Annotated in this window: 48 protein-coding genes and 1 pseudogene (2 of these 49 running past the window's edge); 20 read left to right on the top strand and 29 right to left on the bottom strand. The window is 60.8% G+C overall.

Annotated features, from left to right (window positions below):
* Together P7F28_RS23560 and P7F28_RS23555 are read left to right on the top strand one after the other, a co-directional pair.
* On the top strand, positions 1-205 hold the 3' end of the coding sequence (locus P7F28_RS23560; RefSeq protein ID WP_277187171.1) for a hypothetical protein. 992 nt of this gene lie to the left of the window's left edge; the window shows 205 of its 1,197 coding nt (coding positions 993-1,197); its start codon lies off the left edge, out of view; its stop codon occupies positions 203-205.
* A gap of 40 nt (positions 206-245) precedes the next feature.
* The gene (locus P7F28_RS23555) at positions 246-1,253 is read left to right on the top strand and encodes an NAD-dependent epimerase/dehydratase family protein (RefSeq protein ID WP_277187170.1); all 1,008 of its coding nucleotides are present in this window, start codon (positions 246-248) and stop codon (positions 1,251-1,253) included.
* 66 nt (positions 1,254-1,319) lie between these two features.
* Here P7F28_RS23555 and P7F28_RS23550 read toward each other — a convergent pair whose 3' ends face one another.
* Positions 1,320-5,453, bottom strand: coding sequence for a rhamnan synthesis F family protein (locus tag P7F28_RS23550; protein WP_277187169.1), 4,134 nt, complete (start codon positions 5,451-5,453; stop codon positions 1,320-1,322).
* A 354-nt stretch (positions 5,454-5,807) separates the two neighbouring features.
* Between P7F28_RS23550 and P7F28_RS23545 the strand changes: the two genes are divergently transcribed.
* Entirely contained in the window at positions 5,808-7,130 is a 1,323-nt protein-coding gene (locus tag P7F28_RS23545) for a DUF563 domain-containing protein (protein WP_277187168.1), read from the top strand.
* Between the two features lie 47 nt (positions 7,131-7,177).
* On the opposite strand, the gene P7F28_RS23540 is transcribed toward P7F28_RS23545, so the two are convergent.
* The 11 genes and pseudogenes from P7F28_RS23540 to rfbB all read right to left on the bottom strand — a co-directional run bounded on the left by P7F28_RS23540 (position 7,178) and on the right by rfbB (position 20,351).
* Positions 7,178-9,085 carry a glycosyltransferase family 9 protein gene (locus tag P7F28_RS23540; RefSeq protein WP_277187167.1) on the bottom strand — a complete coding sequence of 636 codons (1,908 nt, stop codon included), beginning with the start codon at positions 9,083-9,085 and terminating at the stop codon, positions 7,178-7,180.
* 5 nt (positions 9,086-9,090) lie between these two features.
* A complete protein-coding gene (locus P7F28_RS23535; protein ID WP_277187166.1) occupies positions 9,091-11,364 on the bottom strand; it encodes a glycosyltransferase in 2,274 nt (757 codons plus the stop codon).
* Positions 11,365-11,392: 28 nt separating this feature from the next.
* Positions 11,393-13,291: a glycosyltransferase family 2 protein gene (locus P7F28_RS23530; protein WP_277187165.1), complete on the bottom strand. Its 1,899-nt coding sequence runs from the start codon at positions 13,289-13,291 to the stop codon at positions 11,393-11,395.
* The gene (locus P7F28_RS23525; protein ID WP_277187164.1) at positions 13,275-14,030 is read right to left on the bottom strand and encodes an ABC transporter ATP-binding protein; all 756 of its coding nucleotides are present in this window, start codon (positions 14,028-14,030) and stop codon (positions 13,275-13,277) included. Before P7F28_RS23525 ends, P7F28_RS23530 begins: the two co-directional genes overlap by 17 nt.
* 16 nt (positions 14,031-14,046) lie before the next feature.
* A complete protein-coding gene (locus P7F28_RS23520; RefSeq protein WP_277187163.1) occupies positions 14,047-14,829 on the bottom strand; it encodes an ABC transporter permease in 783 nt (260 codons plus the stop codon).
* A gap of 81 nt (positions 14,830-14,910) precedes the next feature.
* A complete protein-coding gene (locus P7F28_RS23515) occupies positions 14,911-15,819 on the bottom strand; it encodes a glycosyltransferase family 2 protein (protein ID WP_277187191.1) in 909 nt (302 codons plus the stop codon).
* Positions 15,817-16,723, bottom strand: a pseudogene (locus P7F28_RS23510) (NAD-dependent epimerase/dehydratase family protein); the annotation flags it as partial. The pseudogene P7F28_RS23510 and the gene P7F28_RS23515, both read right to left, overlap by 3 nt.
* Before the next feature lie 238 nt (positions 16,724-16,961).
* Positions 16,962-17,846 carry a dTDP-4-dehydrorhamnose reductase gene (gene rfbD, locus P7F28_RS23505; protein ID WP_277187162.1) on the bottom strand — a complete coding sequence of 295 codons (885 nt, stop codon included), beginning with the start codon at positions 17,844-17,846 and terminating at the stop codon, positions 16,962-16,964.
* Positions 17,843-18,394, bottom strand: a complete 552-nt coding sequence (rfbC, locus tag P7F28_RS23500) for a dTDP-4-dehydrorhamnose 3,5-epimerase (protein ID WP_277187161.1) — start codon at positions 18,392-18,394, stop codon at positions 17,843-17,845. The genes rfbD and rfbC overlap by 4 nt, the downstream gene beginning before the upstream one ends.
* Entirely contained in the window at positions 18,379-19,272 is an 894-nt protein-coding gene (gene rfbA, locus P7F28_RS23495; RefSeq protein ID WP_277187160.1) for a glucose-1-phosphate thymidylyltransferase RfbA, read from the bottom strand. Before rfbA ends, rfbC begins: the two co-directional genes overlap by 16 nt.
* A gap of 17 nt (positions 19,273-19,289) precedes the next feature.
* Positions 19,290-20,351, bottom strand: a complete 1,062-nt coding sequence (gene rfbB / locus P7F28_RS23490; RefSeq protein WP_277187159.1) for a dTDP-glucose 4,6-dehydratase — start codon at positions 20,349-20,351, stop codon at positions 19,290-19,292.
* 369 nt (positions 20,352-20,720) lie between these two features.
* On the opposite strand from rfbB, the gene P7F28_RS23485 reads away from it, so the two are divergent.
* Positions 20,721-21,581 (top strand): symmetrical bis(5'-nucleosyl)-tetraphosphatase, encoded by an 861-nt coding sequence (locus P7F28_RS23485; protein ID WP_277187158.1) that lies wholly within the window; start codon positions 20,721-20,723, stop codon positions 21,579-21,581.
* A gap of 278 nt (positions 21,582-21,859) precedes the next feature.
* Positions 21,860-23,194, top strand: a complete 1,335-nt coding sequence (iscB, locus tag P7F28_RS23480) for an RNA-guided endonuclease IscB (protein ID WP_277187157.1) — start codon at positions 21,860-21,862, stop codon at positions 23,192-23,194.
* A 42-nt stretch (positions 23,195-23,236) separates the two neighbouring features.
* Here iscB and P7F28_RS23475 read toward each other — a convergent pair whose 3' ends face one another.
* From P7F28_RS23475 to P7F28_RS23450, 6 genes are read right to left on the bottom strand one after another with little or no spacing between them, the layout of a single operon-like run.
* Positions 23,237-24,052, bottom strand: a complete 816-nt coding sequence (locus P7F28_RS23475) for a 1-acyl-sn-glycerol-3-phosphate acyltransferase (RefSeq protein WP_277187156.1) — start codon at positions 24,050-24,052, stop codon at positions 23,237-23,239.
* Between the two features lie 2 nt (positions 24,053-24,054).
* The gene (locus tag P7F28_RS23470) at positions 24,055-25,332 is read right to left on the bottom strand and encodes a dihydroorotase (protein WP_277187155.1); all 1,278 of its coding nucleotides are present in this window, start codon (positions 25,330-25,332) and stop codon (positions 24,055-24,057) included.
* Positions 25,333-25,346: 14 nt separating this feature from the next.
* Positions 25,347-26,357, bottom strand: coding sequence for an aspartate carbamoyltransferase catalytic subunit (locus P7F28_RS23465; protein WP_277187154.1), 1,011 nt, complete (start codon positions 26,355-26,357; stop codon positions 25,347-25,349).
* A gap of 34 nt (positions 26,358-26,391) precedes the next feature.
* Positions 26,392-26,904, bottom strand: coding sequence for a bifunctional pyr operon transcriptional regulator/uracil phosphoribosyltransferase PyrR (gene pyrR, locus P7F28_RS23460; RefSeq protein ID WP_277187153.1), 513 nt, complete (start codon positions 26,902-26,904; stop codon positions 26,392-26,394).
* Complete coding sequence (ruvX, locus tag P7F28_RS23455) at positions 26,891-27,337, bottom strand: Holliday junction resolvase RuvX (RefSeq protein WP_277187152.1); 447 nt, start codon at positions 27,335-27,337, stop codon at positions 26,891-26,893. The genes pyrR and ruvX overlap by 14 nt, the downstream gene beginning before the upstream one ends.
* Positions 27,334-27,912 (bottom strand): YqgE/AlgH family protein, encoded by a 579-nt coding sequence (locus tag P7F28_RS23450; RefSeq protein WP_277187151.1) that lies wholly within the window; start codon positions 27,910-27,912, stop codon positions 27,334-27,336. Before P7F28_RS23450 ends, ruvX begins: the two co-directional genes overlap by 4 nt.
* A 30-nt stretch (positions 27,913-27,942) precedes the next feature.
* Between P7F28_RS23450 and P7F28_RS23445 the strand changes: the two genes are divergently transcribed.
* Positions 27,943-29,439 carry a deoxyribodipyrimidine photo-lyase gene (locus P7F28_RS23445; protein WP_277187150.1) on the top strand — a complete coding sequence of 499 codons (1,497 nt, stop codon included), beginning with the start codon at positions 27,943-27,945 and terminating at the stop codon, positions 29,437-29,439.
* On the opposite strand, the gene P7F28_RS23440 is transcribed toward P7F28_RS23445, so the two are convergent.
* Positions 29,436-30,836 (bottom strand): hypothetical protein, encoded by a 1,401-nt coding sequence (locus P7F28_RS23440; protein WP_277187149.1) that lies wholly within the window; start codon positions 30,834-30,836, stop codon positions 29,436-29,438. The two genes, P7F28_RS23445 and P7F28_RS23440, sit on opposite strands and share 4 nt — an antisense overlap.
* A gap of 347 nt (positions 30,837-31,183) precedes the next feature.
* The gene (locus tag P7F28_RS23435; RefSeq protein WP_277187148.1) at positions 31,184-31,354 is read right to left on the bottom strand and encodes a rubredoxin; all 171 of its coding nucleotides are present in this window, start codon (positions 31,352-31,354) and stop codon (positions 31,184-31,186) included.
* Positions 31,355-31,666: 312 nt separating this feature from the next.
* Between P7F28_RS23435 and P7F28_RS23430 the strand changes: the two genes are divergently transcribed.
* The 3 genes from P7F28_RS23430 to P7F28_RS23420 are packed head-to-tail and all read left to right on the top strand — an operon-like array spanning position 31,667 to position 33,773.
* Positions 31,667-32,539 (top strand): hydroxymethylpyrimidine/phosphomethylpyrimidine kinase, encoded by an 873-nt coding sequence (locus P7F28_RS23430; RefSeq protein WP_277187147.1) that lies wholly within the window; start codon positions 31,667-31,669, stop codon positions 32,537-32,539.
* Between the two features lie 37 nt (positions 32,540-32,576).
* Entirely contained in the window at positions 32,577-33,356 is a 780-nt protein-coding gene (locus P7F28_RS23425; RefSeq protein WP_277187146.1) for a DUF72 domain-containing protein, read from the top strand.
* A gap of 18 nt (positions 33,357-33,374) precedes the next feature.
* Positions 33,375-33,773: a hypothetical protein gene (locus tag P7F28_RS23420; RefSeq protein ID WP_370467388.1), complete on the top strand. Its 399-nt coding sequence runs from the start codon at positions 33,375-33,377 to the stop codon at positions 33,771-33,773.
* 75 nt (positions 33,774-33,848) lie between these two features.
* Here P7F28_RS23420 and groL read toward each other — a convergent pair whose 3' ends face one another.
* On the bottom strand, positions 33,849-35,489 hold the full coding sequence (groL, locus tag P7F28_RS23415; RefSeq protein WP_277187145.1) for a chaperonin GroEL: 1,641 nt from the start codon (positions 35,487-35,489) through the stop codon (positions 33,849-33,851).
* A gap of 77 nt (positions 35,490-35,566) precedes the next feature.
* On the bottom strand, positions 35,567-35,857 hold the full coding sequence (locus P7F28_RS23410; RefSeq protein WP_006999126.1) for a co-chaperone GroES: 291 nt from the start codon (positions 35,855-35,857) through the stop codon (positions 35,567-35,569).
* A 458-nt stretch (positions 35,858-36,315) separates the two neighbouring features.
* Between P7F28_RS23410 and P7F28_RS23405 the strand changes: the two genes are divergently transcribed.
* The 3 genes from P7F28_RS23405 to P7F28_RS23395 all read left to right on the top strand — a co-directional run bounded on the left by P7F28_RS23405 (position 36,316) and on the right by P7F28_RS23395 (position 38,808).
* Positions 36,316-37,290 (top strand): ferritin-like domain-containing protein, encoded by a 975-nt coding sequence (locus P7F28_RS23405; RefSeq protein WP_277187144.1) that lies wholly within the window; start codon positions 36,316-36,318, stop codon positions 37,288-37,290.
* A 260-nt stretch (positions 37,291-37,550) separates the two neighbouring features.
* A complete protein-coding gene (locus tag P7F28_RS23400; protein WP_277187143.1) occupies positions 37,551-37,889 on the top strand; it encodes a DUF4148 domain-containing protein in 339 nt (112 codons plus the stop codon).
* A gap of 163 nt (positions 37,890-38,052) precedes the next feature.
* Complete coding sequence (locus P7F28_RS23395) at positions 38,053-38,808, top strand: DUF2242 domain-containing protein (RefSeq protein ID WP_277187142.1); 756 nt, start codon at positions 38,053-38,055, stop codon at positions 38,806-38,808.
* A 4-nt stretch (positions 38,809-38,812) separates the two neighbouring features.
* On the opposite strand, the gene P7F28_RS23390 is transcribed toward P7F28_RS23395, so the two are convergent.
* On the bottom strand, positions 38,813-40,900 hold the full coding sequence (locus P7F28_RS23390; protein ID WP_370467387.1) for a D-(-)-3-hydroxybutyrate oligomer hydrolase: 2,088 nt from the start codon (positions 40,898-40,900) through the stop codon (positions 38,813-38,815).
* Positions 40,901-41,180: 280 nt separating this feature from the next.
* On the bottom strand, positions 41,181-41,546 hold the full coding sequence (locus tag P7F28_RS23385) for a BON domain-containing protein (protein ID WP_277187141.1): 366 nt from the start codon (positions 41,544-41,546) through the stop codon (positions 41,181-41,183).
* Positions 41,547-42,164: 618 nt separating this feature from the next.
* On the opposite strand from P7F28_RS23385, the gene P7F28_RS23380 reads away from it, so the two are divergent.
* The 4 genes from P7F28_RS23380 to P7F28_RS23365 all read left to right on the top strand — a co-directional run bounded on the left by P7F28_RS23380 (position 42,165) and on the right by P7F28_RS23365 (position 46,513).
* Complete coding sequence (locus P7F28_RS23380) at positions 42,165-43,595, top strand: TAXI family TRAP transporter solute-binding subunit (RefSeq protein ID WP_277187140.1); 1,431 nt, start codon at positions 42,165-42,167, stop codon at positions 43,593-43,595.
* Between the two features lie 149 nt (positions 43,596-43,744).
* Positions 43,745-44,404 carry a 2-hydroxychromene-2-carboxylate isomerase gene (locus P7F28_RS23375; RefSeq protein WP_277187139.1) on the top strand — a complete coding sequence of 220 codons (660 nt, stop codon included), beginning with the start codon at positions 43,745-43,747 and terminating at the stop codon, positions 44,402-44,404.
* 167 nt (positions 44,405-44,571) lie between these two features.
* Complete coding sequence (locus P7F28_RS23370; RefSeq protein ID WP_277187138.1) at positions 44,572-45,549, top strand: LysR family transcriptional regulator; 978 nt, start codon at positions 44,572-44,574, stop codon at positions 45,547-45,549.
* A 46-nt stretch (positions 45,550-45,595) separates the two neighbouring features.
* Positions 45,596-46,513 carry an AraC family transcriptional regulator gene (locus tag P7F28_RS23365; protein ID WP_277187137.1) on the top strand — a complete coding sequence of 306 codons (918 nt, stop codon included), beginning with the start codon at positions 45,596-45,598 and terminating at the stop codon, positions 46,511-46,513.
* A 784-nt stretch (positions 46,514-47,297) separates the two neighbouring features.
* Here the strand turns inward: P7F28_RS23365 and xdhC are convergent.
* The 3 genes from xdhC to xdhA are packed head-to-tail and all read right to left on the bottom strand — an operon-like array spanning position 47,298 to position 51,704.
* Positions 47,298-47,804 (bottom strand): xanthine dehydrogenase accessory protein XdhC, encoded by a 507-nt coding sequence (xdhC, locus tag P7F28_RS23360; protein ID WP_277187136.1) that lies wholly within the window; start codon positions 47,802-47,804, stop codon positions 47,298-47,300.
* Positions 47,801-50,164 carry a xanthine dehydrogenase molybdopterin binding subunit gene (xdhB, locus tag P7F28_RS23355; RefSeq protein ID WP_277187135.1) on the bottom strand — a complete coding sequence of 788 codons (2,364 nt, stop codon included), beginning with the start codon at positions 50,162-50,164 and terminating at the stop codon, positions 47,801-47,803. The genes xdhC and xdhB overlap by 4 nt, the downstream gene beginning before the upstream one ends.
* Positions 50,165-50,180: 16 nt before the next feature.
* The gene (gene xdhA / locus P7F28_RS23350) at positions 50,181-51,704 is read right to left on the bottom strand and encodes a xanthine dehydrogenase small subunit (protein ID WP_277187134.1); all 1,524 of its coding nucleotides are present in this window, start codon (positions 51,702-51,704) and stop codon (positions 50,181-50,183) included.
* Between the two features lie 361 nt (positions 51,705-52,065).
* On the opposite strand from xdhA, the gene P7F28_RS23345 reads away from it, so the two are divergent.
* From P7F28_RS23345 to P7F28_RS23325, 4 genes are all read left to right on the top strand, one after another.
* Positions 52,066-53,466: an MFS transporter gene (locus P7F28_RS23345; RefSeq protein ID WP_370467386.1), complete on the top strand. Its 1,401-nt coding sequence runs from the start codon at positions 52,066-52,068 to the stop codon at positions 53,464-53,466.
* Positions 53,467-53,574: 108 nt separating this feature from the next.
* The gene (locus P7F28_RS23335) at positions 53,575-54,321 is read left to right on the top strand and encodes a GntR family transcriptional regulator (protein WP_277187133.1); all 747 of its coding nucleotides are present in this window, start codon (positions 53,575-53,577) and stop codon (positions 54,319-54,321) included.
* On the top strand, positions 54,318-55,751 hold the full coding sequence (gene mdtD, locus P7F28_RS23330; protein ID WP_277187132.1) for a multidrug transporter subunit MdtD: 1,434 nt from the start codon (positions 54,318-54,320) through the stop codon (positions 55,749-55,751). Before P7F28_RS23335 ends, mdtD begins: the two co-directional genes overlap by 4 nt.
* 208 nt (positions 55,752-55,959) lie before the next feature.
* Positions 55,960-57,234, top strand: coding sequence for an EAL domain-containing protein (locus P7F28_RS23325; protein ID WP_277187131.1), 1,275 nt, complete (start codon positions 55,960-55,962; stop codon positions 57,232-57,234).
* Between the two features lie 16 nt (positions 57,235-57,250).
* Here P7F28_RS23325 and P7F28_RS23320 read toward each other — a convergent pair whose 3' ends face one another.
* Together P7F28_RS23320 and P7F28_RS23315 are read right to left on the bottom strand one after the other, a co-directional pair.
* Complete coding sequence (locus P7F28_RS23320; RefSeq protein ID WP_277187130.1) at positions 57,251-57,403, bottom strand: hypothetical protein; 153 nt, start codon at positions 57,401-57,403, stop codon at positions 57,251-57,253.
* A gap of 68 nt (positions 57,404-57,471) precedes the next feature.
* On the bottom strand, positions 57,472-57,671 hold the 3' portion of the coding sequence (locus P7F28_RS23315; protein WP_277187129.1) for a MarR family transcriptional regulator. It continues 235 nt past the right edge of the window; only the last 200 of its 435 coding nucleotides appear in the window; the start codon falls outside the window, past its right edge; its stop codon occupies positions 57,472-57,474.

Genomic DNA, 57,671 nt, shown 5'->3' with positions numbered 1-57,671 from the left:
CGGAAAGGTGACGAAGACAGAAGGTGACCTGCGGGCGCTACAAGAGCAGTATGATCGGATAACTGCTCACGCACACACGCTCACCATGGCGCTTAGAGAGCTGGAAACGTCGAACTCATGGAAACTAACGCGTCCGCTGCGCGGATTGTCTATGTTTCTACGCAGTCTGTTTTGGCGGCTTTCGCCACGCCGACATCGGCATTAACGCTCTCAAGCCTTCGTGAGAGAACAATCGAATCAAGACAATGGTCCAGTCCAATCAGGAACAGAAACGCTTGAATGCGCTACAACCGGCGATATCCGGAAATCAGACGCAAAATACCTTTCTCGTCACCGGGAGCAGCGGCTTTCTCGGCCGTGCGCTCGTCGGGAGGCTGCTGTCTCGGGGACATGCGGTACGTACCGCACGCCCGCTCAAGGAAGCCCGGGATGCATCCTCCGGACCTTCTTCGATCCGCATGGACGCTTCCGTTCAGGAATGGCGTGAGGCGATGGAAGGTTGCTCCGGCGTCTTTCATTTAGCCTGGTCGACAGTCCCGAGTACGGCAAACATGGACCCCGTAGCAGACCTCGAAACCAATCTCGCTGGTACGGTTCGAATGCTCGAAGCACTCAGGAGCCGGCCTAGAGTGACAGTAGTATTCGTCTCGTCGGGCGGCACTGTCTACGGCACGGCGGACACGCTGCCGATTCTCGAGACGCATCCATTGCAGCCGCAAACGGCGTACGGGGCGTCGAAGGTATCGGTTGAACACTACATGATGCTATACCGTCGTACGTGGGGATTGGATACACGCATTGTGCGTCTTTCCAATCCGTTCGGTCCGGGTCAGAACATCAAGGGACAATTGGGCGCCGCATCGATCTTCGCCGCCCGTGCGCTCGCCGACGAGAAGATCGAAATCTGGGGTGACGGCAGCACTATCCGCGACTATGTGTATATTGACGACGCCATAAACGGCTTCCTCGCCGCGATGCTTACGCCGAATCAGCGCTTCGGCACGCTTGATCCGATCTTTAACGTCGGCTCCGGGCGCGGTATCTCGCTGCGCGAACTGATATCGGTGCTAAGGACGGTGCTGGAAAAACCCGTGGAAGTCGACTTCAAGCCGTCACGCGGATTTGACGTGCCCTCCAACGTGCTCGACATCTCGCGAGCCCGGACCTTGCTCGGTTGGACGCCTACGGTGACTTTCGAGGAAGGCCTGGCGCGCTATATCACTTATCTCAAGGAACACGCTCAGCCCGCCTGAATCACAGGCCTTCGTGACCGCAGTCAAGGCAGCACGTCGGAGCGCTGCACCTTTGCCGCAGCCGGTTTATCGCACAATGCCCGGCAGAAACGTCGATGCGAATCTAAATCCGGCCTGTACGGCGGATACCGGAACAAGCCGCTCGATCGCATGCAAGATCGTACCGTCGACCGGCAGCGGCTCCATCGGATATTCCGCCGCTTTCAGGCCGAGGGCACGCAGTCCTTTGAGCGCCGCGGGGCGCGCCCAGAACATCGTACCGACCGGGAAATCGAGCGTGCGCGGCACTGCGCCCTCGAAGGACATGCGCGCGGCGAGTTGCTCACCGATTTCGAAGTTCTCCTCCCACCCGATCAGATGCGGATCTTCCGGAAATACCAGCCCGAGCCGCGAATCGCCGGCAAATGCCTGAAGGATGAGGTCCATCGCAGGTACGTCATCGCCAATCAGGTGCTGCCACAAGAAGTTGCGCCAGCGGTCACCGAAGTCAGCGCCGACATCTTCCGTGGCAAGGCTGCGCTTTCCGTGAACGTGCCCGATCACGTCGCATTGGCCTGCTAACTCGTCGAGCAAATCGAGGAACGGACCGACATCACGCCCCCGGTTTTCAACTAGTCTGACCTGGGCCACGACACCGTTGCGCTGTACCTGCTTTTCGATCTCCGCGCGTTTTTCTTCGGTGTCCGTTGTCAGGATCAGTTTGCAGGCGTGCTGATTCGCCACTACCGCATTGAGCAGATCGCCCACGTGATCGATGTAATGGAAATGACCGTGAAGGATGACCGACAAGCCAGTGGATCGTACGCGGCCGGCTCCCAGCCGGATCACCTGATGCTCCCAAGGGCCCGCCGGCCTTCCCGCCCGCAGAAAGCTGGCAAAGGGCTCGCCCTGCCGGTCGTCGCGGAATTCAGCGTTTTCCAGCGCGAAGGTATAAGGGTTGAAGCCCGCAAGCGGCCGACGCGTGTAGGCGCCTGACTGCGGAATCTTCCGGTAGTCGATTTTCGACGCTTGCGCGACATAAATCTCGACCGCGCGTTCCCGCGACACGCCGCGCGAAAACGCACCAAAGAACATCTCGGGGTCAAAAGCATTCTCTGCAAGGATGATTTCGACATCGCGCCGCTCCTGCGCTATCGATGCCCCCGACGACCGCCCCAGGCGATCAAGCTCGGCCACGTACCGTTTCATGTCGAAGCGATCACGGGCAACCGCGCTCACCGCCTCTCCGAATTGACGGAGGCGCTCACGGTTCGCTGCGAGCCTGCCGATTTCGAGTGCTGCCGCGCTCGCGTCGAGGTGGGGCACGACGAGTTGTTTCGTACGGTCGTCCGAGGCCAGGATTTCTGCCATGCCGCTCGCCTCAGCGAAACAAACGACCGGGATGCCTCGCAACGCGGCGTCGATAGAGACGTTAGGCAGCGGGTCGAGACGCGAACTGAGAAACAGGACATCGGCTTCGTCATAGATTTCCTCGACGTTCGCCACGGCATCGACGAAGCGGAATCGGTCGCTGATGCCCGAGCGTTCGACCTGCTCCGCGAGATACGAGGCGATATCGAGCGTGTCCGTCACTTTGAAGCCGTGCCCAACCCAGACGAAGCGCACGTCGAGCTCGGGCTGATTGGTATGCAGCGCCGCAGCCGCGCACACGAACAGATCCACTCCTTTGCGCCAGTCGACGAAACCCATACCGACCACCAGCAGCGCATTCCTTGCATGCACGGGGCGCAGCTTGTCTCGCACCGACGCGGGCTGCGACGTGCTGACGACCGCACTTTTCGACTTAGTTGCGGCCGGAACCTGCGACGGCCCCTGCGGCAGGATGTGCGTTTCCCGCAGCCGCAGGAACGGATAGTCAGCTTCGGACGACCGACGCACGATGTCCGCCGGAAATACGACATGCGCCGCTCGTTCATACAAGTGCTGCAGACTTCCGACAGGCTTTGTATATCCGGAGAACTCGTGCACCAGCGCGACGACCGGTACGCCTTCCGACGCGAGACCGGGAACGAGCGATCGCGTCTCTACGCTGTTTGCGATCACATAAATCGGCCGGTAATGCTGCGCGAGCCTGCGCCCAAAACGCGAACCATCGGCCGGATTGAAGACGTCGTACTTGATCGGACCGACGACTTCATCGGAAACATCTCGAAAGGCCTCGACCATTCCGCCAACGCGAAGGATCACCGTCACGACGTTGACGCTTTCGCGCAGCGTCTTCGCGATATTCCAGCCGAGAATCGGCGCACCGGTGCGCGAGCCTTCGTGCAGGAGCATCAGCACCGTCGGCCGCGCGGGATCGAGATTCTGGTCGGGCAAATGTAGCGCGTCGGTGAACGGCGTTGCCATGCGGCCTTCTGCACGCCCGCGCTCGACGAAATGGCCGAGGCGGTTGCCGCCCCAGGCAACGATGTCGGGATAGCGGTCGCCGTAGTAGACGGGATCGAAGCCCGAAGATGGCGCATGACCTTGCGCTTCACCGTACAGGACGTAGTGCAGAGCCGGATCCATGCCGCTTGCAGCGGCAGCGCTCCGTTGCATATACGACGGGGCATCGAACAGATCGCTGTGACGAATCACCTCGGCCACACGCCGCGCCTCGGGATCAATGCTCGCACCCGGCGTGTGCATCATCGGCCCGTTGCCAACCGGCTGCACGGGCGCTGATGACACTTCGACCGGCACCTGCTGCCGTAACGATGCGCCTGCCTGCTGCCGTGCGAGATCCTCGGCAACTGCGCGGCGCTGCGGATTGCGCCACGGTGTCGCCACACGCCATGTGCTGCGCAGCGCTTCCTTCAAGGACCGGCGCAACTCAGGCGAAAGCGCCGTGCCGACTTTGCGCAGCGGCTGGCCCGCACGCCAAAGGGTTGACGCTCGCATTTCCGCAAGCGTCCGCTGCGTCGCGTTAAGCCGCTCATCGAGTCCATCACGTTCACGCTGCAGGGTATGTAACGCTTCGTGATGTTCGTGCATGATTTGCTGATGTTTTGCGGAATCCGTCGCGGTGATGCTGGCCAGCTGCTCGGTGAGGGATTGCACGGCGCGATTGCTTTCGTTGCGCTGCGAGTTCAGGAGCTCCGCGTCGCGCCTCAAAGTTTCAATGAGCGTCGAACGCTCTTCCAACTCTGCGTACTGGCTCGCGACCTGCCCCGTCAGCTCGCCGACGCGTTGTTCATATGCCGCAGCAGTTGTGCGTGTCTCGGCCCATTCGTCGTTCACACGGCTCAGTTCCTTCACCGTGCCGAACAGCTTGCCTTCGCGATCAGCAAGCTGTGCATCGTATGATGCGATAAGTGCATCAACGTCTGTACGCGACTTGGATTCGCGCTGCCACAGCTCCGCGAGCAAAGGTTCGACACCCTGTAGTGCGTCGTGCAAGGCGCTCGCGATGCGATCCATCTCGGCGCAAGCCGCGGCATCTGCGGGATCGCGCGATAAAGTGAGGGCCGCTTGCCATGCTCGCTCGGCCAGCCGTTCCAGCGGCTGATCGCGACTTCCCTCATGACTCTGCGGTGCATAGGCCTGTGAGTCGCGCAGCGCGGCATCGATCGCATATTCGACATGATCGAAGTCGACGGGCCATACGAGATCGAGTTGATGGGCGACATCCTGCATAACGCCGCGCCAATCAGCGTTCAAACGATCAAAATCGACAAACGCACGCTGGTGTCCGCGCGAAGCGGCTTCGGCTGAAAGGAGCGAACGGAGCCAGATCAGCAGTGCATGTGCTCGGCTCTTCGCGTGTCGATACCAGAGCGAAGGCAGCATGTCGGCCGGCCGCCTGATCGGGATCAGCGTCAGCGCGGAGTGTTCGCGCACTTCAGCGGCGCGATACCACGCCGGCAACAAACGCGGCATGGCGTCGTCGCACAATACTATCGTGGCGTGATCGCAAACCGCGTCGGCGAGCAGTGATGCCAGTCGCGCAACGGCCTGCGGTCCCATGGGACTGGCGAGCCAGTCGGCGTTCGTCGCGAGCGGATCATCCCATGCGGAACGCACGGACTCCAGCATATTGCGTTGCGTCTCGCTGACTATTTGATCGAATTCGGACTGCGAGGCATTTACGTCTTGCGCTCCCTGAGAAGCGACGCCCAGACCAAGCGACCTCAGTAAATTTCTGATCTCCGGACCACCGCTGTAAGGAGGGCCGGCCACCAAGAACAGTAGAGGCAGATGATGTTCGGAAAAACTCATGAGTCAGTGCGATGCCAAATTGATAAATCTGATTGATTGACGCTTGCGATCTGTGCAGCGTGGTCCATGCGGCCAGTCTCCTCGATACACCATTCGGATGTGCTCGGAAGAGGCATCAAACGCGGATGGCGCCCGCGACATGGCAGGGTCGGCCCTTTCAGGTTCCGAGAGGATACCGTATTTCGTTTGAAGCCTCGACCGTATGGGGGCGACTCATTGCACACATTGCACATCGAAAGGAACCTTCGGAGAACGCAGCGGGATACTCGACCCGTGTAACGAGCGAGTGTTATATTCTCGCCACGAGCGTGTGCCGCGTGTCGGGTACCTCGTCTGTTTATCAAGAGAACGTCTATGCTCCCGAACGCACCACGGTCGCGCTTCGGCGCTCTGGCGGCACAGCTTCGCTCAGCCGTCTGGCCACCCCGTTTATTCACCCCGCGCAAGATAGAACAATCCGCTATGAACGCTGGACCTTTCCGCTTCAAAGATCCGCTGTCCTTCCCGGTCATAACGGCGGCTGCCTTGCAGGAAAGAAGCGAAGGCGTGTGGGTCGGACCGCCCGCCGCGCCGGTTACGCGTTTGCGCGTGCCGCCTTCGTTTCATGATTACCCTGTCGGCGAAAGCATCTTTCCGCCGCTGCACACGCGCCCACCCGTCATCTATCCGCCTGCTTTTGCGCTGAAGCGCGAGAAAGCGGTGCTGACCGGTTACCGCACCTTGCTGGGCGCCGACGGCACGTTCTGCGGCGACGAGTCTTTCACCGAACCGGCTGCGCTGAAGAATGCGATTAACCGCCTTTCGTTGGCCGACGAATTCAATAACGAAGCGACGGGACTGGTCAAGACCGGCGGTGACGATGAAGCCACCGAATTCAGGTTCGAGCAGAACGGCCGCCCGGTCATCCGCGACGCCGAGCCCATCGTATTACTCTGCTCGACCGAACCTTCGAACTACGGCTCGTTCTTGTTTCGTGTGCTTCCCAAGTTGCGCACGCTGCAGAACGCGGGCTTGGGACAGTTTCGCATCATGGTCCCGCAGTACTATCAGTCGATGACCGACTACCTCTCGCTCAGTGGCTTCGGTGAAAAACGTCTGGTCCCGCATTACGCGAACGCGGTCTATCAACTCGACCAGTCCATCTTGGTGAGCCTGCGCAATAGCCAGGCTTATCTCGACGACGAAAGCCTGGCTTATTACAAGCATATGCGGGATACCTACGGCGTGCCGTCGCAAGGCCGGCGCCTGTACCTCACGCGCCGCACGCTTGGCAAGGCGTCGAACGCCGCTGCGACTCGCGTGATGCGGAACGAGGAAGAACTGATCACGGCACTGCAAGCACATGGCTTTGAGGTCGTGGAACCATCGCGTCTGACAGCGATCCAGCAGATCCGGCTGTTTTCGTCCGCTGACATCATTATCGGGCCGTCCGGTTCGGCGATGTTCAATGTGGTATTTTGTCATCCGGGCACCAAGCTCATCGACATCGAAACAGAGCCGCACTGGATTCATGCGCATATGTGCCTATTCGGGTCTCTGGGGCTCGATTACGGCATTTTTGAAGGACAGACAGAGGACCGCGATTTCAGTGTCGTGCACAAGCCCTTCTCAGTCGACATAGAAGCGCTGATGCGTCGTCTGCTCAACTTCGAAAAAGCGCCGCGCCCTCAGTTCTGAAACGATCAAGCGCTCTGCGGCGCGCCCATCGCGCCACAGGGCAGACTTCACTTTCGAAGCGTTCCGAGGAAGGTGTCGAACGTCGCATCGAGCGTGAAGCCCGCGCAATGGCTCGCACCTGGATATGCCAAGCACGTCAGCGAGTTACAGGGCGAGCAGTTGACGATCGGTCCTAGCGCAAGCGCCCGATTACCCTGATCAACAAAGTATTCCTTGGTCCGCACGTGATCGGGATGCGTCGCCCCGAACATCGTGACTTGCGGAATATCCAAGATGGATGCGAAATGTGCGGTCCACGAGTCCACACCGATCAACGCGTGACCGAGTTCGAGAATAGCCCGCCAGCGCGTGGGAAGGAAGTTCTCAAGGATGGCACCGTCGAAGGCATCGACGCGGAGGTCCGCCGCACCGCCCATCTGCACGAGCTTGAATCCGGCCGCGTGTGCGCGCCGTACGAGTTCCTGCATCAGCGTCGGGGGAATGCTCTTGAGTTCCCAGCCACCGAAAGGATGGACGAAAATTACCTCGGTACCAAATGGCGCAACGAGTTCGCGCGCGATTGCGCGGTCGTTGTCGTCCGGCATCGGCTTGATATTGATGAGGCGCGTATCGGGCGGCAAGCCCGCCTCGGCGATCACGTAATCAAGAAGGTTTTTTCCTGTTTCCGAAAGACTTCGAGCCGGGTGGCAGCGAGCCATATTAGGTGATGCATCTGCGCGCCGCGAGACGAAGGCGAAAGCATTGAGCAATTGCGGATAGGTATCCTGCGCAGCCGCCACCGGGACCGGAACGCTTTGCACATCAAGCAAAGGATCGAAGTCACGCGCCCATCTTTCCAGCCCCGCCGCAACGTGCAGACGAACCGCACGTCCGTGCTTGCGAATATGCGCGGCGACTTGCGTGGCCAGAACCACGTCGCCCCGGTGAAACGGACACACGATTTCGAGGCGCTCCGGCTTTCGTAAGGCCGCATGTTTTTCGCGCAGCCAGCGGGCATCATGCTCGTCTTCCCAAGGCGCCGCGCCGTCGAGATCATGTTGGCGCAGACAACGCGCGACGCTCGCCGGGCATGTCAGAAGTTCGATACCCCGCGCGCGCAAACGCATGCCGAGATCCGTCGCCGCGACGCCCGTGATGAAGCGCTGGTCGAACAACGTTCCGTCACGCGCCTGCATCACAAGCTGCTTCGCTCCACCAAAGATGCCGGTATGAAACGATGTGCAGGTTTCCAGTACGGGGCGCTCGCTCTCTGACATCGGCGCCGGACGCGGGGACAATTCGTGTGGGACGGCGTGTTGCCCGTTGGCTCGATCATCATTACCGTCAAAGTCGGAGCGGATGGCCGTCGGTTCAATGGGCACTGCCGTCCCGTCAGGCATCATGCTCCTGCTTTTGACGACGGATTTCGCGTCCGAACACACGCAGGCTTTCAACAGATATTCGAACCCATGGGCGAACGGAATGTAATCGCGTCCGGCGAACCAGAGATACGCACCTTGCGATGCCTGCGCGCCCAGTTCCATCGCACCGGCGAACTTCACATCCTGTCCGGAATACTTCACCACGTTCAGACGAGTGCGCGGCAAGCGCAGTCCCCAGTTGGCAAGCAATGGATGAATGGCCGCTCCGGGAAGCGTCTCGGCCGTCGCGTCGACAATCACGAGTTCACCGAGGACTATCCGTTCCCTTGCGAGAGCATGGACCAGCATGGAAACGTTGACGAAAGGCGCAACGCCAAGCACTACCATCGTCGACTCGCCAGCTATACGCTGAACGTGTTCTTGATTCGTTGCGTATTGCGCATCGAACGCACGTTGCAGTTCGCGCACGCTATTCGCGCAGCGCGACTCAGCCTTGCTGGCGCGGTGCAAGAGCACGATTGAACTTGCTCTGTGCACGCCACGGCGCAGGAATCGGATTGCCTTTCTAGCCATGAGTAAATCGCCCTGCATCATATTCCTTAAGATTCAAGCCAAGGCTTGCGAGCGCGTGGCGGAAATGCAAGACCGAAGTTTTCCGACGTGGTGGTCAGATTGGGACTGTAGAACGGGTCGTTGGCGATGACTTCCGGCCAGCGGGCGAGCATATACGCTCGCTCCTGGGCGTCGCGCTCGATCTGCGCAGCGGAAAGATTCTCGCCTCGCGACACCGACTCCAGGTGATACAACTCCGCATAGGGCGTGTAGATGATCGAATAACCCGCCGCGCGGATCTTAAGACAGAGATCGACGTCGTTATAGCCGACCGTGAGATGTTCTTCGTCGTAGCCGCCGACTTCGTCGAAAACGCCCTTGGACACCAACATGCATGCGGCAGTGACAGCCGATATGTTTTGCGTGAGCATCGGCCGTCCGAAGTAGCCCACGGTGCTGCGGGGAAAATGCCGGTGGCCATGAGCCGCGACGCCGTATAAGCCGAGCACCACACCCGCATGCTGGATTGTCTCGTTGGCGTAATACAGCTTCGCGCCGACCGCGCCGACACCCACGCGGCTGACTTGTGCGACCATCTCGCTCAGCCAGTCGGCATGAATCACCTTGATATCGTTGTTGACGAAACCGAGGATCGTGCCGATCGCGTGCTTTGCTGCCTCGTTATTCAACTTCGAGAAGTTGAACTCGCCTTCCACTCGGACGATTTTCACGCGCGTGTCGCCACGCATGGAGTCGAAATACGCCAGCGTCGCCGGTTCAACACTGTGGTTATCGACAATCAGAACTTCGAGATTGTCGTAGTCCGTCTCGTGTAACAATCCGTCGATCGCAACGCGCAGCACGTCGAGGCGGTCCCGTGTCGGCACGATCAGAGAAACTTTTGGCAGAACTGTGGGCAACGCGCGCCGAATCCGCCACCAGCCTGGAAAAGCGGCAACCGGTTCCACGCGCGCGGCGCGATCGACATCGGCGAAATATTCATCGAGCGCGCGCTGCGCCGTGATGACCGACTTATCTGGATTGTCGGTCGAGAAGCTCGCCACGCCCGGGAAGATGCGCCAGTGATACAGCACGTGAGGAATGTGGCGCACGCGCGATGGCTCGGTGAGCTTCAGGAAACGTAGCGCAAAGTCATAATCCTGACTGCCCTCGAAGCCGACGCGAAAACCCTCCGTCCGCCGCACGAGTGACGTGCGGTAGACGCCCATGTGGGCAATGACATTCTGCGCGTAAAACAACTCCGGGTTCCAGTCGGTCTTAAAATGTGCATCGTGACGGCGATCGTATTCGTCGATCTTGTCTTCATCGGTATAGATAAGATCGACGTCCGGGTGCCGTGCTATTTCGTCTGCAACCAAGTAAAGCGCGTGCACGGGCAACGCATCGTCATGATCCATCAGGGCGATGAATTCACCCTTCACGAGTTCGATCGCCGTGTTGCTCGCCGCCGATATATGTCCGTTCGTTTCGCGAAACGCCACTTGGATTCGTGGGTCGCACCGAGCATATTCCTTCAGTACGACGCGCACTTCAGGGTCCGTCGACGCATCGTCGGCAATGCAAAGCTGCCAGTTCGGGTACAACTGCCGCAGCACACTGTCGAGCGCCTTGCGCAGATACTTCGGACGGGGGTTATAGACCGGCATCACAATGGAAATCAACGGCTTCGTTTTGATGCGCGTGATCTTGTCTTGGATGGCGCTGCAATCCTCGGGCGTCAGCGTGTCGTATAGTTCCACCCACGCTTTGTACTCCGTTCCTGCGTCTTCGCTCAAGAGCTTGTTACGCACGTTCGCCTTCACCGCGCCGAGATTGCCGTGCAGCAGGTCCCTCAACAGCTTCTTGCGCTCATTGATATCGAGCAGGCGATAGACATGCAGAAGCAAACCAAGCCGGCCGACCTCGCGCACAGACGCTTTTCCCAAGGCGAATTCAACGCCCGCCGTCTCGGTCGGGTCCAATCGCAGACTAGAGACGCCGGGCGGCAAGGGCATCGCCTTTCGAATCATGCCGCGAGTGGTGACGGGCAGACGATACGACATGACTTTCTCGCCGCGATCGCCATGGAAGGCAAAGAGCACCGGACGCAAGGGCTGCAGCGCGTAACGAACATCGACGTTGACAACCGCCCATCCGCCGGAGAACGGACGCCACGAGCGACTCACCGCGAATTGCGGATCGCTCCCTGTACTGACATAGACGCCGTTGCCGCGGCGTTCGAGGTCATGGACTGGCGTCAGTACGGGACGGCTCGCCGCGCGCGCCATGCGTGCGAGCCTCTTGAAGGCGGTAAATTCCATAGAAGACTGGTAATCGAAATGTCGGCATTCAGTCGAATCTGCCGATGCGGGGTGGAAACGCGAGCGAAAAAGCAGCAGCTCCGGAAAGCGCGAGGTTCGGGTTGTAATAGGGATCTTGCTCGATGAGGCTTCCCCATCGCGCGCGCATGGTTTCGATATCGCGCCGAAAACGTTCGGCGTTCGGACCACTTAGGTCGCTGCTGCGAGTCGCGGATTCGTGATGGACAAGTTCGGCGTACGGAACATAAAAATTTTTCAGGCCCGCTGCGCGCAACTTCAGGCAGAAGTCGACGTCGTTGAAGGCTACGGAGAGATGATCCGCGTCCAACCCACCCACGCGTTCGTACGACTCTTTGCGTACCACAAGGCACGCCGCCGTGACCGCCGATACTTCCTGCGCGAGTATCGCACGGCCGAAATAGCCAGCGCCCCCCTTCGACAATAGATGATGAAAGTGCCCCGCGAGATCTCCGATTCCGAGCAGCACGCCACCGTGTTGCAAACGCATGTCCGGATACCAAAGAGCGGCTCCCACCGCGCCGGCGTCAGGCAGGCAGGCGTAACCGCACAAGAGGTCGAGCCAGTCGCCGGAGATGATCTCGGTATCGTTATTCAGAAGGCAGAGCAACTCGCCCTTTGCCACCCGGACCGCACGATTGTTGAGGTCAGAGAAGTTGAACGGCGCGTCGACCGTCAGCACGCTCATGCCTGCGGTACGCCGATAGCCATCCAGCAGTTCGAGCGCGTCCTTCTGCGCTGAACCGTTGTCGACCACGATGATCTCGTACTCGCGATAAAGTGTAAGCGCGCGCAGGCTTTCAATGCATCGCGAAAGCAGGTCGGCCCGGTCTCGCGTCGGCACGATGATCGAGACCAGCGGGCGGGGTTGCGGAATGTCGAAGCGCACACGCAGCATCGATGAGCTGGCAGACAGCGGTTCGACGGACGCTCCGAGTCCGCATCGCGCGAGGTGCTCCCGCACGGCTAGCAACGATGCATCGCGCACATAGGGCTTAGCGCCGATATCGCGTGCGGTGCTTTCCTCGCTCACGCGCCAATGATAGAGCACGTGACGGATGTGCACGATTTGAGTTGGCTCGACCCGTTCCGCACAGCGCAGCGCCAGGTCATGGTCTTGACTGCCTTCGAAGCCCGGACGAAATCCGCCCACTTCGCGCAGAAGGTCGGCTTCGAACACGCCTAAATGCGAGAACATATTCTGTCCCAGCATGAGCGCGGCATTCCAGTCGGATTTGAAGTACGGCTGCACTCGTTTGCCGGACGGCGTGAGCTTGTCTTCATCGCTGAAGAACATCTTCGCGTGCGGGTACTTCTGCGCGTAAAGCGCGACCATGTACAGTGCATGGTGTGGCAGCACATCATCGTGATCGAGCAGCGCGATGAACCGGCCCGTCGCGAGTTCGATGGCGCTGTTGCTAGCTGCACAGATGTGACCGTTTTCACTTCGCATCGCGAGCTTGATTCGCGAGTCCCGCATGGCATAGTCGCGCAGTAACGGCGCGATTTGGGGCGCGCTGGACGCATCGTCGGCAATGCAGAGCTCCCAGTAGGGATAAGCCTGCGCCAGAACCGATTCGATCATCTCACGCAGATAGTCGACCGGCGGGTTATACACCGGCACTACGATCGACACGAGAGGATGCTCCCGCAGCGCTTGCACACGCACAGCGAGGTCATCGAGCGCTTCATGGTCGTTGGTGTCGAAGCGGGCGATCCAGTCGCTATAGTCGTTCTCGTTCGCCGCGCGCGCAACGCGCGAGCGGAAGCTACGCAGTCCATCACGTCGGGCAGTCTCGCAGATGGCCCGCATTGCCGGTAACGTGCCGCCGCGCAATTCCGCAACCTGCCGAAAACCCTTGAACAGGCGCCAAGGCAAGTGCAGGACGGACTTAGCCTTCGCCGACATGGCTTTCGTAGGCGGAGACGACCTCCTCGACCGGACCGAAGGCCCGCACGCGGCCTCGCTCCATCCACAGCGCCTTGTTGCACACGCGGCGGATTTCCCGATTCGAATGCATTGCAAGGACAACGATCTGGGCGCGTTCATGCAGCGCTTCCAGTCGGCTTTCGGCCTTGTGCATGAACGAGGCATCGCCCACGCCCATCACTTCGTCGAGCAAAAGAATTTCTGCATCGACTGCGGTGGATACCGCGAAGGCGAGACGCACGCGCATACCACTCGAATAGGTGCGCAACGGCAGATCAAGATAATCGCCCAGTTCGCAGAAATCGACGATGCCCTGAGTCTTTTCCTTGATTTCCGCGTCCGTCATGCCAAGCAGCAAGCCACGCAGCCGGATGTTTTGCAGACCCGTGGAGTTGTCATCCATACCCAGGCTGATATCGAGCAGCGGCACGATCTTGCCTTCGGTCTGGACCACGCCCGAACTCGGGTAATAGATTCCCGCCATGGTCCGCAACAGTGTCGACTTGCCGGCTCCGTTGTGGCCGATGAGCCCGATCCGGTCGCTAGGGTTCAAACGCAGATCCACGTTGTCCAGCGCGCGCACCACTACCACGCCTTCGTTATTTTCCGCAATCGTATTGCGACGGCCAAGCCGGAGGACCTGCTTTTTGAGTGATCGGCCTTGCACGTCGTAGATAGGCAAATCGAGCGTCGCGCTCTTGAGTTCGATAAACGCCATACAATTTCCTTTCTTCTCAAACCCAGTACGGGATACGCTTGAGGAATCGCCCGGTCATACCGAGAGCTAAGATCCAGCCGACCACTGCCATGCCCACTGTGACCTCCCAAGTCAAAAGACTCGGCGGCACGCCGATTAGCGGCGAGCGCACCAGCTCGATCAGATGCGCCAGCGGATTCCACTCAACGATGAAGGAGAACCGCTTGAGGGCATCCGGCCGATAGATGATCGGCGTCACGTAAAACGCAACCTGGATCAGCGCAGCAATGATCTGCGGCAAATCGCGGAAACGCGCCGACAGAAGACTTGTTACCATTGCAATCCAGGTCGCATTCAGCATGAAGACGAAGAGCGCCGGGATGAAAATCGGCAGTGCCTCCCAGCTCTTCACGCCGAATCCAATCAGCAGCAACAGGATGATGATGAAGTTATGCGTGAGGATCACCAGATTGCGCCACACCACCTGAAGGATAAAGATCAACTTGGGCGTCGCGGCCTGCCGAATGTAAGTGGAACTGTTGATATAGGCGACGCTTCCTTCCTGAACCATTGATGCAAAGCTCTGCCACATGACGAGACTGACCGCAAGAAACGGCAGATAGTCGCTCATCTTCATGCCGAACAGCGTGCCGTAGACGATACCAATGGACGCGACCATCACGCCCATGCTGATGGTTAGCCAGAATGGTCCGACGCGTGAACGGGCGTAGCGTTGTCTAACTTCAAGCCAGCCGAGCAGTGTCCACAGACGCCACGAAGAGAGGCTCTGCTTCAAATCTTCTAGAGCTAATTCAAACATTGTGATGAGTACAAGTTTCTAGTAATTGAATCGATAGCGGAAACGCTTGGTTGGAGCACGCCCGACGCCTGCTGGCAGCGATCAGGTGGCCCGCCGCAGTCTGCCCATCTTGCCAGTCAATCCATGCCATATGCCGATCAACGACATGCGGATATGCGTGGCACGCGGATTCAGACACATTGCGTAAATTGCCAGACGAATCGGCATTGCCACCAGCTCGGTCCACTTCCAGGTCCACGGCATGTAGCCGCGCAGCATTAGGTTCGTGGCGTTGCGAAACAGATAGTAGTGTCGAAGCGGCCCGTGACTAGGATAGGCGCGGCCCAGAATCCGGATCGGTTCGTCGCCGAGCGAATGCACAAGTCTAAACTGCGGCGCGCCGAGCACGGCGTAGCCGGCACGCCTTGCACGCACGCACCATTCGAGATCAACGAAATCGATGAACAGCGCGTCTTCCATCGGACCGATGTCGGCCCATGCACGCGCATTGACGCACGAACCCGATGTGATAAGGAAATCGACGTCGATCAGCTCGCGTCCGGTCGGCGGCACGCGCTTCAGCGCGGGAAACCCGAAGCGCACGAACGGCGTGACGCCACCCAGACGTGGATCCTGATAAGCGGGGCCGATAACGGCGACGCGTCTGCCGTCAAGCACGAGTTCCCGCATGGCGAGCGGCAATCCCGCGAGTAGTTCCGGCGAGGGTTCGCTATCCTGATCGAACAGCAAGATGCTGTCACAGCCCGCATTGATTAGCCTTTCCACGCCTTGATTCAGAGCAGTTGCTATCCCGAGATTGGCGCCGTTGGGCACGTAGACAAGACTCTGCACGAGGCCTCGTTCCGACTTGTTGCACGTCGTCTCAGAGTTATCGACGACAACACACATTCCGAACGCAGCAAGCCGGTTCGCCCGTTCGATACACGCCTGATCGGGTCGATAGAAAACGATGACGATGCCAGTGCGCGGCTCAATCATTCCGATTGTCATCCACCGTACATAGTGGTCGACGCCCTCCTGAGCCGCCGGGAGAAGCGCTTCGTAACCGGCCGACCGCAGCTTCGTCCGGTCCACTTGCGCGGAACACTGATGCTTGCCGCACAGTGCCTCCAGGAACGGCACGGACTCGATCAAGCGACGCGGCACAAACTCCGACAGCGAGAGCGCGGCCTCGCCATTGAGCGCGCACAGCGAATCGACGACCGTCGAAGCGATGTCGTTGAACGGCTGCGCGTCCCGTGCCGATGTTGAAAATGCCCGACTTCTCCGAGTGACCGAGGAAGTTTAGATTCACCTTGAACACGTTTCCGACGGAGACGGAATCGCGCGTCTGCGCTCCTGTAGCACAATCGTTGTAATTGCCCAAGAGATTGGGCTTGCCTTCTGAACCTAGCTGATCGAAGTTATGGAACGCGACGGACACTATGCACCCATTGTGAGTTTCACGATGACCGTCAATGCCCGCCTTCGGCATCATCTGACCCAGGACCTGATCGCACAACAACTTCGAATGATCGTATACATTCAGCGGCAGATCAAATTCACACTCTTCCACAAAGCGAGTCGACCCACCACAAATCGCCGCCGCCGACGACGCATATAGGAGCTGCGCATCTCGTTCGAGACAAATATTCATCACGTCGCGGCTATTGCGGAAGTTGTTCTCCGTCATGCAGCGGCCGTCGGTTTGCACCGTGTCCAAAAAGGCTCGATCTTGGAAAACCGCGCGCATTTTGCCAAAATTGTCACGCAGGAAGCCTTCGATGAGACTCTTGAACTTGTCGGCTTTGGTTAGATTGTCGATCGCGATCACGCGCGGTTTGCCGCGTTCGTTGAGAGCCTTTACGGTATTCCTGCCGATTGAACCGACCGCACCCGTTACGATGATAGTCATGAAGTGCTCGCTCCCGAACGATATGGCCGACACGTCTTAGCGAGAGGAATTGTTCGGACAGTCACCGAGACATTTCCGGCGCAAAGTGTATGTGACTTGCTGCGATCTTCCTGCAAAATCATCGCAAGAAACGAAGTCGAAGCGGCTTGCGCTGAGACTTGGGCGAATCGCATGAACGAAAACGCGCAGAAATGGATGCAACTCTCTTCGCGTCTGGCGGACTTGACCAGGGTGAACATCAGCGGGACATGCACAAACGCAGCGCGTCATCCCACGCTGGCGTCCGAAGGCCAAAGGTGTCGAACAGCTTCTCGTTGGACATTCTTGAATTGGCGGGCCGCGCCGCCGGAGTCGGGTAGGCGGTCGCTAAAATTGGCTTCACGCTTGGCTTCTTCGGCATATCCGAAAAAGCAAAGATCTGCTCGGCAAGACCGTGCCATGATGTCTCGCCCGACGCGGTTAGGTGGTAGACGCCCGAATTCTCAGCCCACCATTGCCGGTCGTTCTGCAAACCTTGCGAGAGGATATTCGACGTCACCGTGGCAATGGTGTTTGCCCAAGTCGGCGCACCCATCTGATCTGCCACCACGCTCAATTCGCCGCGCTCGGCGCCGAGTCGCAGCATCGTCAGCAGAAAGTTCTTGCCGCGCGTGCCATATACCCAGCTCGTACGGAAAATGAAATGGTCGCAGCCCGATGCCGCAATCGCCCGCTCACCCGCCAACTTGCTTTTGCCATACACGTTTTGCGGGTTCACTGCATCGTCTTCGACATAGGAGCCGTCCTTGGTGCCGTCGAAGACGTAATCGGTCGAGTAATGAACCAGCGCCGCGCCGAGACGCTTCGCTTCTTCGGCCAGCACGCCCGGCGCTTCGCCATTCGCACGCATTGCAGCGTCGACATCGCGTTCGGCTTTGTCGACTGCTGTGTAAGCAGCCGGATTCACGATCAGCGCAGGCTTCACCTCCCGCACAACGCTTCGAATCTGATCCGGATTGCCGAGATCGAGCCGGCTGCGATCAACCGCAATGACACGCCCCAAACCCTGCAGCGTGCGCGCGAGTTCAAAGCCGACTTGACCATTGATTCCAGTCAGCAAAATCGTACGCTGATAGTCGCTCATGCAAACACCTCGGCTTCCTTCAACATCTTCCCCGCCGTATCTTTCGCCGCCAGCGTTGGCGCGAAATCGATCGGCCATTCGATACCGATTTCCGCATCGTTCCACACAAGGCTGCGTTCGAACTCCGGGTACCAGAAGTCGGTCGTCTTATACAAAAACTGCGCCGACTCCGACAACACTACGAAACCATGCGCGAAACCCGGCGGCACCCAAAGCTGCCGATGATTCTCTTCCGACAAATTCACGCCCACCCACTTCCCGAAGTTCGGCGAGTTTTTGCGGATATCCACGGCGACATCGAACACTTCGCCTTCCACCACGCGCACGAGTTTCCCCTGCGCATGCTGAATCTGATAGTGCAAACCGCGTAGCACGCCCTTCGCCGACCGCGAATGATTGTCCTGCACAAACTCGACGCCCGCTTCGACCTGCTCGGCGAACTCACGTCCATTGAAGCTCTCATAAAAGAATCCGCGCGCATCGCCGAACACCTTCGGCTCGATGATCTTGACTTCGGGCAGTGCCGTAGCAGTTACTTGGATGGCCATGCGACTTGGTCCTTCGGAAGATTGAGCAAATATTGACCGTAGGCGTTCTTCGACAGTGGCTTGGCAAGCGCGAGCAGTTGCTCGTCACCGATCCACTCTTGCCGATACGCGATCTCTTCAGGGCACGCCACCACGAGTCCCTGGCGCTTCTGCAACGTGGCGATAAACGTGGCCGCTTCGATCAGCGATTCATGCGTGCCCGTGTCGAGCCACGCATAGCCGCGCCCCATGATTTCGACGTCGAGCTTTTTCTGCGCCAGATAGCGCGAGTTCACGTCGGTGATTTCGAGCTCGCCGCGCGGCGACGGCTTGATGTCCGCCGCGATATCGCACACCTGATTGTCGTAGAAGTACAGGCCTGTCACCGCGTAGTTCGAACGCGGTTTGACCGGCTTTTCTTCGATCGACAACGCCTGAAACTTGTCGTCGAATTCGACCACGCCGTAGCGCTCCGGATCGTGGACGTGATACGCGAACACGGTCGCGCGATCGGTGCGTGCATCGGCGGCGGCGAGTTGCTTGGCCAGATCGTGACCGTAGAAAATGTTGTCGCCGAGAATCAGCGCCGACGGATCATTGCCAACGAACGCTTTACCGATGATGAAGGCCTGCGCCAGCCCGTCCGGCGACGGTTGAACCGCGTAGCTGATGTTCATGCCCCACTGACTGCCGTCGCCGAGCATGGACTCGAAGCGCGGCGTGTCCTGCGGCGTCGAGATGACCAGCACATCGCGGATGCCGGCGATCATCAACGTCGACAGCGGGTAATAAATCATCGGCTTGTCGTACACGGGCAGCAGTTGCTTGGACACCGCGTGCGTGATCGGATAAGGCCGCGTGCCGGAACCGCCGGCCAGAATGATGCCTTTACGAGCCATCGTCAGTCCCCTTTCGCTTACGCGCGCTGCGCGTAGTTCGTCTCGACCCACTTCCGGTATTCCCCGGAAGCAACTTCGTCGGCCCACGGCTGATTGTCCAGATACCACTGGACCGTCTTCTCCAGACCGGTTTCGAAGGTTTCCGCCGGCTTCCAGCCGAGTTCGCGTTCGAGCTTGCGTGCGTCGATAGCGTAGCGACGGTCGTGACCCGGGCGATCGGTCACATACGTGATCTGATCGCGATACGAACCGCTCGCCCTTGGCTTGAGCTTGTCGAGCAGATCGCACAGCGTATGCACGACTTCGAGGTTCTTCTTCTCGTTCCAGCCGCCCACGTTGTACGTCTCGCCGAGCGCGCCGCGCGCCAGCACTTCGCGAATCGCGGAGCAGTGGTCGCCCACGTAGAGCCAGTCGCGTACGTTCTGACCGTCGCCGTACACCGGCAGCGGCTTGCCCGCGAGCGCGTTCGCGATCATCAGCGGAATCAGCTTTTCCGGGAACTGGTACGGACCGTAGTTGTTCGAGCAGTTGGTCGTCAGGACCGGCAGGCCGTAGGTGTGATGATACGCCCGCACCAGATGGTCGGAGCCTGCCTTCGTCGCCGAATAAGGACTGTTCGGCGCGTACGGTGTGGTCTCGGAGAACTGCGGATCGGTTGCGGAGAGCGAGCCGAAAACTTCGTCGGTCGATACATGCAGGAACCGGAAGGCCTGCTTTTCGGCCTCGGGCAGCTTGCTCCAGTACATGCGCGTTGCTTCGAGCAGTGTGAACGTGCCGACCACATTGGTCTGAACGAAATCCGCCGGACCGTGAATGGAGCGGTCCACGTGACTTTCCGCGGCGAAATGCAGGATGGCGCGGGGCTTGTGCTGGGCGAGCAAGGTGTCGAGGGCGGCACGGTCGCAGATATCGGCGCGGGCGAAGACGTGGCGCGCGTCGTCTTTGAGGGATTTAAGGGTGCCGAGGTTGCCGGCATACGTCAGTTTGTCGACGTTCAGAATTGCTTCGTCAGAGCCTGCGAGCCAGTCAAGAACAAAATTGGCGCCGATAAAACCGGCGCCGCCCGTCACGAGAATCATAGATACCCTCTTGGCTGCTTTCGATCTGACAAACTGCCGAAAGCTTGCTCGTATGTGTGGAAAAAAATGCGCACTCAGCGCACGCGGCACGCTGAAAGTGGAACGTGTGACCGAAATAGAATCCGCCCGCGCACCGTCCGGTCAACCTCCAATTATAAAGCCAGGCTGTGCAAAAACTACACGCATAACAACTTGATACAGCTAGGCATTCCGGGTTGCAACCGTTTCATTGTGTAACTGGTACGACGAAGGCATGAAAATCGACACCGTTGCGCAATCACACATTTGGCTGCCTGTTTCATAATGCAATCGTCATGCTGCTGGCGACACGACGCATCGCCTAAGCTTTCCGCCATCTTTCCCGATTCAATGACCGACGCATCCAAATCTCCCGCCCCGCTCGTTTTTGGCGATCTTCAAGGCTGCTGCGATCCATTCCAGCGGCTCCTGAAAAAAGCCGCACCCGCCGCCGATACCCCGCTCTGGTTCGCAGGCGATCTCATCAATCGCGGCCCGAAGTCCTTGCGGACGCTGCGCGAGGTCATTGCGCTCGGCTCGCAGGCAACTGTCGTATTGGGCAATCACGATCTGAACCTGCTTTCCGTCGCCGCAGGCCTTCGCAAACCGAAGAAAGGCGACACGCTCGACGATATCCTCAACGCGCGCGATTCCCGCGATCTCATCGAATGGGTTCGGCACAAACCGGTGGCGCACTTTGAGAACGGCGCGTTGATGGTTCACGCGGGCGTGCTGCCTCAGTGGGACGTGACCACGACGATGGAACTCGCGAATGAACTCGAACGCGCGCTGCGCGCACCGGACTGGAAGAAAACGCTGGCCGAGCTTTACGGCAACGAGCCGCATCGCTGGGACGATTCGCTGAAGGGCATGGACCGGCTGCGCGTGACGTACAACGCGTTGACGCGCATCCGCTTCTGCACAGTAGAAGGTGCGATGGAGTTCGCCAACAACGGTGGCCCCGATGCCGCGCCGCCTGGCTATATTGCGTGGTTTGACGCACCGAACCGCCGCACTCAAGATGCGACGATCGTGTTCGGACATTGGGCGGCGCTAGGCCTAATGATCCGCGACGATGTGTTGTGCCTTGATTCCGGCTGCGTTTGGGGCAACAAGCTGTCAGCGGTATTGCTGACGAAAGATCCCGCCGGACGGAAGGTCACGCAGGTGAGTTGCGCGGTCAATCACCCCGGCGCACGCCGGAGCTCATGAAGTATTCACGAGCTCGAGATTGACCAGACCCAGCGCTCAATGGCGCTACGTTGTGTGGAGACAGAAGACTCACCGTCGAATGCTTCCTCAGTTCGACGCTCTGGAAGTCGCAGCAGCAGACAAGCCTCGGGTAGGTACGAAACGGGCTGCGACGGAAGCGAAAGCTTCACCTGCCGCACAACATGGTCGAGGGGAGCCATGCCAGAAGGTATGCGTCACTAGGCCCGTAAGGGCACCCGCGCCGGACGGAATTCGGCTGCATTGACAGCGGAGTCGTTGTGGCTGTTTTTGTGTTGGATCGAAAAGGTCGGCCGTTGATGCCGTGCAGCGAAAAACGCGCAAGGTTATTGCTCGTGCGCGGCCGCGCACGCGTGCATCGCGTGATGCCATTTGTCATCCGGCTCGTGGACCGCGAAAAAGTCATGAGCCAGTTGCAACCATTGCGCGTCAAACTCGACCCGGGCAGCAAAGTCACCGGGCTCGCGCTCACGCGCGAAAGTGAAAAGGTTCACATGGCGACCCGCGAGCTTCATCGCGGCGCGGCCGTGCTTAACCTGTTCGCTCTTGTTCACCGCGGTCGGCAAATCAGTGAAGCTTTAACGGCCCGCCGAGCCATGCGTCGGTGGCGCCGCGGCAAGCTGCGTTACCGTTCGCCGCGCTTTTTGAATCGTTCGCGCTTTCCCGGCTGGCTCCCACCGTCCCTGCAACATCGGGTCGATACCACGATAGCGTGGGTGAAGCGCATCGTGCGGTGGGCACCAGTAATGGCGCTATCAAGCGAACTGGTCCGCTTCGACATGCAACGCATTGATAACCCGGAAGTCAGCGGCGTCGGGTATCAGCAGGGCACACTGGCAGGCTACGAAATCCGTGAATACTTGCTGGAGAAGTGGGGGCGGCATTGCGCCTACTGCGACGCGAAAAACACTCCGCTGCAGTTAGAGCACATAGTGGCTAGGTCTCGTGGTGGCAGCGACCGTGTGTCGAACCTAACGCTAGCCTGCGAGCCTTGCAATACGGCGAAGGGTGCGCTGCCCGTCGAACAGTTTTTGGCCAAGCGGCCGACGCGGCTCGCGCGCATTTTGGCTCACTCAAAGCGTCCGCTGAAGGACGCGGCAGCGGTGAACGCGACGCGATGGGCGTTGAGCAACGCACTGAAGGCAACCGGTATGCCATTGGAGCTCGCGTCGGGTGGACGCACCAAGTTCAACCGGATGGTACTAGGTGTACCAAAAACGCATGCCCTCGATGCCGCTTGTGTCGGCGCCCTGTCTGGGCTGACTCACTGGAAGCGGCCCACTCTTTCCGTAAGCTGCACCGGCCGCGGAAGCTATCAGCGCACGCGGCTTGACAGATATGGATTCCCGCGAGGGTATATGACACGGACAAAGCGTGTGCACGGTTTCCAAACCGGGGACATGGTGCGCGCTGAAGTGCCCACCGGCAAACGGGCCGGCACGTATGTAGGCAGGTTAGCGATTCGCGTCAGCGGGAACTTCAACATTCAAAAGGCCAGCGTTGTGGTGCAAGGCGTCGCGCATCGTCACTGCCGGTTGATCCAACGAAGCGACGGCTACGGATATGCAACGATCCCTTTCTCGAATGAAAACTAAAATCTGGACCCTGCCGCGCACCACCCGCGATCCCTTCGAAGCTTAAGTGCTGGAGCGTTCAACGCGCTCGGATGACGACGTGGGGATTGCATCGCCGCTCGGCACGTTGGCCGCAATAGTCAGCGCACCGCGCATCAAATCGAGCGCCGCCTGAACCGAAGCCTGCGCTTCGCTCGCAAGCAGTCGCCGATCCGCGCCCGGCGCAAGCGGATTGCACACGTACAAATGCGCGGTCATCGGCGTTGCGCTCAGCACGGCATTGAGCGAATCGTTGAGCGTCATATCGCCGATATACGCAGGCGCGGTTGACAGCCTGCCGCTCGCATCTTCGTACATCAAACAAATCGGCTGCACCGGCACCGATGCCGACACCGCCGCCTGAAACATATTCGCATGAAACGGCAGCAGCGTCTGACCATCGGTCGTGGTGCCTTCGGGGAACACGCACATCAGCTCGCCCTTCTGCAGTCGATCCGACAACTCGTGCATGATGCGTTTCGCATCGCTGCGCTTTTCGCGCTGCACGAACACGGTGTCCAGTTTCTCCGCGAGCCAGCCGACCACCGGCCACTTGCGGATCTCCGCCTTCGAGACGAACGGCGTCGGACGCCACGCGTTGATGACGTATATATCGATCCACGAAATATGATTGCCGACCACGAGCGCGCCCGCGTCGAGCCGTGCTTCGTCGTTATGCACGACCAGCTTCATGCCCGACAGCCGCAGCATGTCGATCGACCATTCGCGATTCAGCCGCATGCGCTCGTCCGCCGACACTTTCGAAAAGCGCGTGGCGACAGTCCACATGCCGAGCAGCAGATGCACGACCAGACGAAGCTTGCGTAACGCCGTACCCATAATCAGCGACTCTCGAATGCAACGTGGCCGGCGACGATCGTCGCGCGCACGCGGGCCGGCAGTTCGTAGCCCAGGAACGGCGTATTGCGGCCCTGGCTTTTGAGCTTCTGCGGATCGACACGCCACGCGGCATCGGCATCGAATACGCAGAGATCGGCGAGCGCGCCGTTCACGATGCGCCCCGCCGGCAGCTTCAGCACATCCGCCGGCGACGACGTGATGCGCGACAACGCCCTCGCCAGCGGCACATTCGCCTCGCGCGCCCATTTCAGCGTGAGCGACAGCAGCAGTTCGAGACCCGTCGCGCCCGGCGTGGCTTCGGCGAAAGGCAGCAGCTTTTCGTCGTCGTCGAGCGGCGTGTGATCGGAACAGATCGCATCGATGGTGCCGTCCTTCAGGCCTTCGCGGATCATCTCGCGGTCACGTTGCTGACGCAGCGGCGGATCGAGCCGGAATTGCGCATCGAAATAGCCGATGTCGAGATCGATCAGATGCACATGGTTCACCGTGACATCGCACGACACCGCAAGCCCTTCGGCCTTGGCCGCGCGCACCAGCGCCACGCCCGCCGCCGACGACAGATGCGAAAGATGCACGCGCGCGCCGGTCACGCGCATCAGTTCGAAAATGGTATGCAGCGCGATGGTTTCCGCCGCCACCGGCACGCCCGACAACCCGAGCCGCGATGCCAGCGCGCCACTCGCCGCCACGCCGCCCTTCGACATGAACGCGTCTTGCGGCCGCAACCACACGGTATAGCCGTACGTGGTCGCGTATTGCAGCGCGCGTTGCAGCGTGCGCGTATCGACGATGGGGTTATCGGCCTGAGAGAAGCCGACGCAACCCGCTTCCGTCAGTTCGACCATCTCGGTGATGGTCTCGCCCTTCAGCCCGACCGTCAGCGCGCCAAGCGGATAAACATGCGCCAGATGCAGTTTCTGCGCGCGGAACTTGAGCATTTCGACCAGGCCCGGCTCGTCGAGCGTCGGGTCCCTATCGGGCGGGCAGACGAGGCTCGTGACGCCGCCGGCCATTGCCGCGGCCATTTCGGATTCGAGCGTCGCCTTGTGTTCGAAGCCCGGTTCGCGCAGACGCGCGGCGAGATCGACAAAACCGGGCGCGACGTACAGGCCCTTCGCATCGATCACCTTGGCCGCGTGAAAGTCCGCCGGCGCCTCGCCAATCCCGACAATGCGCCCCGCCGCGATAAACACGTCCTTGCGTTCTTCTGTGCCCGCCGTCGGGTCGATGATCGTGCCGTTCTGGATTTGAATCTTCATTGTTTGATCGCTGCTCAGTCGCTATTGCCGGCCACGATGCCCATCACCGCCATGCGCACGGCGATACCGAACGTCACCTGATTGAGAATCACCGACTGCGGGCCATCAGCCACTTGCGAGTCGATTTCGACGCCGCGATTCATCGGGCCGGGATGCATCACGATGGCGTCGGGCGCGGCAAGCGCGAGACGCTCGGGCGTCAATCCCCAGCTCTTGAAGTACTCCTGCGCGGACGGCAGCAACGCACCGCTCATACGCTCGTTCTGCAAGCGCAGCATGATGATGACGTCGACGCCCTTCAGCCCTTCGTCGAGGTTGTGATGCACGTGCACGCCCATCTGATCGAGATTGCTCGGTAGCAGCGTACGCGGACCGATGGCGCGCACTTCCGGCACGCCCAGCGTCGTCAGCGCATGAATGTCCGACCGCGCCACGCGCGAATGCAGAATGTCCCCGACAATCGCCACGCGCAGCTTCGTGAAGTCGCGCTTGTAGTGGCGAATGGTGTACATGTCGAGCAGGCCTTGCGTCGGATGCGCGTGACGGCCATCGCCTGCATTGATCACGTGGACGTGCGGCGCGCAATGCTCGGCGATCAGATACGGCGCGCCGCTCGACGCATGACGCACGACGAACATATCGGCGTGCATCGCGGAGAGGTTGTTGATGGTGTCGAGCAGCGACTCACCCTTGCTCGTCGACGAGGCGTTGATATTCAGATTCAGCACGTCCGCCGACAGCCGCTTGGCCGCGATCTCGAACGTGGTGCGCGTGCGCGTTGAGTTCTCGAAGAACAGGTTGAATACCGACTTGCCGCGCAGCAGCGGCACCTTCTTCACTTCGCGATCCGTCACGCTGACGAACTGCTCAGCGGTGTCGAGAATATGCGTGACGATGGCGCGTGGCAGACCTTCGATGGTCAGCAGATGCTTCAGTTCGCCGTTCTTCGTGAGTTGCGGATTGCCTTTGAGAAAGCCGTAGCGGAACGTGTCAGGCGCAGCCGCGCCATCGGTTGCGATAGTCATGATTTCGTCGCTTTATTTCGTCGCTTTAAAAGGCTCAAGCACGCGCTTCGGTCGTGAACGCGAAGCGGCCGTCGTCGCGGCGCGCGAGTACGAGATTATCGTTTGCCGCGAGATCGACCACCGCGCCCGTGAAGCGCGCGCCGATCGGCATTTCGCGTCCGCCGCGATCGGCGAGCACGGCCAGATCGATCGATGCAGGTCGGCCGAAATCGTACAGTTCGTTGATTGCGGCGCGCACGGTGCGGCCGCTGGACAAGACATCGTCGATCAGCACGATACGACGGCCGTTCACATCGAACGGCAGCGAGGTCGGACTGGCCTGGCTATGCAGCCCCTTCTTCGCGTAGTCGTCGCGATGCAGCGCCACGTTCACCACGCCGAAGCTCGGCACGTTCAGGTCCTTCGCAAGGCGCTCGACAAGCCACACGCCGCCGCTATAGATGCCCGCCAGCACCGCGCCGTCTTTTGCCGTCAGCGCCGACCCGTAAGCCGCGCGAATCTGCTCGACGAGCGAGCGATAAAGCGCCTCGGCGTCAATGGAACTCATGATCGTCGGGAAGTCCGTCGAGATATTGTTGAAGGATCACGCGGGCGGCTTCGGCATCGATATCGTCGAAGCGGCCTTTTGCGTTGGTGCGCACGCCCCGTTCGCGCAGATCGGCTTTGGCATCGACGGAAGAGTAGCGTTCGTCGACCCATTCCACGGGCACGTTGAAACGGCCGTTCACCTGATTGCCGAAGCGCTTCGCCAGCAGCGTCATTTCGTGCGGCGTGCCGTCCGGATGCATGGGCATGCCGACGACAACGGCGTCCGGCTTCCACTCACCGAGCAGCTTGCCCACTTGTTCGAATCGATAGTCACGGCTGCGGTTTTCAACCACGATCAGCGCGCGTGCGTTTTTCGTCAACGTATTGCCGACGGCCACACCGATGCGCTTCTCGCCATAATCGAATGCCAGCAGCGTGGCTTCGCGGCTCATGCGTGCCCTGCTTCGCCGGACAAGGTCGAACGCGATACCCCGAGCAGCGAAAGCGCCGCTTCCAGGCGATCTTCGGCGGGCACATCGAAAATGATGCGCGGATCGGCTTCGACTGTGAGCCAGCCGTTCTTGGAGATTTCTTCTTCGAGTTGCCCCGCGCCCCAGCCTGCATGGCCGAGCGTGAGCAAGAAACGTTCGGGGCCTTTGCCGCTCGCGACTGCTTCGAGCACGTCTTTCGACGTGGTCATGGCGAGGCCGCCGGGCACGCTCATCGACGAGCTATAGGGTTCGCCGTCGCCTTCTTCGTGTAGCACGAAGCCGCGTTCGGTCTGCACGGGACCGCCGAAGTACACGGGCAAATGAACCAGCGGTTCGATCTCCAGCTTCAGATCGATGCGCTGAAAAAGCGATTGAAGGTCGATATCCGTCGGCCGGTTGATAACGAGGCCGAGTGCGCCCTTCTCGGTGTGATCGCAAAGATAGACCACCGTTCCTGAAAACGTAGGATCAGCCATGGACGGCATGGCGATCAGGAACTGATTCGTCAAATTGATGCGATCGGAAGTCTTGGACATAATCAAGGATTTTAACAAAGGCGCTGCGAGATGGCCGACTTTGATCTGGGTTTGGTCTGGTTTCGGCGGGACCTGCGCGCGGCAGACAATGCTGCACTCTATCACGCGCTTACACGGTGCCGCCGCGTGCTGTGCGCGTTCGTTTTCGATCGCGAAATCCTTGATCCGCTCGATAAACACGACCGGCGCGTCGCGTTCATTCATGCGAGCGCGGTCGAACTGGATCGTACGTTGCGCGATGCGGGCGGCGGTCTGATCGTGCGGCACGGGCATCCTGTACACGACATTCCGGCGTTGGCGCGCGAATGCGGGGTGAACGCCGTGTTCGCCAATCGCGATTACGAGCCGAGCGCGAAGGAACGCGACGACGCGGTATCGAAGAAACTGGCGGGCATGGACATCGCGTTTTTCACGTTCCGCGATCAGACCATTTTCGATCATGACGATGTGATGACAGGCGCGGGCAAGCCGTACACCGTCTTCACGCCGTACAAACGCAAATGGCTCGACACGCTGACGCCGGATGCGCTGAAGCCGTACGCATCGGAAGATCATTTGCAGGCGCTGGCGAAACCGCCTGCGGGCGTGAAACACGCCATGCCATCACTCGCCTCACTCGGTTTCGCCGATGCCCACGCGCCCGCGTTTCCCGCCGGCACCAGCGGCGCATACGAACTGTTCGATGACTTCCGCGACCGCATGGCCGATTACGACCATGCACGCGAATTCCCCGCGCAGAAAGGCCCGAGCTATCTCGGCGTGCATCTGCGGCACGGCACGATCTCGATTCGCGCGCTCGCTCGCACCGCGCACGATGCGCAGCGTCACGGGCACGGCAAAGGCGCGCAAACGTGGCTGGGCGAACTCATCTGGCGTGACTTCTATTTCTCGGTGCTGCATCACTTTCCGCAAGTCGGCGTGCCGGGCGATCATCGCGCGTTCAAACCGGAATACGACCTCATTCAATGGGAATCGGGCGATGCCGCCGATGCGAATTTCGCCGCGTGGTGCGCGGGACAAACCGGCTATCCGCTCGTCGATGCCGCCATGCGCCAGATCAACACGTCCGGCTATATGCACAACCGTCTGCGCATGGTGGTGGCGAGCTTTCTGACCAAGGATCTCGGGATCGACTGGCGTCGCGGGGAGGCGTATTTCGAGGCGCTGCTCAACGATTTCGAGCTGTCGAGCAATAACGGCGGATGGCAGTGGGCTTCATCGAGCGGTTGCGATGCGCAGCCCTATTTCCGCATCTTCAATCCGATCACGCAGTCCAAAAAGTTCGATGCCGCGGGCAAGTTCATTCGCCATTACGTGCCGGAAATCGCGGGTTTGTCGGACCGCGATATTCACGCGCCGTGGCTCGCCAAACCGGATGCGCTGAAGGCCGCGAAGATATCGATGGGAGCGGAGTATCCGCAGCCTATCGTCGATCACGATGCGGCGCGCAAGCAGACCCTCGCGCGTTATGACGTGGTGCGCGGGCCGGGCAAACGCAAGGCCGCGGCACCAGAAACCGACGACTAACGCGTGAGCGCGGTGGGCCGTTCGATCATCGCGGTGAGCGCGGCGATCGACGCCCGCCCTTCCGATGGCGCGATGCCCGCTGCGGCCTGATGCAGCATCGAACGGAGCATTTGCGCGGCGCGTTCGGGCACGCTGGCGTCGAGTCCGCGGTCGTTGACGCTGGTCTGGCCCTCGCCGTGATACGCGACGCGCCGCCACGCGAGACCGAGCGTATCGGCCAGGAGCGCGACGTGGCCCAATCCGAGCGCGCACGACGCCGCGCCCAGCCGATGCGCCGCGTTGGCCGCGTTCAACGCGGCGTTGGCATCGACGGTGCCGGTTTCGCTGGCTTGCGTGCCGCGCTCGACCAGGGTGTCGATCGATGCTTCGGCGCTTTGCAGAAAGTCTTCGTAGGCCGCTGCGTTGACGCGCAGCACGCCGAGGTCTCGCGTGGCGGTGTCGCGCGCGCCCTCTTCGCCTGCCTGCACCGCTCCCTGTTCCCACGCCGCCTCCGACGCCGAATCCGATGCGACGTGCCACGCCACCGTCAACCCGTAATCGCGCAGTACATCGACGCGCTCGGTGTCTTCCGGCCGCGCGCCGTAAAGCGCGAAGTCGCGCCACAGCAGCGCGAGCGTCGCGCGCACCAGCGAACGCGGCGCATACATCGATGCGTGCGCCTGATCCGCGAGCACCAGATTGAAGCGAGCGTAGAGACGTTTTGCGTCGGCGTGATCGGCAGACTGAGCGGCTGATCGATCATCGTCACGGCGCTCGGCGCGCTCGCGCAGCGCCCAGACCGTATTCAGCGCGAGACGCCAGAAATCGTACGGGTCCGCGCCGCCGAGTTCGCCGAGGCATTCATCAAGCCGTACGTAAATCTCCGCGCTTTCATTGGCGGGCGCGCGCAGCAACTTGAGCAGCGCTTCCTCGTAATGTGCCCGCACGCGCGCTAGCCGATCCGGCGCGATGCCCGACAGCGTCGCTGGCGCGATGGCGCGGCCCGCGAGGGCGAGGTCATCGTACGAAACGGGTGCGATGCGCGTGTGCATGGCCAGCAGCGCATGCAAGCCGCGATAGTGATCGAAAAGCACGGTCGAGCAGGAAAGCTCGCGCAGATTGCGGCGCTCCACCGCTTCGCCGAACGCCAGCAGCGCTTCCGTGATGCGCGCGCGCGTGGGTTCCGCCTCCTCGCCGAGCGGCATGACGAGCGCGAGCGCTTCGGCGAAACGCTGCGCGGGCAGCCAGCCCGCCGAATGCAACGCGGAAATCGCGCGCTTCATCGCGAGCGCGGTTTCGCCTTGCCGCTGGAACGCGTGCAGCGCATCGGTGAGCGCCATTTCGGCGAGTCGCACCGATCCGCCGCGCGGATTGGGCAAGGCTTCGAACGCAATAGGCAGATCGGGGCGAGATGTCATGACGAACGCTCACAGGCTTGGTCGCGGCGCGGCGGATAGAACTGCTGCGCGTGCGGGTGAACTGTGTATCGGCGGAACGGAGCGCTTGCGCGCCGCCTTTCCGCAGAACGGAAGCCGACGCGCGTGGTGCCGCTGCCGGCCATTCTCGCATCTAGCGTATGCCATGACGCGCCGGAGCGCGCGCGGCAACGCGCCCGGACGATGCACGCGAAACATAGCGCCCGCTCGTCCACACAAATCGAAACTGCGAACCGTTTCCGCACGCGCCGCAGCATCACACGGAAAATCTGTCCGCAAAAAACGCGCGCCGCATGACGCGAATCATGCGGCGCGATCGATCACGCTGCTTAGATCTGGACCATCTCGAAATCTTCCTTGCGGGCGCCGCATTCGGGACAGGTCCAGTTGATCGGGACGTCTTCCCATTTCGTGCCGGCCGCAATGCCTTCATCGGGCAATCCGGCTTCTTCGTCGTAGATCCAGCCGCAAATCAGGCACATCCAGCTCTTGTATTCCATACTTATGTCGCGTCGAGAGGTCGATTCAAATTAGGACAAGATGGTACCGTGTTGCTGTGTCACTGCCTAGCAAACCGCCCGCACGGCTGGCATCCGTCATTGAAATTGAAATTCCGGACGGCGCGCACGCCATCGCCATGCCGGAAAAAAGTGCGCAAAGACAGCAGCCGGGCCGCTTTAGGCCGCATAATCAAACCATAGTCGATACATGACCGAGCGTGCGGATGTGCTGCTTTCGGGCACTTCGCCCGCCGCCGACATCATTCCAATCGAGCAAACCCGAGCAATCAATAACACATGTCCGTATTTGCCATGACCGGAGACTCCCCACCGATCGTCCTCACTTTCGGCCTCTCGGACCCCACAGGCGGCTCGGGCATCCAGGCCGATCTGCTGGCGCTCGCCAGCATGGGCTGCCACGGCGCGACCGTGCTCACCGGCTATTCGGTGCGCGACTCGGCAAGCTGTGACGAAGTCAACGGCCTCGATCCCGACACCGTCGCCACTCAGGCGCGCATGTTGCTGGAGGACATGCCGGTCACCGCGTTCAAGATCGGCGCGGCGACGCGGGCCGAAGTGGTATCGGCGATTGCAGAAGTGGTCTCCGATTACGACGACGTCCCGCTGATCCTTGCACCCGACTTCACGCTCGACGACGAACATGTACTGTCCGCCGACGAACTGCGCGAATCGCTTGCCGATCTGCTCGTGCCGCAAACGACCATGCTGATCGCCGATCACGCCACGCTCCTGCAACTCGCGCAGCCGGACAGCGATGCCGAAGCGCCGACGCTCGACACCGCGATCTCGCATATCCTGTCGCAAGGTTGCGAGTACGTTCTGGCGATGGAAACCGGCACGCACTATCACGTCAACACGCTGTACAGCGAAGAAGGACAGGTGCGGCAGGACATGTGGGATCGCGGCGTGAATCGAATCATGGGTGTGACGGATACGCTCGGTTCGGCGGTAGCCGCGTTGCTGGCGAACGGGCAGGAACCGGCAGAAGCCGCGCGCGAGGCGCAGGAGTATGTGTTTCAGGCGGCGCGCGCCGCGTTCCGGCCGGGCATGGGCGCGTATCTGCCGGATCGATTTTTCTGGGCGCGTTCGAACGATGCAGACGAAGACGAAGCGTCCGCGCTGCCGGATGAACCAACGGGATTGCCCGGAGAAGCGCGACACTGATTCACGCTGATTCAGCCAAGGGAGGCTTAGCGAGCGCATGCCGTATCGACTGCCCCATTTGCACAAGCCCGGCCCGCAGGGCGCGATCCGCATCGGCTGCGCGGGCTGGGGTTTGTCGAGCGCTGTTTCATCGAGCTTTCCGCACGAAGGCTCGCATCTCGAACGCTACGCGCACGTGCTGACGTGCGTGGAAATCAACTCCAGTTTCTACAAGCCGCATCGCGCGGAGACGTATGCGCATTGGGCGGAAAGCGTGCCCGATTCGTTTCGCTTTTCGGTGAAGCTGGCCAAGTCGATCACGCACGATGCGCGGCTCGTGAATACCGAAGCGCTGATCGACGAGTTTTTGCTATCGGCGAGCAAGTTGGGCGATCGGCTCGGCTGCTGGCTCGCGCAATTGCCGCCCAGCCTGCCCTTCGATCACGATTCAGCCGACGCCTTCTTCAAGGCCCTGCGCGAACGCACGAAGCTGCCGGTGGCATGTGAAGCGCGCCATCCGAGCTGGTTCACGACGCACGCGGCGGCGCTCCTGAAAGCGCATCACATCGCCTATGTCGATGCCGATCCCATTCCCGACGAGTGCGAGGTCAGGCATCGCGCGGATACGTCGCTGGTGTATGTGCGGCTGCACGGATCGCCCGATTTGTACAAGTCTTCCTACAACTACACCTATCTCGACGATATCGCTCGCACGTTGCACGCGCGCGCGAAGAAAACCGCGGAAGTCTGGTGCGTATTCGACAACACCGCCGATGGCCACGCCCAGCCGAACGCGCTGCATCTGATGGACCGGCTGCGAATTCATCACAAAGTCTGACTCTTTGGAGATTGCCCGATGCTCAAGCTGCTCGCGGCTACGCTCGTCGCGTCCGCGTTTTTTTCGATGACGCCCGCGCGGGCGCAAACCGCCGTGCCCGCGCCGGTCGGAGATGGCACCTTCCTGCTGACGATCTTCCTCAAGCACGATGAATCGAAGACGCTGCCGCAGATCAATCAGCAATTGAAGGAGCAAGGCTACTTCAAGCAGTTTCCGCCGCCGGGCGTGGAAGTGGTGTCGTGGTACGTGATGATGGGTATCGGTCAGGTGGTGACGCTGCGCGTGCCCGCCGACAAGTTGCGCGAGGTAAATCGTGCGATCGAGAGTACCGCTTGGGGCGGCTATCGCACCGAGTTCTATCCGACGTACGACTACAAGGCCGCCGCGCAGAAGTTGCGCGAAGAGATGAACAAATAAAAAAACCCGCATTTCTGCGGGTTTTCTTTTGGCATGACGCGAGCCTCTTTCGAAGCTCGCATCATTGGACCGATATTACATGTCCATGCCCATGCCGCCCATGCCGCCGGGCATACCGCCAGGCATCGGAGCGTCGTCCTTCGGCAGTTCAGCGACGGCTGCGTCGGTCGTCAGCAGCAGACCTGCCACCGATGCCGCGTTTTGCAGCGCCGTGCGCGTCACCTTGGTCGGATCGACGACACCGGCTTCCACCAGGTCACCGTACTCGCCCGTTGCCGCGTTGTAGCCGTAGTTGCCCGAACCTTGGGCCACTGCTGCCACCACGACCGATGCTTCTTCGCCGCCGTTAGTGACGATCTGGCGCAGCGGTTCTTCCATTGCACGCAGAACGATCTTGATACCGGCGTCTTGGTCAGCGTTTGCACCCTTCAGGCCGTCGATTGCACGGCGAGCGCGGATCAGCGCAACGCCGCCGCCAGCCACGATGCCTTCTTCCACAGCTGCGCGCGTTGCGTGCAGTGCGTCTTCGACACGTGCCTTCTTTTCCTTCATTTCGACTTCGGTCGCAGCGCCGACCTTGATCACGGCAACACCGCCAGCCAGCTTGGCCACGCGCTCTTGCAGCTTTTCACGGTCATAGTCCGACGTCGCTTCTTCGATCTGCTTGCGCACTTGCTTCACGCGCGCTTCGATGTTCACGGCTTCGCCAGCGCCATCGATAATCGTGGTGTTTTCCTTGCCCACTTCGATACGCTTCGCCTGGCCCAGTTCAGCCAGCGTTGCCTTTTCGAGCGTGAGGCCGGTTTCTTCCGCGACGACTTGACCGCCGGTCAGGATCGCGATGTCTTCCAGCATGGCCTTGCGGCGATCGCCGAAGCCCGGAGCCTTGACAGCAACCGTCTTCAGAATGCCACGGATGTTGTTCACAACCAGCGTTGCGAGCGCTTCGCCTTCGACGTCTTCAGCGATGATCAGCAGCGGACGGCCAGCCTTCGCGACTTGTTCCAGTACCGGCAGCAGATCGCGGATGTTCGACACCTTCTTGTCGTGCAACAGCACGAACGGGTTGTCGAGCACGGCAACTTGCTTGTCCGGATTGTTGATGAAGTACGGCGACAGGTAGCCGCGGTCGAACTGCATACCTTCGACGACGTCGAGTTCGTCTTCGAGCGACTTGCCGTCTTCGACGGTGATGACGCCTTCCTTGCCGACCTTGTCCATTGCTTCAGCAATGCGATCACCGATGGACGTGTCGCTGTTTGCCGAGATCGAGCCGACTTGCGCGATTTCCTTGTTGGTCGTGCAGGGCTTGCTGATCTTGCGCAGTTCTTCGATCGCAGCAGCAACCGCCTTGTCGATACCGCGCTTCAGATCCATCGGGTTCATGCCCGATGCAACGTACTTCATGCCTTCGCGAACGATCGACTGAGCCAGAACCGTAGCCGTCGTCGTGCCGTCGCCGGCGTTGTCGCTGGTCTTAGAAGCAACTTCCTTGACCATTTGCGCGCCCATGTTCTGGAGCTTGTCCTTCAGTTCGATTTCCTTCGCGACCGAGACACCGTCCTTGGTGACCGTCGGGCCGCCGAACGAGCGCTCGAGCACGACATTGCGGCCCTTCGGACCGAGCGTGACCTTGACCGCGTTGGCCAGGATGTTCACGCCTTCGACCATCTTGGCGCGTGCGGAATCGCCGAACGTGACTTCTTTAGCTGCCATATCCAAACTCCTTGATTCGATTCAGTTTGCCGGGTCCGCTGCGGATATTCGCGCGAAACCCGATGCAGGAAGGATGCTTACTTAACCAGAACGGCCATGATGTCTTCTTCGCGCATGACGAGCAGTTCCTGCCCGTCGACCTTGACGGTCTGGCCGGCGTACTTGCCGAACAGCACGCGGTCACCGACCTTCACGTCGAGGGCGATTTGCGCGCCCTTGTCATCGCGCTTGCCCGGGCCGATGGCCAGGACTTCGCCTTGATCCGGCTTTTCTGCCGCTGCTTCCGGGATCACGATGCCCGATGCGGTCTTGGTTTCCTGGTCCAGACGCTTGACGATGACGCGATCGTGCAAAGGACGAAGGTTCATACACACTCCTCTCTTGAATGAGACTGAAAACGCGGGAAAAACCCGTCTGGTGAGACAAACCCACCCAACGGCGAGTCTGTTAGCACTCTCGTGCAGTGAGTGCCAATTATATGGATGGGTTTTGACAATTTCAAGGAGGGGACGGCGGGGGAATCCCTGTGATGGCGATTTATCGCGCGTTGATGGAGCCGGGCGCGCCGCTCGACGCGAATTCCGTCTGTCGCTTTTTTCCGAACGCGGAGAACGCGTTTCGTAAAGTGACCTGACCAGAACCGCAAGTGAAAGTTTCTGTTACGGCTCGCATCTTTCGCGGCTTCCTCGCTCGTAGCGTGATCGTGGCTGCCAGGCATTGCGACCGGTCTGCTCACCACTGCTGATCCGATACAAACGAACGGCGACTACTTGCCGATTCAATCAGCAAAGCCGCCGTACATCTCATATTTATCAAGGAAACGGCCATGCGTGACGATACGGTGGTGATGGCAGCACTTGGACGGCGCGTCGAGCGGCGCGAAAAACGCCGGCAATTTTTCAGAAGCGCCGGAGGGCTCGGACTGGGTCTGATCGGCGGAACCATACTGGGTGCCTGCGGCGGCGGTTCGGGGGATAACGCAAACGCAGCGACGGGGCCAACCGACGCAGAAATCCTGAACTTCGCGCTCAATCTCGAGTATCTAGAAGCAACTTTTTATGCCTACGCGACGACCGGATCAGGACTGCCGGCGAATCTGATGACAGGCGTTGGCACACCCGGCAAGGTGGTTCCCGGCCAGCAGGTCACGTTCTCGGATCCCGTCGTGGCAGCCTATGCGCGCGAGATTGCCAAGGACGAACTGGAGCACGTCACGTTCTTGCGAACCGCTTTGGGCGCTTCCGCCGTCGCGATGCCCGCGCTCGATGTCGGCGGCACCGATCCCAACGGCGCGTTTTCACTCGCCGCACAGGCTGCGGGCCTCGCACCGGCGGGCACCGCCTTCAATCCGTACCTGAACGACAACAACTTTCTGCTCGGCGCGTTTATCTTCGAGGACGTGGGCGTCACCGCCTACAAGGGCGCGTCCCCGCTCATCACCAACAAGACCTATCTCGAAGCGGCGGCGGGCATCCTTGCCGCCGAGGCCTATCACGCGGGCCTCGTTAGAACGGTGCTGTACTCGAAAGGGATGCAAACGCCGAGTCTTATCACCGCGACGCAAGCCATCTCGGACGCCCGTGACTCACTCGATTCATCGAGCGACGACGACCAAGGCATAGCGGGCGCGAACGCGCAGATCTCCAACATCGTCCCGCTGGATAGCAACGGTATTGCGTTTAGCCGAAGTTACGACGACGTGCTCAACATCGTCTATCTCAACAAGGGGGCGGTGACGCAAGGCGGGTTCTTTCCGGCGGGCGTGAATGGAACGCTTCACATGAGCAGTGCGTTTGCGTGATGCCAATCTGAAGACCTTGAACGCCGGGCGGAAGCACAGCCCGGCGATTCGCTATGCCTTATTTCACGCGACACGGTCGGCGACTATCAGCCTGCATCGCCCCATCGACACGATTAATGCCAAATCCGGAATTCAGACTTTGCTTACCAAGGGTTTTTACCTAGACCGCCGAAGCCTAGACTGCATTTCAACGACGACGCAGTGAAGAGCAAGACTCCTCACCCGCAACGTTCCCTCAAATGAGTTTTCGGAGGTTCATCATGTTCAAGTCTCTCGTTCCGGCTCTTGTCATCGCTTCCGCTCTTGCAGTTCCGGCTCTTGCACAAGCACGCGAAGATGGTCCCGTCACCCGCGCCGAAGTGAAGGCCAATCTGGTTCAACTCGAACGCGCCGGCTACAACCCCGCCAGCGATCAAACCACCTATCCCGCCAACATTCAGGCAGCAGAAGCGCGCGTGAATGCGCAACCGGCCGCTTCGTCCTACGGCGGCGCAAGCGAAGGCAGTTCGGCTTCGGGTCACGTCGTGCATTCGAACTTTCTGAGCCGAATCGTGCGTCCGCAGGCTGATGCGAATCCGGTTGATTTCAATCGCCCGTAAGCTTCGCCCCTGGCGACAGCATCGAAAAGAAAGTCCGGCGAACGTGCCGGGCTTTTCGCTTGCGGATCAACTATTTATCGATAGAAACGCACGCGATTTTTCATCGACTACCCTGAGCGCACTACAATTTCGGTCTGCCGCCGTCATCCAATTTGTATCGCTCATGCTTATCCCGAATTCGTTCCGTCTGATATTCGCTTCGCTCGGATTGCTCGCGCTCGCTGCGTGCGGTGGGCGCGCCTCCACCACGCCGAGCTATCAGCAGGAGTTGTTCAGCTCCGGCCCGAGTCCGTTCGCGCATAACTTCGACGCCACCGTCAACGAAACCTGCGAAGCCGCCCGTCGCGCGCTGCTCTCGCAAGGCTTTCTGACGACCACCGCCCAGGCCGATACCGTCGATGCCACCAAGAATTTCCAGCCAACCGCCGATCAGCACGTGGTCGTATCGTTCCACGTGGTGTGCACGGCGGGCGAGAACACGACGAATACGAGCATCGCGTATGTGAATGCAGTGCAGGACGGTTACGCGCTCAAGAAAAGCGATACATCGGCGAGCGTGGGTTTGAGCGTGCTCGGCTCGCTCTCACTGCCGATCCGCTCGAACAGCGATGCGATGGTCAAAATCTCCAGCGAAACCGTGCCCGCAGGCAAGTTCTACGATCGCTTCTTCAATCTGATGGGCCATTACCTGAACACGGTGCCGCGCAGCTCACCCGTCGCGGGCGATGACGTGAAGAGCAAGCCGCTCGCGCCATCGCTGATCGTGAGTTCGCCCGAGCTGACGCCGACGCCGATCGTCGTGCAAACGCCCGCCGCCGCCACGGCGATTCAGGCGTCCGAGGCCATCGCCGCGACGAAGCGGCAAGCCGAAGCGGTGGCGGCATCGGGCGCAATCGCTGCGTCCGCGCCGCCGCAATAACGCATCAGTTCGGCACGTTCACGATCCCGCCGCTCACGTTGATCGCGTTCGCGCCGGGACTCTGCGCAATCGCCGGCAGATTCGCCGTCGTCAGCGCGGGCGCTGCGCCCGCCGTGCCGCCGCGCGCGACCGTGCGCACCACTTGCGACGGCGGCAGCGGCGCGTTGTTCTTCAGATGCGCCCACATCAGATTCAGCGCCTGAAGGTTGTAGTAGTGAACCGGGATAAAGCGTGTATCGAAACCGGCGACGCTGAGGAACGCATCGAAGTGCTGACCGTTGGTGATCTCATAGAGCGATAGTTGGCTCTTGTTGCCCTCCGCCACCTGATTCGCGCCGAGATACGGACGCGATGCGTGGTTGATCGGCACCAGCGCATCCGCGCGTCCCTGCACGATGATCGCCGGTTTGCCGCGCAAATTCGCATTCACGCGGATAGCGTTCACGCTCGATACCATCGTCGCGCTGCCTTGCGTCCAGAGCGCGCGCAGACACAGCGCGCCGCCATAGCTCCCGTCAGCCGTCGCGAGCCGATGATCGGCCGCGCCGCTCGTGCCCGAGTTGTAGACGAGGTTGATGCCGTTGGTCGGCGGCACGCCATTGCCGTTGCCGAAGACCGTGGGCATCGGCGCGACGGCTGCGGGAACGCCTGCTGCGCCCGTCGCGCTCGTGGTGCCGAAGCTGAAGTTGCAAAGGTTATCGACGACGCTCGCCTTCATATACGCGTTGGCATACGTGACGGCCACGGCGGGCACGGCTTGCGAATCCCACATCGGGGCTTGGAGCGTGTCGGAATCCGATTGATAGCCCGCCTGATGCAGCGCGATGAGCGCGTTGTTCGCCTGCGTCTGCGTATCGCCCCCAGCGATCAGTCCTGCCGCCGCAAGCGATGTGCATCGCGCGGTGCGAATGGCGTTGGTGATCGCGAGCGGTAACGCGGTCAGATAAGGCGAACCCGCTGCCGCCGTCGCCAATGCGGCGCACGGTTGCATCAGGTTGGCCGTGGTCATGTAATCCGCGAGCGGACGCCCGAACGATCCGACCGGCACGCCGCCCTGCCGCACCGAAACCTGCGACGGCATGTTGATATTGATCTGCGGCTCGCCGACCACGACCGCCGTGATCCAGCCATCCGTATCCTGCTCCGCTGCCGCCAGCGCCGCCCCGCCGCCATTGCTCACCGATGCCGCGATGGTCGTGATGCTGCCCTTGCCGTATCGAACGGAATGGGACGAGCCGTTGACCGCGCCGAACATGTCGTTGAGCGCCCAGTAAGCGAACTGGATCGCCTGCAAGGTGTTCTTGCCCCAGCTCGCTTCCGGGTTCTGCTGCGAATGCGCGTGCTTGAACGCATAGCGATTCGGAAAGCTGCTGTTGTACGAAGCCAGCGCCGAGGTGCTGACGTTCGCCTTGAAGATGGCCTTGTTGCCGACAAGCGTCGTGTTGGCGAGCGTGCCGTCGATCTGCGTGACAAGACCCGTCGCGATTTCCTGCGCGCCGTTGCCGCTGCCTTTATCGGTGTACGCGACCGCGCAGCCGCGCTTCAGCCCCCACTCGCCCGCGGCCGATATCGCGCCATAAATGCCCCGCGATCCCGACGATGTCGCTGTGACGATGCACGGCTGATCCGGATTGAAGCTCGCCGGAATCTGCACCATCAGGCTGACGTTCTGTATACCGCTGCCATCGTCGGCGAAAGCGAGGTATTCCTTGCCCGCGATCTTGCCTTCGCCGAGCGTATCGTTACCGTTCAGATCGACGTTCGGCCCCCAGAAGCGTCCGTAGCCGCCGTTCGACGACATATCCACCAACGCGCGATAGTTCGACCAGATCGCGAGCCTGCGCAGTTCCGCCGCCGTCGGCGATGCCGCGTTGGCGATCGACGGCGCGGTCGCGGATGCGAGGCCGGTTTTGCCGAGGCCGGCGGTCAGCAGGTCGTCGGTATTGCCATCGTAAGTTTGCGAGTTGACTGAGCCTGAAACGAAGCCGGGAAGGTTGTTGGTTGGCGTGCCGTTGTTGTTATCGTCGTCGCCGCCGTGACAGCCGGACAGCATGGCCAGCGCCGCTGCACACAAGAACGCGAGTTTCTTCATCGAACGTCTCCGCTATCGTTTTTGGAGTGATGTGATGCGAAAACTGCAAGCTGCTCGTCAAGTATTGCGCGTATTGCCTTTTCTGTCGCTCCTTAACTTTCCTTAGTTCTGCTGGCATAAGCTGACACAAAAGGCACGCGCAAGGCACGCGCGTAAACGACAAACGGGCCTCGGTGCATCACACCGAAACCCGTTCGATTTCAACAGACACAATCACGCCCGAGCAGCGCACTCGCGCGCGCCGCCGGTCACGTCGTGTCAGGCGAAGCTCAAATGCGGCTTAGCCTCCGCCGCCCTGCACGCCCAGCGTGATCTTGTTCGACACCGACTTCACGCCCGGCACGCCCTTCGCGACTTCCGCCGCCTGTTCGATCTGGCCACCTTCCGGCACCGTGCCGGTCAGCGTCACCGCGCCGCCACGGGCACGCACGAACACGTTGGATACATCGAAGCCCTGCGCCTTGGACAGCGCACGGCGTACGTCGTAACCGAGCTTGCGGTCGGTCTTCTTGGTCGCCGATTTCTGAGCCTTGGCCGTTGCCGCGGAATCAGGGGCGGCCGTATCGCTCGCTTGGGCATAGGCGCTCGATGCCACTGCGACGCACACCACAACGCCCAGCGCCTTCAACAGATCGACTGCTCTCATGGTTTCTCCTTCTCCTTTTGTTACGTTTGTTGACTTCGCACAGTTGCCTTGCTACTTCGCTCGCTTTTCACTTTCTAGTTGCACTTCAAAACGGACCGCATGCAGAAAGCGGCCGGATAAGCGATGTGCGCGTACCCGCCCGTGCGCGCTCCGGCGGGTCGGCACGGAGAGCGGCGGTCAACAAGCCATGAGACGGCCTGTTGCTGCAATGCGGTACTGCGAGAGGCTTGCGGAAGAAACAAACTTTGGCCGGTGTCCGGGTACGGTGCCCGTCGGCTCGACTACTTATATATGGCTTTGCGATTTGCTGCACGGCACGTGATGCACGGCACGCTATCAACAACCCAAATGCCGGGCTGCAACGCGTGGTTTTCCTTACGTGCTGCGGCGAACGTCAATTTAGCCCAGCGCGGCCATTAGCGCAAAACATTTAACGACACGGCCCCGCGCGATATACAAGCGCGCAACAGCCGACACGCGCCTGTCACACTGCCGATGCTCGCCGGCGGCGCGTCGAAGTCACTTCGAACTCATGTACCATCGACGGCACGACCGGCTTCGCTGCGCCACGATCGGTTAAGCTCGCGGCCTCCCTCGACGTATCACGATCACAACGAGATGACCCAGCCTTCAAAACGCGATCCGGATACCGAATCGGACGTGCAAAGCACGCGCCGCCGACCCCAGCCGCGCATCGTCGCGCGATTCGTGGCGATCTCGTGGCGCGATCTCGCGCTGACCTTCGGCCCCATTCTGCTCGTCTGCATCGCGGTGATTTATCTGGCCGTGCGGCTGATCCAGCCCGCGCCGCCCAGCACGCTGACCATCGCCGCCGGTCCGAAGGGCAGCTTTTTCTGGAACAGCGCGCAGAAGTACAAGACCATCCTCGCGCGTAATCGCGTGACGCTGAACGTGCTTGAAACGCAAGGCTCGCTCGACAATCTCACGCGGCTGGAAAACCCGAATTCGAATGTCGATGTCGGGTTCGTTCAAGGCGGCATGACGCAGCCGGGCACGACGCACGATCATCTGGAATCGCTTGGGAGCGTGTCGTACGTGCCGCTCGCGGTGTTTTATCGCGGGGCGCTGGTGACGCGTCTGTCCGAACTCAAAGGCAAGCGGCTCGCGATCGGCGCGGAAGGCAGCGGCACGCGCGTGTTGTCGCTGCAACTGCTGAAGGCGAACGGCATAGAACCGGGTGGCGAGACGGAACTGCTGCCGCTCTCAGGCGACGAAGCCGCCAAAGCGCTCGAAAACGGCGATGTCGATGCCGTGTTCCTCACCGGCGATTCCGCTCAGCCGCCGACGATGGCCAAACTGCTGCGCACGCCCGGCATCCGCTTCATGGACTTCTCGCAAGCCGATGCCTACGCGCGCCGCTTCCCCTATCTCACGATGATGGAATTCCCGATGGGCGCATTCGACTTCGCCCGCAATCTGCCGCCGCGCCCGGTCCACACGATCGCGCCGACCGCCGAACTCGTCGCGCGCGACAGCCTGCATCCGGCGCTGTCCGATCTGCTGATCGAAGCGGCGCGCGAGGTGCACAGCCGCGCGAATCTGCTGCAACGCGCGAACGAGTTTCCCGCGCCGCTGGTCCACGAATTCCGCATCAGCGATAACGCCGAGCGCTACTACAAGTCGGGCAAGAGCTTCCTGTATCGCACGTTGCCCTTCTGGGTCGCGAGTCTCGCGGATCGCGTGCTGGTGGTGCTGGTGCCGCTGATCGTGGTGCTGATTCCGGGCTTGCGGCTGGTGCCGGGTTTATATCGATGGCGCGTGAAGTCGCGGATCTATCGCTGGTACGGCGCGCTGATCGCGATCGAGCGCGAGGCGATCAGCGGGCCGGAAGCGTCGCAGCGCGATGCCTTGCTCGAACGCATCGACGCAATCGAAACGGCGGTGAATCGCATGAAAATGCCGCTCGCGTTTGCCGATCAGTTTTACGTGCTGCGCGAACATATCGGCTTCGTGCGACAGCGGCTGGCGCAGGCGCCGGTGGCATCGAACGAAGAAGACGAGCCTGTGACGGCGCAATCGCACGCTTGAACGCAGAGCGCGGATTTTCGGCAACACGTAATATCAGAGAAGAAGCGAACTCAAAGCGGCTCGGCACAGAAGCGGCGGCGGACAAATAACGAACAATGGATGAAGGCCGATGCGCCCGGCGCGCGGCCAGAGCAAGGGAGAGCAAGAACATGAAGGCCCAGCATTCGGCCGATTCCGGTCATCCGTACTTTTTCTTCGATTTCATCTCGCCGTTCTCGTATCTCTTGCTGGAGCAGCACGAAAAATGGCCTGACATGCCGTTCGAACTCGTGCCAGTTCAGTTGCTGAAGCTGCTCGACCGCTGGGGCCAGCCACACGCGACTACGATTCCCTCCAAGCGCGTCTTCACCTATCGGCACGCGCTGTTCCGCGCCGAGCAACTGGGCATTCCGTTCAAGATGCCGCCCGCGCATCCGTTCGATCCGAGTAAAGCGTTGCGTCTGGCGGCGCTCGCTGACGGCGACATTACGATCGTGCGCGATATCTTTCGCTACATCTGGCGCGAAGGGCGCGATTGTTCATCGGCGGAAGGCTTTCGCGCCTTGTGCGAGCGCGTGGGCATGCCGGAGGCGGAAGCGCGCATCGACGATGAAGACGTGAAGGCCAAACTCCGCGCCAACGATGACCGCGCGGTGGCCGCGGGCGTATGGGGCGTGCCGACTTTCGTGGTCAACGAACAGATTTTCTGGGGCGAAGACACCTTGCCGATGGTGCTGTGGGTGGCGCGCTCGCCGAACTGGCTGGACGCGGCGGAAGTCAAGCGCATCAGCACACTGCCGATGGCCCCGACCGACGCCGATTTCAGCTAAATGCGGCCGGAAATGCCGTAAATAGCGCATGCGCTATGGCGTCAAAATGAGATAAGCGTTTAACTTCGGCTTAGGCTGCGTGAATCTTCGATGACGGCGGGCGTTTTCAGACGCGCGCGCCGTCGGTCGGCGTGCGCGCGCCTGCCCGTTTTCAACCGCTTCTGGCCATGAACGATCCCGCCGATTCACTCGATATCTGGCTTATCCGCGTGCTGCGCACTTTGTTGCAGGAGCGCAGCGTCACGCAGACCGCGCAGCGGCTGAATCAGACTCAGCCGGCGATCAGCACGGCGCTGCGTCGTCTGCGCGAGATTCTGGGCGACCCGATTCTCGTGCGCGGCAAGCAAGGCATGGTGCCGACCGAATACGGCGAGTCCTTGCTCGCGCCGGCGCAACGCGCGCTGCGCGAAGTCGAATTCGTCGCCACGCCGCACGGCGATTTCGATGCCGCGAGTTCGCGCCGCACGTTCCGCATCGCCGCGCCGGATTATCTGAACGATTTCTTCATGCCGACGCTGATCGCCGCTTTCCGCGATGCCGCGCCGCACGCGCGTCTTGAAATCGAATCGCTTGCGCCGATGCGCGATCACGAGCGCATGCTCGACCATGGCGAAATCGATCTGATGGTCGCGAATTGGACGAAGCCGGAGCCGCGTTTCGAACGGCAGGATTTGTTCTCCGATGTATTCGTCTGCCTGATGCGCGCGAATCATCCGTTCGCGCGCGAGCCTTTGACGCTCGAACGCTATGCGGTGGCCGCGCATCTTGCGCCTACGCCGTATAGCGGCGGCAGGCGTCATCCGATCGACATCGGGCTGGCGAAAGCGGGCGTGAAACGCCGTATCGTTGCGACGATTCCGTATTTCGGATTAGTGCCGCAAGTGCTGATGCAATCGGACCTCATCTTCACCGCTCCGCGCCGTTTTGCGCAGCATTACGCGTCGATACTGCCGCTCGCGGTGCTGGATTCGCCGGTGCCGTTTCCGCGTATCAAGTGCTATCAACTGACTTTGCCGCAGCCCGATCAGCCGACTGACGTGGCTTGGCTGCGGGCGTTGATGTCGAATGTATCGGAGACGTTGACTGGTAAAAAGACTGCTGCGCTCGTGCGTGCGGACAACGATGTCGCGGTGATTCACGAGTAGCACGCGTCTCCGGTAGTATCGAATCTCTTTCGCTGCTATCGCCGATATGGACGCTCTCGACCGTCTGATTCAGCTTGCCAATCTTTCTGGCGCGCTCGATTTGCGCTGCTTTTTGGGCGGGCCGCTAGAAGTGGATCATCCGCATGCGGCGGCCGGTGAAGCGACGTATCACGTCGTGCTCGATGGCACGTGCAAGGTTTTGCGGCAAGGTCAGCCGCCGCTCGAACTCAATGCGGGCGATATCTTCTTTTTGCCGCGTGGCGATGCGCATGTGTTGAGTATCGAGGCGGGTTCTGGACGCGTTTCTGCGCTTAAGAATAAGGACAACGGCGTCGTTACCGTCAAGAGCAATAGCAGCGAAAGCGGCGCGCATCTCGATTTGCTATGCGGCCGCTTCTTCTATGCGCCGCGCGCGTTGCTGATCGATGTGCTGCCGGATGTGGTGCGCGTATCGTTTTCCAGCGAGAGCGCGCCGTATCTCGAGCCGCTAGTCATGGCGATGCGGCGGGAATCGCAGGATGCGCAGCTGGGCGCACCGTCTATCGTTACGGCTTTATCAACCGCGCTTTTTACGATGGTGTTGCGTGCGTGGCTCGTGGGGCAGCCTTCCGTGGCGGGTGTGTTGGGGCTGCTCGCTAATCGGCGGTTGGGGGCTTCGATTATTGCCATGCTCGAACGGCCGGCTGATCCCTGGACTTTGGAATTGCTCGCTAAGGAAGCGGCCATGTCGCGTGCGACTTATATGCGGGCGTTTTCGGCGCATTCGGATAGTTCGCCGCTGGCGTTGCTTGGGCATGTGAGGATGCAGCTTGCCAGTACTATGCTTACGCGGACTAAAAAGAGTATCGCTGATGTGGCGGCTGATGTTGGTTACCAATCCGAAGCGGCGTTTTCTAAACGCTTTAAGGAGCTTTATGGTGTTGCGCCTGGGAGGTTTCGGGCTGGGAATGGGTTGTTGGGTTGATTTTTTTGGGTGCTGCTGCTGGTTGTTGTTTGGTTTATTCAGTAGCGGCCTCCCCGGCGGGGGATCACTTTCTTTGCTGCTGCAAAGAAAGTCACCAAAGAAAGCAGCTTTTTCAACCGGACACTGCCTCTTGAAACGGCAAGTGGATTAATAGGCTCTCTCGGTAACAATAGCCCGCCGCCACGGAGGCCTGCCCGGCCTGTCAAGTGCTCGGTACGCACCTACAAGCACCTCTTTTTCCTTAACAAAGCGGCACGCGCTCATCCGCGCGGCGTGTCCGGCGCTCACGCGCCATCGCCGTAGGGGTTTGCAAGGGAAACACAGAGAATGAGTAGTATCACGAATGAACAAGCGTCATCGTTTAAACGCTATTCGGCCCTACCGTTACTTTGAGGCGTGAGGGAACAGGAGCGCTAAACGGCGTTGGGCCGAATAGCGTTTGTGCGTTGCCATTTGCTTTGGCGCTGTCTCGGTTCTCTGCCGGGTTCCTTCGATTAGCGCCCAGCGGCGCGCAGGGCGCGCACGCTGGAAGCATGAGCGCGAACCGCTCTGCTTAGGACACAGAGGTGCTTAAACCAGACCGTCCCTATTCCCTGACAGGCCGGGCAGGCCTCCGTGGCGGCGGGCTATTGTTACCTAGAGAGCCTATTAATCCACTTGCCCTTTCAACGTGCAGTGTCTGGTTGAAAAAGCTGCTTTCTTTGGTGACTTTCTTTGCAGCAGCAAAGAAAGTTACCCCCCCGCCGGGGAGGCGGCTACTGCATAAACCAAACCCAAAAAAGAATCAGCACCCAACAGCGCCAGCGGCATAACCAATACGACCAAACCGAGCCGTCATCTCCCGCACGCGCAACAGTTGCGCCGCAACAGCCAGCCCAATCGACCAAGGCGCCTTATCGACAATCCCTTCGACGCCAATAGGACAGGTAATCTCCGGCAACCGCTCAGCCGGAACCCCGCGTTCCACCAACCGCCGCTCAAACTTAACCCGCTTGGTCGCCGATCCAATCAGCCCGAAGTACGCAAAGTCCTCACGCCGCATAATCCGCTGAGTCAAAGAAAAATCCAGCGCATGATCATGCGTCATGACGATGAAGTAAGCCCCCGCCGGAGCCTCATCGACAATGACGTCAGGCAAGTCCGTAGCCTCGATCTGCACATTGGCCGGCACCTCGTCAGGAAAAAGCTCATCCCGCGCATCGACCCATTGCACGACGCACGGCAGCGTGCCCAGCACTTTCACGAGCGCGTGCCCCACATGCCCCGCGCCGAACAACACGACGTGCATCATGACCGCGCGCTCCTCACCGCATTCACGGCCTTGAGAATCTCTTCGGCCGTCGCCGGCGCATTCAACGGCGGATTCACGCGATGCTCACCCACAGCCGAAACCGCATCGCGGATGGCGAAGAACACGGAGAACGGCAGCAGCAACGGCGGCTCGCCGACAGCCTTCGAGCGATGAATACTGTCCTCCACGTTCCGATTCTTGAACAGATCGACGCGGAAGTCCGCAGGCATATCGTTCGTAGTCGGAATCTTGTACGTGGACGGCGCGTGCGTCATCAGCTTGCCCTTATCGTTCCACCAGAGTTCTTCCGTGGTCAGCCAGCCCATGCCCTGCACGAACGCGCCTTCCACTTGCCCCTTGTCCAAAGCCGGATTCAGCGATGCACCGACGTCATGCAACGCATCCGCACGCAGCACGCGCATTTCGCCGGTGAGCGTATCGATCACGACTTCTGAAACCGCCGCGCCGTACGAGTAGTAGAAGAACGGACGACCCTGCATCGTCGCCTGATCCCAGTAGAGTTTGGGCGTGGCGTAGAAGCCGTCGGACCACAACTGCACGCGCGCGAGATACGCCTTCTGCACGACTTCGCCGAACGGAATCGCATCGTTGCCGACGATCACGCGGTCGTTCGCAAAGCGCACTTGCTCCGGCGCCACCTGTCCGCCGCCGAACTTCTCCGCGGCAAACTTAGCGAGCCGTTCACGCAACTGGCGCGCCGCATCCTGCGCGGCCTTGCCGTTCAAATCCGTTCCCGTCGATGCCGCCGTCGCCGATGTATTCGCGACCTTGCTCGTATCCGTCGCCGTCACGCGCACGCGCTCGAAGTCCACGCCAAGTTCATGCGCCACGACTTGCGCAACCTTCGTGTTCAAACCCTGGCCCATTTCGGTGCCGCCGTGATTCACGAGCATCGAGCCATCGGTATAGATGTGAACCAGCGCGCCGGCCTGATTGAAGTGCGTCACATTGAAAGCGATGCCGAATTTCACCGGCGTCAGCGCCATGCCCTTCTTCAGAATCTCGTTGTTCGCGTTGAACGCGTCGATCTCGGCGCGACGCTTGCGGTAATCGCTGGTCTCTTCCAACTCGGCGATCAACTCGTGAATCACGTTGTCTTCGACGGTCTGTCCGTACGGCGTCTGGTTGTTCTCCGTCTTGCCGTAGAAATTCGCGCGACGCACATCGAGTGAATCGCGGCCGACCGAACGCGCCACGTTGTCCATGATGTATTCGATCGCGAACGCGCCCTGCGGTCCGCCGAAGCCGCGAAACGCCGTGTTCGACTGCGTGTTGGTCTTGCCGCAATAGCCTTCGATCTTCACATCCGACAGCCAGTACGCGTTGTCGAAGTGGCAGACGGCGCGCGTCATCACCGGGCCGGACAAGTCGGCGGAGAAGCCGCAGCGCGACGTCATATCGACGGATACGCCTTCGATCTTGCCGTCGTCGTCGTAACCGACTTCGAAGTCGTAGATGAAGTCGTGGCGCTTGCCGGTGATCATCATGTCGTCGTCGCGGTCCGGACGCAGCTTGATCGGGCACAGCAGCTTCCACGCTGCCAGCGCCGCGCAGCACGCGAACAAACCGGATTGCGATTCCTTGCCGCCGAATCCGCCGCCCATGCGCCGGCATTCGACCAGCACGTTATGTGAATGCACGTTCAGCACGTGCGCGACCAGATGCTGCATTTCGGTCGGATGCTGCGTCGAGCAATAGACGTGCATGCCGTCGTCGTCCTTCGGCACGGCGTAGGCAATCTGGCCTTCGAGATAGAACTGCTCCTGACCGCCGAGCTTCATCGCGCCGCGTTCGTGATGCGCGGCTTTCGACATGCGGCCTTCCGCATCGCCGCGCGACAGTTTGAGCGGATTCAATACGTACGATTCGGCCTTGCGCGCATCCGCAGGCGTGAGGATCGGCACGAGGTCTTCGAATTCGAGCCTCGCGCGACGGGCGGCGAGACGCGCCGTATCGTGCGATGTCGCCACCACGATGAACATCGGCTGGCCGACGTATTGCACGATGCCCTGCGCCAGCACCGGATCGTCGTGGATGATCGGACCGCAATCGTTGGTGCCGGGGATATCGTCTGCCGTGAATACGGCGACGACGCCGGGCGTGGCGCGCACCGCATCGAAGTTCATCGACACGATTTTTGCGTGCGCTTTCGGGCTGGTGCCGAGCGCGGCGTGCAGCGTGCCCGCGATAACCGGAATATCGTCCGTATAGCTCGCGCGGCCGCTTACATGCAGATGCGCCGATTCATGCGGACGCGACACGTGGACCTGCTTGAAATCATCGACTTCGTTCGCGAGCGACTGGGCTTCGGCGAGAAAGGCTTCGGCTTGCTGATTCATTTGTTCTCTCCTTTGCTTATTTCGCTTCGACCAGTTCGATGGCGCGCACATCCAGTTGCGACTTTGGCAGCGGATTGTTCGGCCGCGTTTCCAGCCAGAAGCGATACAGCAGGCTCTTCGCCGTGTCGAGGCGATAGTCGCTGCTGGCACGCATATCGGTGAGCGGCGCGTAGTCCTTGCCGAGCGCGATCATCGCGGCTTGCGCGGTGGCTTCGTGCCATTGCGCATCGCTCAAAATTGCTTCGGCGTGCGATGCACGCTTCGGCGTCGCGGCCATGCCGCCGTACGCGAGACGCGGCTCGCGAATAAAGTCGCCATCCGCGATAAACGAAAACGCGGCGTACACGGCGCTGATGTCCGAGTCGAAACGCTTGGACAGCTTGTACGCGCGGAATTGCAGCTTCGCGCGCTGGCCGGTGCGCGTCGGCACTTTCAAAGCAGCGACGAATTCGTTCTCCGCCATGTCCTTCTTCTGATACGCGATGTACAAATCTTCGAGCGCCATCTCGCGCGGACCGTCCACGCTATGCAGCACGACACGCGCGTTCAACGCGATCAGGCCGGGCATCGAATCACCGATCGGCGAGCCGTTGGCGACGTTGCCGCCGAGCGTGCCCGCATTGCGGATCGGCAGCGAGGCGAAGCGCAGACGCGTTTCTTCCAGCTCCGGATAAATCTTCACGATCTCAGAATACGCACGTTCCACCGACACGCCCGCACCGATCTCGATCCACTCGTCCGTCGTCCGAACCTGTTTGAACGACTCGATCTGCCCGATATAAACGATATCGCCGAGATCGCGCAGTTGCTTGGTTACCCACAAGCCGACGTCCGTGCTGCCCGCGAGAATGCGCACGTCCGGCTTGTCGGCTTTGATCTGCGCGAGCGCATCGACGGTGCGCGGCGCGTCGAAGGCGCGGCCCGCGTGTTCGTAGTGGAAAGTGTCGTCGCGCTTCAGGCTGTCGAGCGTGCGCGCGAGTGCGGGCACGTTGAGCGGTGCCAGCGGCGCGTGATCGAACATCTGCTCCGCCGCCTCGATGATCGGCCGGTATCCCGTGCAGCGGCACAGATTGCCCGTCAGCGCATCGCTGATTTCCTGGCGCGTGGGTTTGGTCTTGTCGCAAGCGCCGGAACAGCCGGTGGTCGCATGACCGTGCTTTTCGTAAAGCGCGAACATCGACATGGCGAAACCGGGCGTGCAGAAACCGCACTGCGATCCGTGGCAATCGACCAGCGCCTTTTGCACCGGATGCAGCGAGCCGTCCGGCTGGCGCAGATCTTCGACGGTGAAGAGCGCGCGGCCATCGAGCGTCGGCAGGAATTGCACGCACGCGTTGACCGCCTTGAACGCGACGCCGCCCGCGCCGTCCGGCTCGCCGATCACGACCGTGCACGCGCCGCAATCGCCTTCCGCGCAGCCTTCCTTGGTGCCGGTGCAGCGCGCGTCTTCGCGCAGATATTGGAGGACGGTGCGCGTGGTGGACACATCGCTCACTTCCTGAATCGCGTTGCGGTGATAGAAGCGGATCGGCTGGCTCATGAGTCTGTCTCGGGGGCGTTCTGGTACTTTTTTGCTGGTTGCGCGGGGTGCGCAGCCGGTGGCTGTTGTCGCTGCGTGTGTCGCTGTTATTGCGGTGAGGTGACTTTCGGAAAATTCCGGTCGCCTCGATGATTCGAAAGCTATCACCGCCAAAATCGATAACCCATAGGTGACATTGCATGCACGACATATTCCTATCCCGATATGTCGTGTAAGCCTTATCTGGCGCGCCTTTGCGCGACGCCATCCGACCGTTCGGACAGGCGATTTGTCCCATCTGGTTACAAAACGGGCGCGACGCGGTGCCGCATCCTATGCGACAATCATGCCTTCGCGCCGAATTCAACCCCGCAATTTCCCTATGTCCTCCGAGCCTCGCACCGCGCCGCAAGGCGATTTCGCCGTCACGCTTCGAATCGTGTCGGTCGTCGTGTACACGTTCCTTTGCTATCTGACGATCGGCATTCCGCTGGCGGTGCTGCCGGACTTCGTGCACACGGATTTAGGATACGGCTCGGTAATGGCGGGCGCAGCGATCAGCGTCCAATACTTCGCGACCCTGGCGTCCCGCCCGCTCGCCGGCCGCACTGCCGACACGCTCGGTCCCAAGAAAACGGTGCTCTACGGCCTGGCGGCGTGCGCGGTGAGTGGCGTGTTGCTGCTGGCATCGGCGCTGGCGGCGCAGTGGCATGCGGTGAGTCTCGTGCTGCTGGTCGTCGCAAGGCTCGTGCTCGGCTTCGGGGAAAGCTGGGTCGGGACCGGATCGATTACGTGGGGCATCGGGCGCGTGGGTGTATCGCACAATGCGAAGGTGATTTCGTGGAACGGGATCGCGACGTATGGCGCATTGGCGATCGGCGCGCCGCTGGGCGTGGCGATCGAACATTCGATCGGCTTTGCAGCGCTGGGCGTGATCGTGATTGCGTTGGGCGCGCTCGGTTACTGGCTCGCGACGCGCATGGCGCCGGTGCCGGTGGTGCATGGCGAGCGCATGTCGTATCGGAGCGTGTTCTTCCGCGTGCTGCCGCATGGCCTGGGATTGGCGTTGGGATCGGCCGGGTTTGGATCGATCGCCACGTTCATCACCTTGTTCTATGCCGCGCACAACTGGCCGAATGCGGCGCTTTCGTTGACCGTTTTCGGCACGATGTTTATCGGCGCGCGTTTGCTGTTCGCCAACACGATCAAAACGTTCGGCGGGTTCCGCGTGGCGATCGTGTCGTTCTCTTTCGAGTGCGTGGGTTTGTTGCTGCTGTGGCTTGCGGCTGAGCCGACTTTGGCGCTTGCTGGCGCGGCGTTGACGGGCTTTGGTTTCGCGCTGGTTTTCCCGGCGTTGGGCGTTGAGGCGGTGGGTCTTGTGCCTCCGGCGAGCCGTGGCGCCGCGCTGTCGGCGTATTCCGTGTTTCTCGATTTGTCGCTCGGGCTGACCGGGCCGCTCGCGGGGTATGCGGCGGGTGAGTTCGGGTATGGATCGGTTTATCTGTTCGCGGCGCTGGCGGCGGCTGCGGCGGTGGCGTTGTCGGTCGCGCTTTATGTGCGTGCGGGGCGGGGGGTGGGTGGGCCGGCGACGGCTTGGCCCCACGCTCAAGGGCTGAAGCGTGATCCTTCAGCCCAAATTCCGGCGTGCGCGTGCGATAACCTCCCGCACATGCGCCATAAAGGCCGGATCATCTCTGCCTTCCTCCAGACAGGCATCGAAAAATTCTTCGATGTCCGCCTCGGTTTTCAGATATTCCGCCGAATCCCACGGCCGCGTTTCTAGTTTTTCCATCGCCCTCTCCTTTTCGAACGAGCCAGCTTGGCAGAACGCATGCCGTGAATCCAGTGCGTTTGTCTTAAAATCCCCCTCTGGCCCCTTTGCGTCCGCTTTATGAACTCGACCTCGGAAGACCGCTGGCACGAACTGCGCCCGGACCCGGAAAGCGACACTCCGCTCTATCTGCAACTCGCCCGCAAGCTGGCCGATGCCATTCACGACAATCGCTGGAATGCCGGCGAAGCACTGCCCTCGGAGCGCGTGTTGTCCGATGCGCTCGGCGTGTCGCGCATCACATCGAGAAAGGCGATCGCGCTCCTGGTCAAGCAAGGGCTGATTCGACGCGAACAAGGCGCGGGCAGTTTCATCACGCCGCGTTACGAAGATCCGCTCTCGCGTCTGTCGAGCTTCTCGGAGATGCTGCGGCGACGCGGTTTCACGCCGAGTTCTCAATGGCTCTCGCGCACCGTCGAGCCGGCCAATCGCGATGAAGTCATTCAACTCGGTCTCTCGCCCGCCGCCACCGTCACGCGTCTGAAGCGTCTGCGTCTGGCCGATGACATCGTTATGGCTGTCGAGAATTCCACGTTTCCCGCGTCCTGCATTCCCGATCCGCAAGCCATCGGCGATTCGCTCTACAGCTATCTCGATACGCGCGGCCTCGCGATCGTGCGCGCCTTGCAGCACTTTCGCGCCGTCAACGCGAGCGAGGAGATCGCGCAGCAAATGAGCATCACGCCGCACGATGCGCTCTTGCTCATCACGCGCGTGGGCTACACCGCCGATGGCCGCGCGATCGAACTGACCGATACCTACTGCCGCAACGACTACTACGACTTCGTCGCCGAACTTCGTAAATGACCGATCTCACCGCAGGCACGCCGTCAGACCGCTCGCTTTCGATCATGCTGTGGATCGTGGCGACCGGCTTCTTCATGCAGACGCTGGACTCGACGATCGTCAACACCGCGCTGCCCGCGATGGCCCGCAGTCTCGGCGAAGCGCCGCTGCGCATGCAGGGCGTGGTGATCGCCTATTCGCTGACGATGGCGATGATGATTCCCGTCTCCGGCTGGCTCGCGGACAAGCTCGGCACCAAGCGCGTGTTTCTGAGCGCGATCCTCATTTTCACGATCGGCTCGCTGTTGTGTGCAAAGGCGCAATCGCTGACGGCGCTGGTGTCGTATCGCGTGGTGCAGGGTGTGGGCGGCGCGATGTTGCTGCCGGTCGGGCGGCTGGCCGTGTTGCGCGTGTTTCCGGCGGAGCGCTATCTGTCGGCGCTGGCGTTCGTCGCCATTCCCGGTCTGATCGGCCCGCTGATCGGTCCGACGCTCGGCGGCTGGCTGGTGCAGGTTGCATCGTGGCACTGGATCTTTCTGATCAACGTACCGGTCGGCATCGTCGGGTGTATCGCGACGAATATGTATATGCCCGACAGCCGCAACCCCGCGACCGCGCCCTTCGATCTCGCGGGTTATCTGCTGCTTGCCATCGGCATGGTCGCGCTGACGATTTCGCTCGATGGTCTCGCCGATCTCGGTCTGCAACACGCCGTCGTGATCGTGCTGCTGATTCTGTCGTTCGGATGCTTCGTCGCCTACGGTCTGCACGCAACGCGCGCCGCCCAGCCGATTTTTTCGCTCGATCTGTTCAAGATTCACACGTTCAGCGTGGGCTTGCTGGGCAATCTGTTCGCGCGTATCGGCAGTGGCGCGATGCCTTATCTGATTCCGCTGCTGCTGCAAGTGAGCCTCGGCTACACGCCGTTTCAGGCCGGCATGATGATGCTGCCCGTCGCCGCTGCGGGCATGGCGTCGAAACGGCTCGTGACGCGGCTGATCGAAAAGCATGGGTATCGGCGGGTGCTGGTGGTGAACACTGTGCTCGTCGGTTTGATGATGGCGAGCTTCGGCCTGATGAGCGCAAGTCAGCCGCTTTGGTTGCGCCTCGTGCAGCTGGCCATCTTCGGCGCCGTCAATTCGATGCAGTTCACCGCGATGAACACGCTCACGCTCAAGGATCTCGGCACGGGCGGCGCGAGCAGCGGCAACAGCCTGTTCTCGCTCGTGCAGATGCTGTCGATGAGTCTCGGCGTGACCGTCGCGGGCGCGATTCTCGCCACGTTCACAGGACTTCTGCCGCGCGTTACCGAGACGAACTCGCTACCCGCGTTTCATGCGACTTTCCTGTGCGTCGGCATCATCACGGCGGCGACGGCGTGGATTTTCGGGCAGCTCGCGCCCGAAGTGCGCTCGGTCAAACGCAAGCCGGACCCGTCTGAATCGAACTGACAGCGTGCGCGGCGCACCGATACGGTGCCTGCAGCACCGCATCGACCATATTCGACACACAAATGCAGTACCTTTACGCCGGTAAATCGCCCGCCCAGCCGCGCCGCGATTGAATTTGCATACTTTTTGCTCAATCGTTTTGCAAGCTCGTTCCGGTAAACTGTCGCCGAGCTATCTCAATAAAGCTGCGCACCGACACATCGACACCATGAGCATGGTTGACCTCGACCCTCCCCGCTTCAGCCCGCCGCGCCCCGTCGCTGGCGATGACGGCTCGCGTCGCACCGTGCTGTATGGCGAATACACCGTGTTCAGCGTGTTTCAGCCGGTGTTTTCGGTTTCGCATCGGCGCGCGATCGGTTATCACGCCTCGTTGCGCGCGCGTGACGATACGCATCGGCATGTGCCGTCGCATGAAGTGTTCACGCAGGCCGCACGCCGTGGCGATTTGCTCGAACTCGGGCGGCTGGCGGAATCGCTTCATCTGGGCAACTTCAACGCGTTCGACAGTCACGACGAATGGCTCTTTCTGAGCCTGCATCCCGCCGCGCTGATGGACACCAGTTACGGCGATGCGCTCGTCTCCGGGCTCAAGGAAATTGGTTTGCCGCCGCAGCGCGTGGTGCTCGAAGTGCCCGAACAGGCGGGCGGCGAGACCACGCGCTTCACCGAAATCGTCGATACGCTGCGCAAGTCGGGCTTTCTGATCGCGCTGGATGGCTTCGGCGTGAAGCATTCGAATATCGATCGCGTGTGGCAACTGCGGCCCGATATCGTCACGCTCGATCGATGCATTCTTCAGCAAGCCACCGAGCATTCGCATATCGAACGTGTGTTGCCGCGGCTCGTGTCGCTATTGCACGAATCCGGCCAGCTCGTGCTGATGGGCGGTTTGTCCTCGGAACGCGAGGCGTTGTTCGCGCTGGAATGCAATGTCGATTTCGTGCAGGGCGCATATTTTGCACAGCCGAGCGTCGAAGCCGTGCATAGCCAGGTCGCGGCAAGCGTGATCGATGCGCTGACGGCGGCATCGCGGGAGCGGATCGCGGCGCGGGATCGCGCGCAGTCGGCGCGGCTTGAGCCGTACGTGAGCGGATTGGAACGTGCGGCGGTCAAGCTGATGGAAGGTGAATCGCAGATTGCGGCGACCAGCGAATTGCTGCAACTCGCCGATACCGCGCGCTGCTTCCTGCTCGATCAGGCAGGGCGGCAAATCGGCGATAACGTCGTGCCGATCGTGCGCACCTCGCAACGTGCAAAACGCTTTAGTCCGTTGCTGCATTCGGAAGGCGCGAGCTGGGAGCGCCGGCCGTATTTCATCGAGGCGCTGCGTGCGCCGGGACGCGTGCAACTGACCGCGCCGTATCTGTCGATCAACGAGGCGCACTTGTGCGTGACGGCATCGATCGCGGCGCAGACGCCTTATGGCTTGCAGGTCTTGTGCGTGGATATCAACTGGGAAGCTGCGCCGCGCCGCCGATAAACTCGTTCAAACGCGTTCAGGTCGGCTTGTTCGTATCGGGCCTTAGCAGATCGAAACCCGCCAGCACGAGCACGCCTGACAGCACGATCAACGCGACGGAATGTTGGCCGAAATAAAGCAGCGCGGCGGCTGACCAGGCCGTGGCGCAGAGTGCGGCGAAGCGTTTCATGATGGACTTCTTGATGCGTGGCGACGGTGTACCGAGATTGTAGAGCCGCTGAAAAAGCCACGCAGAAATCACTCTGGCAACAACGCCGACAACAATCGCCTCAATTCCCGCCCTTCCGCCGCCGTCAACTTCGCGGTCAGAATCCGCTCCACTTCCTCCACACGCGGCCTCAGCGTCGAAAGCTGCTTCTTTCCCGCCGATGTCAGATACAGCACGTAACTACGCTTATCGACCGGATCGTCGGTGCGTTCGATCAACTCGTTGCGCA

Source organism: Caballeronia sp. BR00000012568055, assembly GCF_029439455.1.
Taxonomy (GTDB): Bacteria; Pseudomonadota; Gammaproteobacteria; order Burkholderiales; family Burkholderiaceae; genus Caballeronia.
The sequence above is the reverse complement of the archived record's forward strand: the minus strand, read 5'-3'. Positions and strand labels throughout refer to the sequence as shown.

Excerpts from the sequence above, each read along its gene's own strand:
- P7F28_RS23555 (WP_277187170.1), top strand. The coding sequence starts at position 246 with ATGGTCCAGTCCAATCAGGAACAGAAACGCTTGAATGCGCTACAACCG.
- P7F28_RS23550 (WP_277187169.1), bottom strand. The coding sequence starts at position 5,453 with ATGAGTTTTTCCGAACATCATCTGCCTCTACTGTTCTTGGTGGCCGGC.
- P7F28_RS23545 (WP_277187168.1), top strand. The coding sequence starts at position 5,808 with ATGCTCCCGAACGCACCACGGTCGCGCTTCGGCGCTCTGGCGGCACAG.
- P7F28_RS23540 (WP_277187167.1), bottom strand. The coding sequence starts at position 9,085 with ATGATGCAGGGCGATTTACTCATGGCTAGAAAGGCAATCCGATTCCTG.
- P7F28_RS23535 (WP_277187166.1), bottom strand. The coding sequence starts at position 11,364 with ATGGAATTTACCGCCTTCAAGAGGCTCGCACGCATGGCGCGCGCGGCG.
- P7F28_RS23530 (WP_277187165.1), bottom strand. The coding sequence starts at position 13,291 with ATGTCGGCGAAGGCTAAGTCCGTCCTGCACTTGCCTTGGCGCCTGTTC.
- P7F28_RS23525 (WP_277187164.1), bottom strand. The coding sequence starts at position 14,030 with ATGGCGTTTATCGAACTCAAGAGCGCGACGCTCGATTTGCCTATCTAC.
- P7F28_RS23520 (WP_277187163.1), bottom strand. The coding sequence starts at position 14,829 with ATGTTTGAATTAGCTCTAGAAGATTTGAAGCAGAGCCTCTCTTCGTGG.
- P7F28_RS23515 (WP_277187191.1), bottom strand. The coding sequence starts at position 15,819 with ATGACAATCGGAATGATTGAGCCGCGCACTGGCATCGTCATCGTTTTC.
- rfbD (WP_277187162.1), bottom strand. The coding sequence starts at position 17,846 with ATGAGCGACTATCAGCGTACGATTTTGCTGACTGGAATCAATGGTCAA.
- rfbC (WP_277187161.1), bottom strand. The coding sequence starts at position 18,394 with ATGGCCATCCAAGTAACTGCTACGGCACTGCCCGAAGTCAAGATCATC.
- rfbA (WP_277187160.1), bottom strand. The coding sequence starts at position 19,272 with ATGGCTCGTAAAGGCATCATTCTGGCCGGCGGTTCCGGCACGCGGCCT.
- rfbB (WP_277187159.1), bottom strand. The coding sequence starts at position 20,351 with ATGATTCTCGTGACGGGCGGCGCCGGTTTTATCGGCGCCAATTTTGTT.
- P7F28_RS23485 (WP_277187158.1), top strand. The coding sequence starts at position 20,721 with ATGACCGACGCATCCAAATCTCCCGCCCCGCTCGTTTTTGGCGATCTT.
- P7F28_RS23475 (WP_277187156.1), bottom strand. The coding sequence starts at position 24,052 with ATGGGTACGGCGTTACGCAAGCTTCGTCTGGTCGTGCATCTGCTGCTC.
- P7F28_RS23470 (WP_277187155.1), bottom strand. The coding sequence starts at position 25,332 with ATGAAGATTCAAATCCAGAACGGCACGATCATCGACCCGACGGCGGGC.
- P7F28_RS23465 (WP_277187154.1), bottom strand. The coding sequence starts at position 26,357 with ATGACTATCGCAACCGATGGCGCGGCTGCGCCTGACACGTTCCGCTAC.
- pyrR (WP_277187153.1), bottom strand. The coding sequence starts at position 26,904 with ATGAGTTCCATTGACGCCGAGGCGCTTTATCGCTCGCTCGTCGAGCAG.
- ruvX (WP_277187152.1), bottom strand. The coding sequence starts at position 27,337 with ATGAGCCGCGAAGCCACGCTGCTGGCATTCGATTATGGCGAGAAGCGC.
- P7F28_RS23450 (WP_277187151.1), bottom strand. The coding sequence starts at position 27,912 with ATGTCCAAGACTTCCGATCGCATCAATTTGACGAATCAGTTCCTGATC.
- P7F28_RS23445 (WP_277187150.1), top strand. The coding sequence starts at position 27,943 with ATGGCCGACTTTGATCTGGGTTTGGTCTGGTTTCGGCGGGACCTGCGC.
- P7F28_RS23440 (WP_277187149.1), bottom strand. The coding sequence starts at position 30,836 with ATGACATCTCGCCCCGATCTGCCTATTGCGTTCGAAGCCTTGCCCAAT.
- P7F28_RS23435 (WP_277187148.1), bottom strand. The coding sequence starts at position 31,354 with ATGGAATACAAGAGCTGGATGTGCCTGATTTGCGGCTGGATCTACGAC.
- P7F28_RS23430 (WP_277187147.1), top strand. The coding sequence starts at position 31,667 with ATGACCGGAGACTCCCCACCGATCGTCCTCACTTTCGGCCTCTCGGAC.
- P7F28_RS23425 (WP_277187146.1), top strand. The coding sequence starts at position 32,577 with ATGCCGTATCGACTGCCCCATTTGCACAAGCCCGGCCCGCAGGGCGCG.
- P7F28_RS23420 (WP_370467388.1), top strand. The coding sequence starts at position 33,375 with ATGCTCAAGCTGCTCGCGGCTACGCTCGTCGCGTCCGCGTTTTTTTCG.
- groL (WP_277187145.1), bottom strand. The coding sequence starts at position 35,489 with ATGGCAGCTAAAGAAGTCACGTTCGGCGATTCCGCACGCGCCAAGATG.
- P7F28_RS23410 (WP_006999126.1), bottom strand. The coding sequence starts at position 35,857 with ATGAACCTTCGTCCTTTGCACGATCGCGTCATCGTCAAGCGTCTGGAC.
- P7F28_RS23405 (WP_277187144.1), top strand. The coding sequence starts at position 36,316 with ATGCGTGACGATACGGTGGTGATGGCAGCACTTGGACGGCGCGTCGAG.
- P7F28_RS23400 (WP_277187143.1), top strand. The coding sequence starts at position 37,551 with ATGTTCAAGTCTCTCGTTCCGGCTCTTGTCATCGCTTCCGCTCTTGCA.
- P7F28_RS23395 (WP_277187142.1), top strand. The coding sequence starts at position 38,053 with ATGCTTATCCCGAATTCGTTCCGTCTGATATTCGCTTCGCTCGGATTG.
- P7F28_RS23390 (WP_370467387.1), bottom strand. The coding sequence starts at position 40,900 with ATGAAGAAACTCGCGTTCTTGTGTGCAGCGGCGCTGGCCATGCTGTCC.
- P7F28_RS23385 (WP_277187141.1), bottom strand. The coding sequence starts at position 41,546 with ATGAGAGCAGTCGATCTGTTGAAGGCGCTGGGCGTTGTGGTGTGCGTC.
- P7F28_RS23380 (WP_277187140.1), top strand. The coding sequence starts at position 42,165 with ATGACCCAGCCTTCAAAACGCGATCCGGATACCGAATCGGACGTGCAA.
- P7F28_RS23375 (WP_277187139.1), top strand. The coding sequence starts at position 43,745 with ATGAAGGCCCAGCATTCGGCCGATTCCGGTCATCCGTACTTTTTCTTC.
- P7F28_RS23370 (WP_277187138.1), top strand. The coding sequence starts at position 44,572 with ATGAACGATCCCGCCGATTCACTCGATATCTGGCTTATCCGCGTGCTG.
- P7F28_RS23365 (WP_277187137.1), top strand. The coding sequence starts at position 45,596 with ATGGACGCTCTCGACCGTCTGATTCAGCTTGCCAATCTTTCTGGCGCG.
- xdhC (WP_277187136.1), bottom strand. The coding sequence starts at position 47,804 with ATGATGCACGTCGTGTTGTTCGGCGCGGGGCATGTGGGGCACGCGCTC.
- xdhB (WP_277187135.1), bottom strand. The coding sequence starts at position 50,164 with ATGAATCAGCAAGCCGAAGCCTTTCTCGCCGAAGCCCAGTCGCTCGCG.
- xdhA (WP_277187134.1), bottom strand. The coding sequence starts at position 51,704 with ATGAGCCAGCCGATCCGCTTCTATCACCGCAACGCGATTCAGGAAGTG.
- P7F28_RS23345 (WP_370467386.1), top strand. The coding sequence starts at position 52,066 with ATGTCCTCCGAGCCTCGCACCGCGCCGCAAGGCGATTTCGCCGTCACG.
- P7F28_RS23335 (WP_277187133.1), top strand. The coding sequence starts at position 53,575 with ATGAACTCGACCTCGGAAGACCGCTGGCACGAACTGCGCCCGGACCCG.
- mdtD (WP_277187132.1), top strand. The coding sequence starts at position 54,318 with ATGACCGATCTCACCGCAGGCACGCCGTCAGACCGCTCGCTTTCGATC.
- P7F28_RS23325 (WP_277187131.1), top strand. The coding sequence starts at position 55,960 with ATGAGCATGGTTGACCTCGACCCTCCCCGCTTCAGCCCGCCGCGCCCC.
- P7F28_RS23320 (WP_277187130.1), bottom strand. The coding sequence starts at position 57,403 with ATGAAACGCTTCGCCGCACTCTGCGCCACGGCCTGGTCAGCCGCCGCG.